The sequence below is a fragment of the Planosporangium flavigriseum genome (genome assembly GCF_011947225.1).
Taxonomy (GTDB): Bacteria; Actinomycetota; Actinomycetes; order Mycobacteriales; family Micromonosporaceae; genus Planosporangium; species Planosporangium flavigriseum.
Map to the genome: position 1 here is coordinate 1 of NZ_JAATVW010000029.1, position 45,562 is coordinate 45,562.

The 45,562-nt window shown below is 70.5% G+C and carries 40 protein-coding genes, 1 tRNA gene and 1 pseudogene; 13 read left to right on the top strand and 29 right to left on the bottom strand.

What is annotated here, in order from left to right; all coding sequences use genetic code 11:
• The 7 genes from HC028_RS25110 to argS form a co-directional block, all read right to left on the bottom strand.
• Positions 1–656, bottom strand: a 656-nt coding sequence (locus tag HC028_RS25110; RefSeq protein WP_205861688.1) for a Rho termination factor N-terminal domain-containing protein, incomplete at its 3' end; no start/stop codon positions are given.
• A gap of 276 nt (positions 657–932) precedes the next feature.
• A complete protein-coding gene (gene thrB, locus HC028_RS25115; RefSeq protein ID WP_168079909.1) occupies positions 933–1,883 on the bottom strand; it encodes a homoserine kinase in 951 nt (316 codons plus the stop codon).
• 61 nt (positions 1,884–1,944) lie between these two features.
• Positions 1,945–3,180: an MFS transporter gene (locus tag HC028_RS25120; RefSeq protein ID WP_275408277.1), complete on the bottom strand. Its 1,236-nt coding sequence runs from the start codon at positions 3,178–3,180 to the stop codon at positions 1,945–1,947.
• Positions 3,177–4,226 (bottom strand): threonine synthase, encoded by a 1,050-nt coding sequence (thrC, locus tag HC028_RS25125; RefSeq protein WP_168079944.1) that lies wholly within the window; start codon positions 4,224–4,226, stop codon positions 3,177–3,179. The genes HC028_RS25120 and thrC overlap by 4 nt, the downstream gene beginning before the upstream one ends.
• A 10-nt stretch (positions 4,227–4,236) precedes the next feature.
• Complete coding sequence (locus HC028_RS25130) at positions 4,237–5,520, bottom strand: homoserine dehydrogenase (protein WP_168079910.1); 1,284 nt, start codon at positions 5,518–5,520, stop codon at positions 4,237–4,239.
• A 2-nt stretch (positions 5,521–5,522) separates the two neighbouring features.
• Positions 5,523–6,908: a diaminopimelate decarboxylase gene (gene lysA / locus HC028_RS25135; protein ID WP_168079911.1), complete on the bottom strand. Its 1,386-nt coding sequence runs from the start codon at positions 6,906–6,908 to the stop codon at positions 5,523–5,525.
• Between the two features lie 7 nt (positions 6,909–6,915).
• Entirely contained in the window at positions 6,916–8,568 is a 1,653-nt protein-coding gene (gene argS / locus HC028_RS25140; protein WP_168079912.1) for an arginine--tRNA ligase, read from the bottom strand.
• 121 nt (positions 8,569–8,689) lie between these two features.
• Between argS and HC028_RS25145 the strand changes: the two genes are divergently transcribed.
• Both HC028_RS25145 and HC028_RS25150 read left to right on the top strand, forming a co-directional pair.
• Positions 8,690–9,559 (top strand): DUF3105 domain-containing protein, encoded by an 870-nt coding sequence (locus HC028_RS25145; RefSeq protein ID WP_168079913.1) that lies wholly within the window; start codon positions 8,690–8,692, stop codon positions 9,557–9,559.
• On the top strand, positions 9,559–10,191 hold the full coding sequence (locus tag HC028_RS25150; protein ID WP_168079914.1) for a DUF305 domain-containing protein: 633 nt from the start codon (positions 9,559–9,561) through the stop codon (positions 10,189–10,191). The genes HC028_RS25145 and HC028_RS25150 overlap by 1 nt, the downstream gene beginning before the upstream one ends.
• A 53-nt stretch (positions 10,192–10,244) precedes the next feature.
• Here HC028_RS25150 and HC028_RS25155 read toward each other — a convergent pair whose 3' ends face one another.
• Positions 10,245–10,430: a hypothetical protein gene (locus HC028_RS25155; RefSeq protein WP_168079915.1), complete on the bottom strand. Its 186-nt coding sequence runs from the start codon at positions 10,428–10,430 to the stop codon at positions 10,245–10,247.
• A 191-nt stretch (positions 10,431–10,621) separates the two neighbouring features.
• Here HC028_RS25155 and HC028_RS25160 point away from each other — a divergent pair.
• Positions 10,622–10,696 (top strand) — tRNA-Arg (locus HC028_RS25160).
• A 179-nt stretch (positions 10,697–10,875) separates the two neighbouring features.
• Here HC028_RS25160 and HC028_RS25165 read toward each other — a convergent pair.
• The 3 genes and pseudogenes from HC028_RS25165 to HC028_RS25180 all read right to left on the bottom strand — a co-directional run bounded on the left by HC028_RS25165 (position 10,876) and on the right by HC028_RS25180 (position 13,866).
• Entirely contained in the window at positions 10,876–12,768 is a 1,893-nt protein-coding gene (locus tag HC028_RS25165; RefSeq protein ID WP_168079916.1) for a hypothetical protein, read from the bottom strand.
• Between the two features lie 123 nt (positions 12,769–12,891).
• A pseudogene (locus HC028_RS25170) lies at positions 12,892–13,326 on the bottom strand (oligopeptide/dipeptide ABC transporter ATP-binding protein); the annotation flags it as partial.
• 144 nt (positions 13,327–13,470) lie between these two features.
• Entirely contained in the window at positions 13,471–13,866 is a 396-nt protein-coding gene (locus HC028_RS25180) for a hypothetical protein (protein ID WP_168079917.1), read from the bottom strand.
• 280 nt (positions 13,867–14,146) lie between these two features.
• On the opposite strand from HC028_RS25180, the gene HC028_RS25185 reads away from it, so the two are divergent.
• Positions 14,147–16,696 (top strand): beta propeller repeat protein, encoded by a 2,550-nt coding sequence (locus HC028_RS25185; RefSeq protein ID WP_239075687.1) that lies wholly within the window; start codon positions 14,147–14,149, stop codon positions 16,694–16,696.
• Positions 16,697–16,804: 108 nt separating this feature from the next.
• Here HC028_RS25185 and HC028_RS25190 read toward each other — a convergent pair whose 3' ends face one another.
• A complete protein-coding gene (locus HC028_RS25190) occupies positions 16,805–17,314 on the bottom strand; it encodes a PaaI family thioesterase (protein ID WP_168079919.1) in 510 nt (169 codons plus the stop codon).
• A 54-nt stretch (positions 17,315–17,368) separates the two neighbouring features.
• Between HC028_RS25190 and HC028_RS25195 the strand changes: the two genes are divergently transcribed.
• The gene (locus tag HC028_RS25195) at positions 17,369–17,842 is read left to right on the top strand and encodes a winged helix-turn-helix transcriptional regulator (RefSeq protein ID WP_168079920.1); all 474 of its coding nucleotides are present in this window, start codon (positions 17,369–17,371) and stop codon (positions 17,840–17,842) included.
• Positions 17,843–17,926: 84 nt separating this feature from the next.
• On the opposite strand, the gene HC028_RS25200 is transcribed toward HC028_RS25195, so the two are convergent.
• Positions 17,927–18,217: a hypothetical protein gene (locus HC028_RS25200; RefSeq protein WP_168079921.1), complete on the bottom strand. Its 291-nt coding sequence runs from the start codon at positions 18,215–18,217 to the stop codon at positions 17,927–17,929.
• A 187-nt stretch (positions 18,218–18,404) separates the two neighbouring features.
• On the opposite strand from HC028_RS25200, the gene HC028_RS25205 reads away from it, so the two are divergent.
• The 3 genes from HC028_RS25205 (at position 18,405) to HC028_RS25215 (ending at position 22,943) form a co-directional block, all read left to right on the top strand.
• The gene (locus HC028_RS25205; RefSeq protein WP_168079922.1) at positions 18,405–18,875 is read left to right on the top strand and encodes a DUF4383 domain-containing protein; all 471 of its coding nucleotides are present in this window, start codon (positions 18,405–18,407) and stop codon (positions 18,873–18,875) included.
• Between the two features lie 175 nt (positions 18,876–19,050).
• Entirely contained in the window at positions 19,051–22,083 is a 3,033-nt protein-coding gene (locus tag HC028_RS25210; RefSeq protein ID WP_168079923.1) for a DEAD/DEAH box helicase, read from the top strand.
• Positions 22,080–22,943, top strand: coding sequence for an SWIM zinc finger family protein (locus HC028_RS25215; protein ID WP_373314013.1), 864 nt, complete (start codon positions 22,080–22,082; stop codon positions 22,941–22,943). Before HC028_RS25210 ends, HC028_RS25215 begins: the two co-directional genes overlap by 4 nt.
• 37 nt (positions 22,944–22,980) lie before the next feature.
• Here the strand turns inward: HC028_RS25215 and HC028_RS25220 are convergent, their stop codons facing one another.
• The 8 genes from HC028_RS25220 to HC028_RS25255 form a co-directional block, all read right to left on the bottom strand.
• Positions 22,981–23,397, bottom strand: a complete 417-nt coding sequence (locus HC028_RS25220) for a YeeE/YedE thiosulfate transporter family protein (protein WP_168079925.1) — start codon at positions 23,395–23,397, stop codon at positions 22,981–22,983.
• Positions 23,397–24,065: a YeeE/YedE family protein gene (locus HC028_RS25225; RefSeq protein WP_168079926.1), complete on the bottom strand. Its 669-nt coding sequence runs from the start codon at positions 24,063–24,065 to the stop codon at positions 23,397–23,399. The genes HC028_RS25220 and HC028_RS25225 overlap by 1 nt, the downstream gene beginning before the upstream one ends.
• Before the next feature lie 840 nt (positions 24,066–24,905).
• The gene (locus HC028_RS25230) at positions 24,906–25,502 is read right to left on the bottom strand and encodes a GTP-binding protein (protein WP_168079927.1); all 597 of its coding nucleotides are present in this window, start codon (positions 25,500–25,502) and stop codon (positions 24,906–24,908) included.
• On the bottom strand, positions 25,480–25,932 hold the full coding sequence (locus HC028_RS25235; RefSeq protein WP_203981543.1) for a DUF742 domain-containing protein: 453 nt from the start codon (positions 25,930–25,932) through the stop codon (positions 25,480–25,482). Before HC028_RS25235 ends, HC028_RS25230 begins: the two co-directional genes overlap by 23 nt.
• A gap of 5 nt (positions 25,933–25,937) precedes the next feature.
• A complete protein-coding gene (locus HC028_RS25240) occupies positions 25,938–26,366 on the bottom strand; it encodes a roadblock/LC7 domain-containing protein (protein ID WP_168079928.1) in 429 nt (142 codons plus the stop codon).
• A gap of 38 nt (positions 26,367–26,404) precedes the next feature.
• Positions 26,405–28,879, bottom strand: coding sequence for a sensor histidine kinase (locus HC028_RS25245; RefSeq protein WP_168079929.1), 2,475 nt, complete (start codon positions 28,877–28,879; stop codon positions 26,405–26,407).
• Complete coding sequence (locus HC028_RS25250) at positions 28,869–30,002, bottom strand: hypothetical protein (RefSeq protein WP_168079930.1); 1,134 nt, start codon at positions 30,000–30,002, stop codon at positions 28,869–28,871. Before HC028_RS25250 ends, HC028_RS25245 begins: the two co-directional genes overlap by 11 nt.
• 108 nt (positions 30,003–30,110) lie before the next feature.
• On the bottom strand, positions 30,111–31,439 hold the full coding sequence (locus tag HC028_RS25255) for an ammonium transporter (RefSeq protein ID WP_203981542.1): 1,329 nt from the start codon (positions 31,437–31,439) through the stop codon (positions 30,111–30,113).
• Between the two features lie 229 nt (positions 31,440–31,668).
• Between HC028_RS25255 and HC028_RS25260 the strand changes: the two genes are divergently transcribed.
• Positions 31,669–32,613: an alkaline phosphatase family protein gene (locus HC028_RS25260; protein WP_168079931.1), complete on the top strand. Its 945-nt coding sequence runs from the start codon at positions 31,669–31,671 to the stop codon at positions 32,611–32,613.
• Positions 32,614–32,666: 53 nt separating this feature from the next.
• Here HC028_RS25260 and HC028_RS25265 read toward each other — a convergent pair whose 3' ends face one another.
• The 3 genes from HC028_RS25265 to HC028_RS25275 all read right to left on the bottom strand — a co-directional run bounded on the left by HC028_RS25265 (position 32,667) and on the right by HC028_RS25275 (position 35,395).
• A complete protein-coding gene (locus tag HC028_RS25265; protein WP_168079932.1) occupies positions 32,667–33,086 on the bottom strand; it encodes a hypothetical protein in 420 nt (139 codons plus the stop codon).
• Positions 33,087–33,161: 75 nt separating this feature from the next.
• Entirely contained in the window at positions 33,162–34,682 is a 1,521-nt protein-coding gene (locus tag HC028_RS25270; RefSeq protein ID WP_239075686.1) for a HAMP domain-containing sensor histidine kinase, read from the bottom strand.
• Positions 34,679–35,395, bottom strand: coding sequence for a response regulator transcription factor (locus tag HC028_RS25275; protein WP_168079933.1), 717 nt, complete (start codon positions 35,393–35,395; stop codon positions 34,679–34,681). Before HC028_RS25275 ends, HC028_RS25270 begins: the two co-directional genes overlap by 4 nt.
• A 442-nt stretch (positions 35,396–35,837) precedes the next feature.
• Between HC028_RS25275 and HC028_RS25280 the strand changes: the two genes are divergently transcribed.
• Both HC028_RS25280 and HC028_RS25285 read left to right on the top strand, forming a co-directional pair.
• On the top strand, positions 35,838–37,040 hold the full coding sequence (locus tag HC028_RS25280; protein WP_168079934.1) for an MGDG synthase family glycosyltransferase: 1,203 nt from the start codon (positions 35,838–35,840) through the stop codon (positions 37,038–37,040).
• Complete coding sequence (locus HC028_RS25285) at positions 37,037–37,750, top strand: polysaccharide deacetylase family protein (protein ID WP_168079935.1); 714 nt, start codon at positions 37,037–37,039, stop codon at positions 37,748–37,750. Before HC028_RS25280 ends, HC028_RS25285 begins: the two co-directional genes overlap by 4 nt.
• A gap of 248 nt (positions 37,751–37,998) precedes the next feature.
• On the opposite strand, the gene HC028_RS25290 is transcribed toward HC028_RS25285, so the two are convergent.
• The 5 genes from HC028_RS25290 to HC028_RS25310 all read right to left on the bottom strand — a co-directional run bounded on the left by HC028_RS25290 (position 37,999) and on the right by HC028_RS25310 (position 43,878).
• Positions 37,999–38,637: a hypothetical protein gene (locus HC028_RS25290; RefSeq protein ID WP_168079936.1), complete on the bottom strand. Its 639-nt coding sequence runs from the start codon at positions 38,635–38,637 to the stop codon at positions 37,999–38,001.
• 230 nt (positions 38,638–38,867) lie between these two features.
• Positions 38,868–41,057: a molybdopterin oxidoreductase family protein gene (locus tag HC028_RS25295; RefSeq protein WP_168079937.1), complete on the bottom strand. Its 2,190-nt coding sequence runs from the start codon at positions 41,055–41,057 to the stop codon at positions 38,868–38,870.
• 28 nt (positions 41,058–41,085) lie between these two features.
• Entirely contained in the window at positions 41,086–41,679 is a 594-nt protein-coding gene (locus HC028_RS25300) for a TetR/AcrR family transcriptional regulator (protein WP_168079938.1), read from the bottom strand.
• The gene (locus HC028_RS25305; protein WP_168079939.1) at positions 41,670–42,881 is read right to left on the bottom strand and encodes an acyl-CoA dehydrogenase family protein; all 1,212 of its coding nucleotides are present in this window, start codon (positions 42,879–42,881) and stop codon (positions 41,670–41,672) included. The genes HC028_RS25300 and HC028_RS25305 overlap by 10 nt, the downstream gene beginning before the upstream one ends.
• Positions 42,882–42,885: 4 nt before the next feature.
• Positions 42,886–43,878: a phosphotransferase family protein gene (locus HC028_RS25310; protein WP_239075685.1), complete on the bottom strand. Its 993-nt coding sequence runs from the start codon at positions 43,876–43,878 to the stop codon at positions 42,886–42,888.
• Positions 43,879–44,112: 234 nt separating this feature from the next.
• On the opposite strand from HC028_RS25310, the gene HC028_RS25315 reads away from it, so the two are divergent.
• Positions 44,113–44,736, top strand: coding sequence for a cyclodeaminase/cyclohydrolase family protein (locus HC028_RS25315; RefSeq protein ID WP_168079941.1), 624 nt, complete (start codon positions 44,113–44,115; stop codon positions 44,734–44,736).
• A partial coding sequence (locus HC028_RS25320) for a bifunctional 5,10-methylenetetrahydrofolate dehydrogenase/5,10-methenyltetrahydrofolate cyclohydrolase (protein WP_168079942.1) occupies positions 44,733–45,562 on the top strand: 830 nt, incomplete at its 3' end. The genes HC028_RS25315 and HC028_RS25320, both read left to right, overlap by 4 nt.

Here is a 45,562-nt window from a genome sequence, read left to right on the forward strand (position 1 = left end):
GCACGGTCACCACGCTCGGCACGGTCACCACGCTCGGCACGGTCACCACGCTCGGCACGGCCGCCGCGCTCGGCGCGCTCGGCCCGCTCGCCGCGGTCGGCCCGCTCGCCGCGGTCGGCCCGCTCCACGCGCTCGGCCCGCTCGCCACGGTCGGCCCGCTCCACGCGCTCGGTGCTCTCGGCGCGGTCACCCCGCGTGGGGCGCTCAGCGCGCTCGGTCGTCTCGGTACGGGCGCTCGCGTCGGCCCGCTCGACGTTTTCCTTGCTGGTAGCGCGCGACTCCGGCGGGCCCGCAGGCCGGTTGGCGCGGCGCGGCGCGCGCACCTCGGTGTCAGCCGCCTCGTCGGCGCGCACCTCTGCTCGTACTTCGGCACGGGGGGCTTCTGCGCGAGCAGCGACCTCACCGCGAACGCCGGACGTCCGCACGTCACCGCTCTGCTTTTCTTGAATGGCGGCAACCAGCTCGCTCTTGCGCATGCGCGCGATGCCGGAAATGCCGAGCGACGAGGCCAGATTCTGCAGCTCAGGCAGCAGCATCGCAGACAGCCCGCTGCCGGTGCGGCGACGGCGGGGCGCGGTCGCGCGCTCAGCGCCTTCGGCCACGACCGACGAGCGGTCGCCAGAGACGTCCGACGTCACGTCGGTAGTGTCGCTCAATGGATTCCTTCCCTCGATAGGCCGGGACTGCCCGGGTCGAGATACGACGGCCGGTGCGGTCCGCGGATACACCCGTTTCGCGTAGGCGTTACGGGAGTCTTTGCAGCCGTGCGGAACCGGGCCACCAGTGCGGTCAGGCCCCGCTCAACGCAGGCGATCTGTGGAAACTGCGGTTGGCTTCCGAGGCTTTAGCAAGGGGTGCCACGGGTAAATTTGGGGTACGCCGTCCCGCTCGAGATCGCCGCACTTGAAGCGGCTACTAGCTCTAGAGCGTAGTCAACCGGCCCAACCTGCGGCAACAGGGTCCCGCTCGGCGTGTTCAAGAGTACCCGATCTCGTGCCGATCGTCACGGTCGCCCCCCTCGTGTCGATTTCCAGGGGCCAGACCTCCCAGCCAGGGACGTCCGGCGATGTCCAGCCGTCGGTCACGAGCGCCAGGACGGTGGGTCCGGCACCGCTGACCACAGCGGCGACGCCGTCGGCGCGCAGCCGAGCCACCAGGTCCGCGCTGGCCGGCGCTCCGCTGGCCCGGTACGGCTGGTGCAACCGGTCTTCCGTGGCGGGAAACAGCAGCTCAGGGGCCTTGGTCAGGGCGTACACGAGCAGCGCTGACCGACCGGCGTTGAACGCGGCGTCCCGGTGCGGAACGACGTCCGGCAGGGCCGCGCGGGCGACCTCGGTCAGACCGCGCTCGGTCGGCACGAACACCACCGGACGAACCGCAGGGGCCGGGTTGTCACGAACGGCACGCGCCCCATCGCTCTGCGTCCACGCGATCGTGAAGCCGCCGAGCAGGCAGGGCGCGACGTTGTCGGGGTGCCCTTCGAGCCGGGAGGCGAGCCGGAGCACCGCCTCGTCCGACATCCGGACAACACCATCCACAACAAGCGCCCGCGCGGCGAGTATTCCCGCGACGATGGCGGCCGACGACGACCCGAGTCCGCGCGCCTGTGGGATGCGGTTGTGGCAGCGCAGTTCCAGCCCGGCCGGGTGCTCGCCCAACTCGTCGAAGACGGCCTTCATCGAGCGCACGACCAGGTGGCTCTCGTCGGTGGGCAGGTCACCGGCGCCCTCTCCGGTCACCTCCACGCTGACGCCGCCCGGGGTGACCCGGGCCATCACCTCGTCATAGTGTGCGAGCGCGAGCCCGAGCGCGTCGAAGCCGGGCCCCAGATTCGCGCTCGTCGCGGGGGTTCGAACCCATATCGGTTCGGTCAGGAACGCCATGCCGCACATGCTAGGCAACGACTGCGACGAGATCGGTCACCGAGGGCGTACCGGCGCGGCGTTACCGGGTGGTAACCGTCGACTCGACGTCCGACCCGACCCGGCGGAGGACCCTGCGGGTGAGCAGGCGCCAGCCGATGGCGTACGCGACCGTGACCGCTCCGCAGCCGGCGACCAGCACCCGCGTGTCGACGCGGTCGATGGCGACGCCGACGGCGAGCTGACTGAGAGTGATCGCCAGCGTCGTGATCATGACGTTCGTCGCGATCACCCGTCCCCGCAGCTCGTCCGGCACCTCCGCTTGCAGGGCGAAGGTCGCCATCGCCCAGTTGCCGCCGCCGCCCATGTGTGCGATCACCACGAGGGCCACGACCAGCCAGAACCAGGGCGCCACCGCCACCCCGAGGTACGCCAGTCCGTAAGCGACCATGGACACTGCCATCCCGGGCAGCAGCCACGACCGGTTGACCAGCGCCCGCCGCAGCAGCAGCGGCCCGATGACCGCGCCCAGCCCGCGGGCGGCGAACAGCACGCCGGTACCGGTCGCGCCCACCGTGAAAACGGTCGTGGCGAGCAGCGGGAACGCCGTGAGCACGCCGTTGCCCAGCCCCACCCCGGACTGGACGGTCACCAGCGAGGCGACGCGCGGCCGGGCGCGGATGTAGCGCAGCGCCTCGCCGATGGCGGTGAACGTGCGCACCGGCGGCCGTACGACGCTCACCTGCATCGGCCGGCGCACCGACCCGACCAGCAACGCGGCCGACGCCAGGCAGACCGCCGTGACGACGAAGCACGTGTACGGGCCGACGTGAGCGGCAAGCACTCCGCCCAGTGACGAGGCGACGACGGCCATCGTTCCCCACGCCGAACCGGCGACGGCATTGGCGGCGGCGAGATCCTCCGGCTCGACGAGGTTGGGCAGCGCCGCCGAGGCGGCCGGCGTGTAGAAGGCCTTCGCGACGGCGAGGGCGGCGACCGCGGCCGGCGCGACCCAGGCCGTGCCCGGTGACCGGACGAACAGGAGCGCGAAGACCGCGACCACGCCGGCGGCGTTGGCCACCAGCATGACGCGGCGGCGATCCAGCCGGTCGGCGACCGTACCGGCGAACGGCAGCAGTACGGCCTGGATGCCGGTGTCGACGGCGAGGACCAGGCCGCCCCACAGCCCGCTGCCGGTCAGTCGCGGCAACAGCACCAGCAACGGGACCATAACCAGCCAGTCGCCGCCGAACATGACCAGTTCGGCGGCGACCAGGCGACGGAAGTCGCGGTTACGGCGGAGTACAGCGAAGATCAAGCCAGGCCAAGCTCCCGGGCGGCCGCGAGCGCGTCAGCCGGAATCGTGGTCGGCTTAGGCGCGGTGGAGATCGCCCAGTCGGGGTCCTTGAGGCCGTGTCCGGTGACGGTGCAGACGATCGTGGAGCCGGCCGGCACGAGACCGGCCTCGGCCGACTGCAGCAGTCCGGCGACGCTCGCCGCGCTGCCCAGTTCGACGAAGACGCCGACCTTGCGGGCCAGCAGCCGGTACGCGTTGAGGATGTCCCGGTCGCTGACGGCATGGATGAGGCCACCCGACTGGTCCCGCGCGTCGACCGCCTTGGTCCACGACGCCGGGTTGCCGATCCGGATCGCGGTGGCGATCGTCGACGGCTCGCGTACCACCTGGCCGTTCACGATCGGCGCCGCACCGGAGGCCTGGAAGCCGTACATCTTCGGCTTGCGGGTCGACTCCCCCGCGTCGAACGCCTCGTTGTAGCCCATCCAGTACGCGGTGATGTTGCCCGCGTTGCCGACCGGCAGGCAGTGGATGTCGGGAGCGTCACCGAGCGCCTCGACGATCTCGAACGACGCCGTCTTCTGCCCGTGCAGCCGGTCCGGGTTGACGGAGTTGACCAGCGCCACCGGGTAGTCGATGGACAGTTTCGAGGCCAGCGAAAGGCAGTCGTCGAAGTTGCCGTTGACCTGCAACAGCCGCGCACCGTGCACCAGCGCCTGCGCCAGCTTGCCCACCGCGATCTTGCCCTGCGGCACCAGGACGGCGCAGGTCAGGCCGGCGCGGGCCGCGTACGCCGCCGCGGATGCCGACGTGTTACCGGTCGAGGCGCAGATGACGGCCTTCGCACCGGCCCCGACGGCCTTGGACACGGCCATCGTCATGCCCCGGTCCTTGAACGACCCGGTCGGGTTGGCGCCCTCGATCTTCAGGTACACGTCGCAGCCGGTCCGGTCGGACAGCTCCGGCGCCGACACGAGCGGCGTGTTGCCCTCCAACAGGGTCACCACCGGGGTGGACTCGGTTACCGGCAGGCGGTCCCGGTACTGCTCGATCAACCCACGCCACATGGCCACTTACTTACTCCCCCTCGACGCGCAGAACGCTCGCGACAGACCGGACGATATCCAGGGACCGCAGTTCGGCGACTGTCGCGGCCAGAGCCGCGTCCTTCGCCCGGTGCGTCACGATCACCAGCACGGCCTCGTTGCCGCGCCCCGACTGGTGAACGGTGGCGATGCTCACGCCGTGCTTCGCGAAGACCCCCGCCACCGCGGCCAGCACGCCGGCGCGGTCGGAGACGTCGAGGCTGATGTGGTAGCGGGTGGTCGCCTCACCGATCGGACGGACGCGCAGGTCAGCGTAGGCGGACTCGCTCGCCGCCCGTACGCCGGCGAGGCGGTTGCGCGCGACGGCGACGATGTCGCCGAGCACCGCGCTCGCGGTCGGCGCGCCGCCGGCGCCGCGACCGTAGAACATCAGCTGTCCGGCCGCCTCCGCCTCGACGAAGACGGCGTTGAACGCGTCGCTGACGCTGGCCAGCGGGTGGGTCCGCGGGATCATCGCCGGGTGCACCCGCACGCTCACCGCGTCGCCGGACCGCTCCGCCAGGCACAGCAACTTGATCGTGCAGCCCATCGCCTTCGCGCTGGCGACGTCCGCCGCGCTCACCTCGGTGATGCCCTCGCGGTACACGTCCGCAGCCCGTATCCGGGTGTGGAAGGCCAGCGACGCGAGGATGGCGGCCTTCGCCGCGGCGTCGAAGCCCTCCACGTCGGCGGTGGGGTCGGCCTCGGCGTACCCGAGCGCGGTCGCCTCGTCCAGGGCCTCGGAGAACCCGGCGCCGGTGGCGTCCATCGACGACAGGATGAAGTTGGTGGTCCCGTTGACGATGCCGGTGACCCGGGTGATGCGGTCGCCGTGCAGCGACTCGCGCAGGGGCCGAAGCAGCGGGATCGCGCCGGCGACGGACGCCTCGTAGTAGAGGTCGGCGCGCCCGTCCACGGCCGCCTGGTGCAGCGTGGGGCCGTCCTCGGCGAGCAGCGCCTTGTTGGCCGTCACCACACTCTTACCCCGGTGCAACGCCTCGACCAGCCAGGTCCGCGCCGGCTCGATGCCGCCGACCACCTCGACCACGATGTCGACGTCGTCGCGCTTGACCAGGTCCAGCGCGTCCGTCGTGAACAGGGCAGGATCGACGGGCAGGTCACCGCGGTCGCGGGCAGGCCGCCGCACGGCGATCCCGACTAACTGCAGCGGGGCACCGATACGGGCGGTCAGGTCGGCGGCCTGCTCATTCAGCAGACGTACGACATCAGCGCCCACCGTGCCGCAGCCGAGTAGCGCAACCCTGACGGGATTCATGCTCACCCCATGTCCAACGCGAGAAGGTCATCCTCAGTCTCCCGCCGGACGATCACGCGGGTGGCGCCTTCGGTGACAGCCACCACGGACGGCCGCGGCACGTGGTTGTAGTTGCTGGCCATGCTGCGGCAGTACGCCCCCGTGCCGGGCACGGCGAGAAGATCTCCTGGCCGCACGTCAGCGGGCAGGAATTCATCCTTCACGACGATATCCCCGGCCTCGCAATGTTTTCCCACGACACGGGCGAGCATCGGTGTGGCATTTGATGCACGGTTGGCGACTGTGGCCGAATACGACGCGTCGTACAGCGCCGTACGGATGTTGTCACTCATGCCGCCGTCGACACTGACATAGCTGCGGATTCCGTCGACGTCCTTGACCGTGCCCACCTCGTACAGCGTGAACATCGCCGGACCGACGATCGCCCGGCCGGGCTCGATCGACACCTGCGGGACGGCCAGCCCAGCCAGATTGCACTCGTCCTCGACGATCTTGCGGAGACGCTTGGCCAGGTCGCCCGGCTCTGCCGGGTCGTCCTGGGAGGTGTACGCGATACCGAAGCCGCCGCCGAGGTCGAGTTCGGGTAGCTCGACGCCGCGCGCGTCGCGGATCCGCGCCTGGAGTTCGACCACCCGCCGGGCCGAGACCTCGAACCCGCCGGTGTCGAAGATCTGCGAGCCGATGTGCGAGTGCAGTCCACGCAGCTCGAGCGCGTCCTCGTCGATGATCTTGAGTGCGGCGGCGAGCGCCGCCCCACCGGCGAGCGAGAAGCCGAACTTCTGGTCCTCGTGGGCCGTAGCGATGAACTCGTGGGTGTGCGCCTCGACGCCGACGGTCACCCGGATCAGCACGCTCGGGCGGACCCCGCGCTCCCGCGCGATCGCCGTCAGCCGCTCGATCTCGTCGAACGAGTCGACGATGATCCGGCCGACACCGGCTTCGACCGCCCGGGTCAGCTCGGCGACCGACTTGTTGTTGCCGTGGAAGCCGAGCCGCTCCGGCGGGAATCCTGCAGCGAGGGCCACTGCCAGCTCGCCGCCGGAGCACACGTCGAGGAAGAGCCCCTCCTCGGCGACGATCCGCACGATTGCCTTGCAGATGAACGCCTTGCCCGCGTAATAAACGTCACAGTCGGAGAACGCAGCCGCGAACTCCCGGCAGCGGGCCCGAAAGTCGGCCTCGTCGAGCACGTACACCGGAGTGCCGTGCTGGCGCGCGATCTCGCGCACGTCGACGCCGCCAACGGTCAGGGCGCCGGAGTCCGCGCGGGTCACCGTCCGCGGCCACAACTGCGGGAGGAGGGCGTTGACGTCTTCGGGGGGACGCAGCCAGCTCGGCCCGCGGTGGCCGAGATCGGCGTGGAGCGCCCCCGCCTCGTGTGCTCGCATCAGTTGTCTACATCCGTTCCGGAGCGGAGACGCCCAGCAGGTCGAGTCCGTTGGCGAAGACGGTCCGGGCGGCCTCGACCAGCCACAGCCGGGCCCTGGTCAGATCGGTGGCCTCCTCGTCACCCTGAGGCAGAACGCGGCAGGCGTCGTAGAACCTGTGGTACGCGGTCGCCAGCTCCTCAAGGTAACGCGCCACCCGGTGCGGTTCACGCAGCTCAGCGGCGCTGGCCACGATCTCGGGGAACTCGCCCAGCGCCTTGAGCAGGTCGTTCTCCTTCTCGTGGCTGAGCAGGCCCGGATCGAAGTCGTCGCCCCGCGTGACGCCCAGCTCGGCGGCGTTGCGCAGCAGGCTCGCGATCCGGGCGTGTGCGTACTGCACGTAGAAGACCGGGTTGTCGTTGCTGCGCCGGGTCCACAGGTCGAGGTCGAGGTCGATCGGCGAGTCGACCGAGAACCGCGCCAGGGCGTACCGGGCGGCGTCCACACCGATCGCCTCGACGAGGTCCTCGATGGTGACCACCGTGCCGGCGCGCTTGCTCATCCGCAGCGGCTGCCCCTCCCGCAGGAGGTTGACCAGCTGACCGATCAGGATCTCCAGGTTGCGCTTGGGATCGTCACCGAAGCAGGCCGACATGGCCTTCATCCGGCCGATGTAGCCGTGGTGGTCGGCGCCGAGCATGATCACAACCCGCTCGAAGCCGCGCTCCCGCTTGTCCAGGTAGTACGCGCAGTCGGCGGCGAAGTACGTCCACTCGCCGTTGGACTTACGCAGCACCCGGTCCTTGTCGTCGCCGAAGTCGGTGGTGCGCAGCCAGGTCGCGCCCTCGGCGTCGTACACGTGGCCCTGCTCGCGCAGCCGGGCCAGCGCGGCGTCCAGCTTGCCCTGGTCGTGCAGGTCCTTCTCGTTGAAGTACCGGTCGAAGTGAACGCCGAACTGAGCCAGCGACTCCTTGATCTCGTCGAACATCAGCGCGATGCCCTCGACCCGGAAGATCTCCTTGGGGTCGGGCGCGCTCAGCGCGTCGGGCCGCTTGGCCAGCACCGCGTTGGCGATGTCGGTGATGTACCCACCGCCGTAGCCGTCCTCGGGCGTCGGCTCGCCCTTCGCGGCGGCCAGCAGCGAGTTGGCGAACCGGTCGATCTGCGAGCCGGCGTCGTTGAAGTAGTACTCGGTGCCCACCTGCGCCCCGACCGCGCGCAGCAGCCGGCCCAGCGCGTCACCGACGGCCGCCCAGCGCACGCCGCCGATGTGCAGCGGACCGGTCGGGTTCGCCGACACGAACTCCAGATTGATCGACTCGCCGGCCAGGGCGGCGCTCCGCCCGTACTCGCGGCCGGCCTCGACCACGACGCGGGCCAGGCGGCCAGCGGCCGCCGGGTCGAGCCGGACATTGAGGAAGCCCGGACCGGCGACCTCGACGGCCTTGACGCCGTCGACGGTCTCCAGCCGGCCGGCGATCGCCGTGGCGAGCTCCCGGGGGTTTGCCCCGACCTTCTTCGCGACCTGCAGCGCCACTGTGGAGGCATAGTCACCGTGCTCGGGATTGCGCGGTCGCTCGACGCCGATCGAGTGCGGAAGAACGGACGTGTCGAGGCCTCGCTCGGTCAATACAGCACGGGTGGAGTCGAGGATTGCGGCAGCAAGGTCGGCGGGAGTCACTGAGCAATGCTATCGGGGGTAGACTGCCTGACCTGGCGGCGGCCCAAGATACTGGTCACAATTCGGGACGCTGTCATGCCCCGGGACCGATATCCCAGATCACCCGACGTGACGAGGCCCCATGAGCATGAGTACACAGCACGGCGGTGGCGGAACGCGCCGGCCGGCGAGCACGAAGCCCGGCGGCAAGCCCAAGGACGCCCCGGTCGACAAGCCCGGGTCGGCGGCCAAGAGCGCCAGTGCCGGCGCCGGCAAGAAGGGCGCTCGGCCCACCGCCGGGGGCGGCAAGGGCCGCAAGCCGATCACCCCGGTAAAGGTCAGCCAGGGTCGCAACTGGGGACCGATCGTGACATTCGCCGTGGTCGGCGCGATCGCGCTGGGCATCATCGGCTTCGGCGGCTACCAGGTCTACGTCAACGGCATGACCTGGGAAGATCGCGCGGCGAAGATCTCCGGGATCACGAACTTCCGCAAGTCGGACGCCAAGATGCTCGTGTCCGACCACGTGACCGGCCCGGTCAAGTACTCGGTCCTGCCGCCGGTCGGCGGCGCGCACAACATCAACTGGCAGCGCTGCCTCGGCGACGTCTACGACGCCCCGATCGCGAACGAGCACGCCGTCCACAGCCTGGAGCACGGCGCGGTCTGGATCACGTACCGTCCCGGCCTCGCCCAGGGCGAGATCGACAAGCTGGCCAGCAAGGTCAAGGGCCACGACTTCACGCTGATGAGCCCGTTCCCCGGGCTGGACAAGCCGATCTCGGTGCAGACCTGGGGATACCAGCTCAAGGTCGACAAGGCCGATGACCCGCGCATCGACGACTTCATCAAGGCCCTGCGCGAAGTCTCCGCGAAGGAGCCCGGCGCGACCTGCTCCGCCGGCGCCTACATCACCGAGACCGGCACGACGCCGCACGACCTGCAGCCCCCGGCCAACTCGAACGGCGGCATGCCCGCCCTTCCCGGCGGCACTCCGGGCGGCACCGGCTGATGCCCGTGTCCATCCTGCCCACCTCGCGGCGGGTCCGGCTGTTGCTTGCCGGGTTCGCCGCGGTGGTGGTGCTGGTGCTGACGTACGCCGCGGGTGTCGTCTCGGCCGGGTTCTACGCGCCCGGCGAGAACTCGCCGGAGGCCGGCTTCGTCCGGGACATGTCCGTGCACCACGCCCAGGCGGTCGAGATGGGGATGCTGGCGTACCAGCGGGCGACGAACCCCGAGGTCCGCCATGAGGGGTACGACATCGCCCTGACCCAGCAGAGCCAGATCGGCGCCATGAAGTCGTGGCTGGACAAGTGGCGTGTCAGCCGAGCGAGCAGCACGGCGCCGATGTCCTGGATGCCCGGCGGCAAGATGACGCTCGCCTCGGACGGCCGCATGCCGGGCATGGCCTCACACGAGGAACTGACGAAGCTCAACACGGTGACCGGCAAGGACTTCGACATCCTCTTCTGCCAGCTGATGATCCGCCACCACCTGGGCGGCATCCACATGGCCGAGGAGATCGTGAAGGTGAGCGACAACGCCGACGTGCGGTCGCTGGCCGAAGCGATGAAGGCGGGTCAGCAGGGCGAGATCACCATCTTCAACAACCTGCTGACAAGCATGGGCGCAAAGCCCATGTAGTTCCTGGATCTTGGAAGGTTTGACATCGAAATCAGTGTCAAATCTTCCAAGATCTAGCGGCGCTCCTGGCTCTCTGCCTCGAAGGCAGCAGCGGTGTCGGGAACGCCGGCCAGGGCGCGCTCAACCTCCCAGGTGGCCCTCCTGGGCTCAGCGATGGACACCGGCAGGCACCGGAGGGCGGACAAGGCGGCATTCGCGCTACTGACCGCCGCGACCGCGGCGATTCGGTAGCTCGTCATGGTTGCCTCCCGGGAGCAAATTGGTTGCAGAGGGAGATCCTGCCGCCCCCGAGGCCCGCAACAAGTCCCCTGAACAGCCAGGATTCTCGCCGCATACGGGACGCAACACCGCATATCCGGCAGTCGGCGCCGCTCCGGCGACCTGCGCGCAGGTCGCCGGAAGTCTCTGCTAGTCTTCTCTGGTCGCCAGGGCCCCCGTAGCTCAGGGGATAGAGCACCGCCCTCCGGAGGCGGGGGCGCAGGTTCGAATCCTGCCGGGGGCACCAGTACTGAGCAGGACAAAGAAGCCCTTGACCAGGGAGTACCCGGTCAAGGGCTTCTCTCATTTGCCCGGCTGTACCCGGCCGTATCCGGTGATCACCGGCTGGTCTTGCCGAACACGTGCCGAAGATGAGGCCTCAGCTGGCGAGGCGAACGCCCGCCGCACTGGGAGGTTCGTTCATTCTCACCTTCCCGCGTCGTCGGATTTCGGTACGTACACGTGGAGGCCCATCGCCTGGTCCGGGGTGAGGAGCAACCGATAGTCCGCGGGGAATTGCAGACCGCACGACCAGAGCGCCGCGATATCGATCGAGCGGACGGGCCGGCCGAAGATCAGGACCGGCGCCCGATCGCCCCACCAGCCACGACCGCCCGGGCAGGACAGACGGATGCCCTCCGCCGTCCGATCCTGATCCATCCGGGCGTACCACGCCTCGCCGACCGGCCGGCCATCCAGCAGCAGCACTACGCCGGCCATCTCGTCGAACGCCATGACGGCGCGCCCCTCGGGGCGGATATAGGGCAGCAGCCGCTGATGGAAGTCGCTGTACGCCTGGGCGGTGAACGGGTCCAGCCGCACCGAATCGAGCGCCGGCACGCCCGCGACCGGCGCGGTCGTGACCGCGTACCCGGCCGTGCGATAGGGGTACGACCAGAGCCCGCTGGTGCCGATCGACGCGGAGAGCGCGACGGCGCCCGCCGTCACAGCGCCCGTCAGCCACCGCGCCACTACGCGGGTGCTCTCGATGCCGGTCAGCACAACGACCATCAGTGCGGCCCAGGAGGCGAATCCGTTGACCGCCACGAAGTGCAGGGCGTTATTCGTACCTGCGGCCTGCAGCACCGGCAGCAGCGCCAGCATGCCGATGATGGCCACGCCTCGCCGTCGTTCCCAACGCGGCCTGGGCGCCCCCGTTCCGGCACGCCAACGATGGAGCCGTACAACCACGCCCACCAGAAGGGCCACCGTCAACACCAGCAGAACGGCGACGGGGAAGCGCTCGATGTTGACCGCTCCACCGAACAGGTTGCCATCGGTCACCAGCCGCCAGCTCGAGACGGCGAGGCCGAGCGCGGCGGCGACACCGGCGCACAGCCGCCCGACCCGGCCGCGGGCCACCACCGCGAACAGCGCGGCGAGCAGCAGCACCGCATGGTCCGTCACGATCGTCGTGAACAGCTGGTACCCGCTCGTCACGTACATCGTCAGCAGCACGGTGGGCGCGTAGGCCCGCGCGGCGATGAGGCGGTTCGTCTCGAGCATCTCCGGCACGGCGGCGGTGAGCGGGACGACCAGCACCTGGAACACCGCGGCGGTGATCAGCGCGCTGGCGAGCGCCCAGGCGGCCAGCCGGGCGACCTCGCGTGGTCCCCTCTGTGCCACCACGACGACCGCGATGACGGTGATGAACGCGAGGATCACTCCTGCCGAGGCCCACTTCGCGAGCAGCATGCCGACGGCGACCGGCCCGAGCGCGGCCGCGACCCAGGCCGGTACGGCCCGCCCACGGTCCACATCAGCCGCCATCCGCATCACGACCGCCCCCAGGAGCAGGGCGCCCAGCAGCGACACGTCGTTGTAGCCCGGGCTGAGCGGAAGCCAGCTGTAGATCATGCCGCCGCAGGCCACGATGGCCGCCGTACCTGCGATTTCCCACCAGCGTGACGCCGGTGCGTCCGGGCGGCGCAGCCGCAGCCAGCGCATGAAGGTCCAGCCGAACAGAAGGTGGACGGCCACGACCGTGAACAGCCGGAACAGGCGCAGCCCCGCGATGTCGTAGCCGAGCAGTTGGAAGACCGGCCCGTAGAGGTACTGCGCGCCGCTGAACGCGCGAAGGTTCGTGCTCCACCAGCGGTAGGACAGGAGGTAGTAGCCCTCGTCGGTGACGTCGAACCCGTGCCCGGCGGTGACGACGGCCGCACCGATCCAAGACCCGGCGGCCAGAGCAGCCGCGATCGTGGCCAGCACGAGCCCGCATACGACGGCGGGGGCGGGCGCGGTGGTAGGTGCCGGACCATCGGGCGGCGCGACGGGCTGTTCCGGTGCGCCTACGATACCGGCGCTCTTATGCTCCACGGACAGCGAGCGTACATTGCCACGATCGGCGCGAGCGTGCACACAGGGGCAGTTTGTGGCTTTTGGGCAAATCTCGGCCGAGCCTTTCCACCGTCCGATACCGGCCGCGCCCCAACCAATGCCTCAACCGTCGGCGTAGATCACGTCCCGCCCCTCGGCGAAATGGCACGCGCTCGGATGCGTCGAACCCTCCCGTACGACCAACTCCGGCTCCCGCAGGGCACAGATCTCCCGCGCCTTCCAACACCGCGTCCGGAACCGGCACCCGCTGGGCGGGTTCGCCGGGGACGGCACGTCGCCTTCGAGGATGATCTGGTCGCGCAGCCCGCGCAGCATCGGGTCGGGCACCGGCACCGCAGACAGCAGCGCCTGCGTGTACGGGTGGGTCGGATTCTCGTAGATCTCGACGTCGGCACCGGTCTCGATGATCTTCCCCAGGTACATCACCGCGACCCGGTCGGAGATGTGCCGCACCACGGACAGGTCGTGGGCGATGAAGATGTACGCCAGCCCCAACTCCCCCTGCAGCCGCTCCAGCAGGTTGATCACCTGAGCCTGGCACCTCCTGCCAGAAGTGGCACGCGCTGATACGCCCGGGCTCCACGTCGTACAGCGGTGGCGGCGGGTCCTGCCGGCAGACGGTTCGCGCGTACCGGCAGTGCGGATTGAACGCGCAGCCAACCGGTGTGGCCGGTGCTGTAACTACGACACGAGGACGACCTGGAGCGCGCGGTCGACGCCGCAGCCGGCCGGCACCGCGCCCGGCCGTCCCCGTACGGTGACCCGGCTCCCGTCCCGTAGTTGTCCGGCCTTGTCACCCAGCAGCGCCCACCGCTGCGCGCCGGTGTCGAGGATCGCGCAACCACCCGCGGTCGACACGGTGCCGGTGAGCGTTGTCGGCCCACCGGCCAGGTCCATCGGCTGCTGCGGATCGGCGGACGGGGCGCTGGCCATCGGTGTGCTCCCCTCCGAAGCGCTCACGCTGGGTCGCGGGACGGGTGACGGAGACTCGAGCACCCGGTACGCCGGCCCGGCCGAGGAGCAGGCGGACAGCAGGACGACGGCGGCCACCGCGGCCACGGGTGTCGCGATTTTCATGGCCCTTAGACGGAGATCGGCGTTCATGGCTCCCTCGTCCGACCCTATCCCCCACCCTCGCCATCTCCCATCGTGATTGCCGTTGCTAAACGATGCCGCAGGTAGGCGCCGGGCACCCCACCGGCGCGTCCCTTGTGGATAGGGAGGGGCATTGTCGCCCACGTTACTGCCCACGCGGCATCGAAAAATCGCTCTGATCAGCATGCTGGCCGCGGTCTCACTCGGCCTGAGCGCGGCACCGGCTCAAGCGGCGAATCCGCAGCCCGGTTCCCCCAGAACGGTGAGCGCCCTCGGTGAACGCACCAAGGAGGCCGAGGACGGCAACGAGATCCAGGAGGGGGCCGACCAGTACGCCGAGGCCCGCTCCGCCCCCGGCGTGGTCGCGCCCGGCGCGTACTCGGCGGCCTGGGCCCAGCAGCAGTCGTTGCGCCGGACCGGCGGTCGCTGGACCGACGAGACCGCGCTGCCGTACAACTCCGACGACCCGCGTTACCGGGACAACCCCTCCAACTCGTCCGGCGGCGCCGGCCAGGTGAGCGGCCGGATCACCGGCCTCGCGGCCGACGACTCCGGCTACGTCTACGCGGGCGCCGCGAACGGCGGCGTCTGGCGCTCGCGTACCGGCGGCGGCACGTGGGAGCCGATCTCCGACAAGCTCCCCTCCCCCGCCACCGGCGACCTGCAGTTAGACGGCAAGGGCCGGCTCTGGTACGCCACCGGCGAGGCCAACACCAGCTCGACCGCGTTCGTCGGCTCCGGCGTGTACGTGCTCGCCGACCCGAAGAAGGGCCAGTTCCAGCCGGGCACCCGGGTCGGCGGCACGGAGCTGGAGAGCACCATCATCCGTGCGCTGCGCTTCGGCGGCGACAAGGTCTGGGCCGCCACCAACCGCGGCGTGTGGAGCCACTCCACGACCACGCTGTCAGGTCCGTGGACGCTGGAGTTCGCGCCGAACCCCAGCTACCTGCCGGGCGGCGCGAACGCCAAGGAGCCCAGCGCGCCGTACAAGAACATTGCCAACGACATCGCCATCGACCCCAAGGATCCGTCCAAGGTGGTCCTCGCGATCGGCTGGCGCAGCGGCGACACGTACAACGGCTTCTACGCGAAGCAGGGCGAGGCGTGGCAGCGCGTCCCGCTACCCGGTGACATCGCGAGCGACCCCGCCACCGTCGGCGCGGTGACCTTCGCGGCGGCGGCCGACGGCTCGAGGTTCTACGCGATCGAGCAGTCCCCGTCCATGGACCCGGCCCTGGCGACCGGCCTCTACGGCGTCTTCGTGTCCGAGTCCGGCTCGCCGTTCAGCACGTGGACGCGCATCGCGGACTCGAAGAAGCTGGCGGCCTCCGGGTCGGGTATCGCCGACCTGCCGGGCTACCAGCCGGGCATCCAGGCCTGGTACAACCAGTTCCTACAGGTCGATCCGACCGACCCGAACCACCTGTACCTGGGCCTTGAAGAGGTCTTCGAGACCGTCGACGGCGGCAAGACCTGGACCACGCCCGGCCCGTACTGGAACTTCTTCTTCCCGTGCTGGAGCCCGGACCCGAGCAAGCAGACGGGCGACTGCCACCAGACCACCCACCCGGACCAGCACTCGGTGGCCGTCGGGAAGTACCAGGGCAAGGCGTACGTCATCGTCGGCAACGACGGCGGGGCCTACCGGCGTCCGCTGCGCGGCCAGGCCGACGCCGCGGGCCACGCGACCGACTGGACCTCGCTCAACGACGGCACGATGGACGTGCTGCAGTACTACTCGGTCGGCGTCGGCCGGGACCCGGGTGTCAAGAACAACGACTACGGCCGGGGCAGGAGCCTGAAGGTCGCGATCAGCGGCGGCCTGCAGGACAACGGCCAGTCCATCAAGCGCTCCGGCGACAAGGTGATGGGCTCCAACTTCGGCGGCGACGGTGGTGACACCATCGTCGATCCGAGGAACGGCTGCAACATCGCGGAGGAGTACGTCTACCTGGCGATGCAGGTGACCAACGACTGCGCGGCCAACGCCGGGATGTGGGACCCGGAGACGGCGACCAGCCGTGACATCGCGCCGCCGGACAACAAGCTCGGCCCGGACGGTGCCCGCTTCATCGCCCCGTTCACCTTCGACGCCAAGGACAGCAACGTCTGGGTTGCCGGTGGACGGCACGTATGGGTCCAGGACAAGGGCTGGAACATCCAGTCCGGCAGCGACTGGACGAGCGTGTTCGACCTCGGCGCCACGGTGATCGGCAAGGATCCGGCGACCGGAAAGGACATCCTCTCGCCCCACGTGGCGACCGCGGTGGCGGTCTCCGACGGCATGGCCTACGTCGGCTGGTGCGGCCCCTGCAACAACCAGGGCTTCACCCGCGGCATCGCCGTCGGCAAGGTCAACGATCCGGCCAGTTGGCGCCAGCTCGACCTCCCGGCCGAGGGCCAGCTGCCGAACCGGTACGTCTCCGGTTTCGACGTCGACCCCGACAGCCCGAACCACGTGTTCGTCGCGATCAACGGCTTCAGCCGTCGGTGGACCGAGGGTCCGGGCGCCGGGATCGGCCACGTCTTCGAGTCCCGCAACGCCGGCAAGACGTGGACCGACATCTCGGGGAACATGCCCGACGTGCCGGCCGGCACGGTGAAGATGGTCCGCGGCGGCGGCCTTGTCGTCGGTACCGACCTGGGCGTGTTCTACCGGGCACCGCGCGGCAAGGAGTGGACGGCGCTCGGGCAGAACCTGCCGACCACGACGACGATGCAGCTCAAGACCGGCCCGGACGGCAAGCTGTACACCGCCACGCACGGGCGCGGTATCTGGTCCTACGACCTGAGTCAACTCAGGGCGGACTAGGCGCCACATCTGACGCGATGGCCTGGAAGGCGCGCTCGCCTTCCAGGCCATCGCACGTCTACGGGCGTACGGCCACGCTCGCGCACGTCTACGGGCGTACGGCCACGCTCAGGAGTCGACCGGGAAGATCATGCAGGACGACGTGGCGTGGGCGATCAGCCGATCGGCGTCGTCGAACACCTGCGCCTGGGCCAGCGCGGTCCGCTGTCCCCGCGACAGCACGGTCCCCTCGCAGCGGAGCGCGCCGGACCGCAGCGTGACCGGCCGCAGGAACTTCGTGGTCAGGTCCAGCGACGTGTACCCGACGCCGGCCGGCAGCGTCGTCTGCACCGCGCACGCGGCAGCCGAGTCGAGCAGGGTCGCCAGCACGCCGCCGTGCATGGTGCCGATCGGGTTGAAATGGAACTCCTGCGGTTGCAGGCCGAACACCATGCGCCCCGGCTCGACCTCGATCGGGGTGATGCCGAGCGTCTGCATCACCGGCGGCCGCGGGATCTCACCGGTGCCGATGGCCTGGAGAAATTCGAGTCCGCTGCGGCTGCCCACCATCGCCGCGCTGATGGTCGGGTCTTCCCAGGTGTACGTCCGGGCCCTGACGGCCTGCTGAGTCTCGGTCATGGACGCAGAGTTCCACCCCTTGCTGGGTCTGTCAATAAGACCTAGCCTGGGGACGTGGAACCGCCCGCTCTCCTGTGGTCAGTCGACAACTGCACCATCGCCCGCGCGATGGCGATCATCGGTGACAAGTGGACATTCGTCGTGCTGCGCGACGTCTTCCAGGGCATCCACCGGTTCGACCAGATGCGGGTCCGCACCGGTATTCCCCGGCAGGTGCTCACCAACCGGCTCGACCGGCTGGTCGCCGAGGGACTCCTGCGCCGAGAGCCCTACCGCGAAGAGGGCTCCCGTACCCGTACCGAGTACCGCCTCACCGACAAGGGGCTCGACCTGTACCCGGTTCTCGTCGCGATCCTGGCGTGGGGCGACCGGTACCTGGCAGATCCGGAAGGCTCCCCGATCGAACTGGTCCACCGCGACTGCGGCGCCCCGGTACACGCGCCGCTGAACTGCACAGCCGGTCACGAGGTGAAGTCACCGCGCGAGATCGCACCCCGGCCGGGGCCGGGCGCCCGCCGGCGGGTCTGACACCCGTCAGCGCACCAGGATCCGGTCGATGTCCGGTGCGTAGCCGCGCGGGTTGCCCGGTGCGTCCTCGGCGGGTTCGCCCGCTCAGGGGCGGGGGTTGACGCGGGTCCAGGACCGCCGGCCCGGCTTCGCTCCTCCGGCGGCCGCCGTGCAGCGCGGGCAGATCCAACCGACCCGGTCGGCCTCGGTCAGCACGTCGGTCGCCGTGTACTCCCAGCGCACGTGGGCGAAGCGGCGCAGCCGCGATCGGCTCAGGGCCAGCCCACACACCGTCTGGTTGGTACCGGGCAGCCAGCCGTGCACCTCGCCGGCGGGCTGGCGTACGCCGTCGCCATCTGTCCACTCGTCCGACGCGGCGACCGAGAACCGTGCCATGGGTCCTTAATGCCCAGGGGCGCCGGCGATAATGCCCAGGGGCGCCGGCGATAAGCGAATCTCGTCCGCAGCCGCCGTTTGTCCGCCCCGGTACCGGGAATCGCGGCACGTGAGCCGATGAACCGGGCGAGCGGCCGCAGCCGCGGCCGCCGCCGGTCGTCCGACCGCACTAGGAGGTGGCACGTAGATGGTCACCCTTCCCCACCCCAGAGCCGAGGCCCGCCCGCTGTCGAGCCGACTCGCCCTCGGATTCGGCGTGCTGTTTCTGGTTATCGGCATCCTCGGCTTCATCCCCGGCATCACGACGAACTACGGCGCCATGACCTTCGCCGGTCACCACTCCGGCGCGCTGCTCCTGGGCGTATTCCAAGTGTCGATCCTGCACAACCTCGTCCACCTGGCGTTCGGGGCAGCCGGCATCGCGATGGCCCGCGACGCCGACACCGCCCGCCTGTTCCTGGTCGGCGGCGGCGCGATCTACCTGCTGCTGTGGCTGTACGGGCTGGTCATCAACCGGGCCAGTCCCGCAAACTTCATCCCGCTCAACACCCCGGACAACTGGCTGCACTTCCTACTCGGGGTAGCCATGGTGGCCCTGGGGGTCTATGTGACCCGCGGCGCACGGGTCGACCGGACTGACCGGGCGGACCGGCGCTGACGCCGGTGCTGTTGTAGGAGGGCGCCTGCTGTTGTAGGAGCGCGCCCCTCTTCCGGCCTGTTCCGGACTAGGACGCCCTCCTCATGTACGGGGAACATCGCGGGGCGCTGCGAATGCCGGGCACCCCGACGGCCGCCCTATGCTTGTGCGCGTCTGTTCAGGGGGTGGCGCGTCGGTGCTGGTGGTCCACGGTCTGTGGCTGGCAGGCGGCCGACTGGCCCTCTGGGGGGAAGATCCGACGCTGCCGGCGCGACGTCGCGGGCGACAGCGCCGCCATCCGTATGCAGCCTCGCCCGAAGCGCTCACCGAAGCGCTGGCTTCCGCGGGCCCGAAGCCCGTGCCCGGCTCCGTCACTCTGGCGCTCCCCACGGCCGGCGGTGGCCCGCTGGCCTCGCCCGAACTCGTACGCGACGAGCTGCCCCCGAAATCCCGCGGACCGGTCACCGTCGGCGAGTGGCTGGTGCCGACCCTCGAGTACGAGCCCGACGACGCCCTCGCCGTGCTGCGCGCGCTCGGCGACCCCGAGCGGGCCGGCGGGGTCACGTGCGGCGCCACCATCGCCCACCTGAACGCGGTGATCGACTTCGCCGGTGACCTTGTCACTCGTGGTCGGCTGCTACCCACGGTGCAGCCCGGCCCGGTCGCCGTGTGGCGACCGGTGCTGTCCGGCGCCGACGCCGCGTGGGCCCAGGCGCTCGCGCTCGCGCTGCCACCGGTTGGACGGGCCGAGATCCGCGGGGACGCCGATGAAGCGGGGACGGGCCTGCTCGCCGCCGCGCTCGACGTGCTCGTCGACGCGGCCGCCCGCGCCGCGCTCGACGGGTACCCGATCGCCGGCGGCCAACCACGCACGGCCACCGACGCCTGGCTACGGGCCCTGACCGGATGCGAACGCCGCTTCGAAGCCCACCCGACCGACGTGGCACGGCTGGCCGACGAGCTGGCCGAGTGGCAGCGCGACGCAGTCGGCGGCCCGGTCCGCGCCGCCTTCCGGCTGATCGAGCCGGACGCCGACGACGCCGGCGAGGACGGCGAGGACGGCGAGGACGGCGACAGCAGTTGGCGGCTGCAGTTCGCGCTCCGGGCGACCGATCAACCGAGCCTCGTCGTGGACGCCGAGCAGGTCTGGCGCTCACACGGGACGCTGTCGGCGCACATCGACTCCCCCCAGGAGACGCTGCTGGCGGAGCTGGGCCGCGCGAGCCGGCTGCACCCGCCGATCCGTGAAGCGCTCCGGGACGCGAAGCCCTCCGGGCTCACCCTCGGATCCGACGGCGCCCACGCGTTCCTCACCGAAGGCGCTCCCGTCCTCGCCGCCGCCGGGTTCGGGGTGCTGCTCCCCTCGTGGTGGGGCCGGCCCTCGGCCCGGCTGGGCGTACGCCTGGCCGCCCACTCCCCGACCGCGCCCGGCACGGTGGCGGCCAAGAGCATGCTGAGCCAGGACGCGATCGTCGAGTACCGGTGGGAGCTGGCCCTGGGCGACGAGCCGCTCACCGCCGCGGAGCTGGAGGCGCTGACCGCGCTCAAGACTCCCCTCGTACGGCTGCGCGGGCAGTGGGTACAGGTGGACCCCAAGCGCCTCGCGAACGGCGTGAAGTTGCTGCGCGCGAACGGCCACGGGCAGGCGACCGTCATCGAACTGCTGCGCACCGCCGCGGCCCCCGACGCGGCCCCCGGTGGCCTGCCGGTCGTCGGGGTCACGGCCGACGGCTGGCTCGGCGAACTGCTTTCCGGGCAGGCCGAACGCCATCTCACCCCCGTCCCGGCACCGCCCGACTTCGCCGGCACGCTCCGCCCGTACCAGGAGCGCGGCGTCGCCTGGTTGACGTTCCTGCAGTCGCTGGGGCTCGGCGGCATCCTCGCCGACGACATGGGACTGGGCAAGACGATCCAGTTGCTCGCCCTGCTGGCGGCCGACCCGCCGGGCGCCGGCCCGACGCTTCTCGTCTGCCCCATGTCGCTGGTCGGCAACTGGCAGCGGGAAGCGGCGAAGTTCGCCCCACACCTGCGCGTACACGTGCATCACGGCGCCGAACGGGCCCGCGGCGATGACTTCACCGCGGCCGTCCACGACGCGGACCTGGTCGTCACGACGTACTCCCTCGCGGCGCGGGACGCCGCCGCACTGGCCGAGATCTCCTGGCACCGCCTCGTCGTCGACGAGGCGCAGGCGATCAAGAACGCGGCCACCCGCCAGGCGGTCGCCGTCCGGTCGCTGCCCGCCCGGCACCGGGTCGCGGTCACCGGTACGCCGGTGGAGAACCGGCTGGCCGACCTGTGGTCGCTGATGGAGTTCGCCAACCCTGGCCTGCTCGGCGCCGCCGCGACCTTCAAGAAGCGCTTCGCCGAACCGGTGGAGCGGCACGGCGACGAAGACGCCGCCGCCCGACTCCGCCGGCTGACCGGGCCGTTCATCCTGCGGCGGGTCAAGACCGACAAGACGATCATCACCGACCTGCCGGAGAAGCTGGAGATGGAGGTGCTCTGCAACCTCACCGCCGAGCAGGCCACCCTCTACCAGGCGGTCGTCGACGACATGCTCGCCCGCATCGAGAGCAGCGACGGCATGGAACGGCGCGGTCTGGTGCTCGCGACCATGACCAAGCTCAAGCAGGTGTGCAACCATCCGGCGCAGTTCCTGCGCGACGGCACCCGGCTGGCCGGCCGGTCCGGCAAGCTGGCGCGACTGGACGAGATCCTCGACGAGGTCCTCGCCGCCGGGGAGAAGGCACTGCTGTTCACCCAGTACGCCGAGTTCGGCGCGATGCTGCGGGCGCACCTGTCGACGAGGTTCTCCCGCGAGGTGGCGTACCTGCACGGCGGCGTGCCGAAGTCCGCGCGTGATGAACTGGTAGCGCGGTTCCAGGATGACGGTGGACCGTCGTTGTTCGTCCTGTCCCTCAAGGCCGGCGGCACCGGACTGACGCTGACCGCCGCCAACCATGTCGTACACGTCGACCGGTGGTGGAACCCAGCCGTCGAGGACCAGGCCACCGACCGGGCGTTCCGTATCGGACAGAGGCGGTCCGTACAGGTGCGCAAGTTCGTGTGCGCCGGCACCGTCGAGGAGAAGATCTCCGCGATGATCCGCGACAAGCGCGGGCTGGCGGCACGCATCGTCGGCACCGGCGAGCAGTGGCTCACCGAGCTGTCCACGTCGGAGCTTCGCGACCTGTTCGCGCTGGAGCGCGGGGCGGTGGTGGAGTGAAGTTCGAAGAATTCGGCAAGCCGCGCAAGGTCTCCGGCGGCATCAAGGCGCGCAGCGCCCGGGGCGTCATCGGCGAATCCTGGTGGTCGAAGCGCTTCCTCGCCGTCCTGGAGTCGTTCGCGCTGGGCACGCGGCTCACCCGCGGCCGCGCGTACGCGCGGAAGGGGCAGGTTCTCTCGCTGGCCGTTGCGCCCGGCGCGGTCACGGCGTCGGTACAGGGCTCCCGGGCTGAGCCTTACTCGCTGACGATCGGGTTGAAGCCGTTCGCCGACGATGTCTGGGCCCGGGTCGAGGAGGCTCTCGCCGCGCAGGCGCTGTTCGGCGCCCAACTGCTCGCCGGCGAGATGCCACCCGAGATCGAGGACGTGTTCCGGGCGGAGAATGCGCCGCTGTTCCCGGAGTCGACGGCCGATCTGTCGATGACGTGCTCGTGCCCGGACTGGAGCGTGCCCTGCAAACACCTGGCCGCTACGTTCTACCTGCTCGCCGAGGCGTTCGACGCCGATCCGTTCCAGATCCTGTACTGGCGCGGCCGCGACCGGGAAACGCTGCTCGCCAACCTACGGGTGCTGCGGACCGGGGTCGACGAGCTTTTTTCGCCCGCGCCGGCCGCCCCACCCGTCATTCCCCTCGGCGCAGGTCCGGCCCTCGCCGACCTCGCCACGCCGCCGCTCGCGCACACACTCGACCGGTTCTGGGTCTCGCCGGTACCGCTGCCGCCGCGGCCGCCTACTCTCGATGTCGAGCCGGACCTACTGCTGCGACAGCTTCCACCGCCCGGACCGACGCTCGGCGGTGCGGACCTGACCGACCGGCTGCGCCGGGTTTACCGCGATCTTGGACAGGTGGACCGGCGGTAACCGGACCACCCGTCCAAGATCGCGACGGCGGCCGCAGCTACTGGCCGCAGGAACCAGTGTCGAAGCGGAAGTACCTCGTGTTGGCCCAGCGGCAGAGCCAGGTACCCACGGCGATGCCGGCGATCGTGACGAAGGCCGGAAGGTATCCGCTGGCGACCTGAACGATCGGGATCGCCGGGCAGCCACCCGAGATCGCCCAACCGGTGCCGAACAGCACCGCGCCGGGTATCACGCCAGCGTGGATGCGGCCTGGTGTGCGGCGGACGCGCAGCACGGCGAAGACCACGACGATGATGGCCACGGCGCCGGCGAAGGCCAGGAACATACGCAGATCCTGGAAGGTGAACATGCGGTTCAGTTCGGCGAAGTCGCCGAACCCGATGTTCCCGACGGTGTAGCCGAGGGCCAGCCCAGCGATGATGTTGGCGACAAGGATTCCGCCCCGCGTACGCATCAGATCACCTTCCACAGCACGAACGACACGAGAACGGCGGCGCCGAAGAAGACGGCGGTCGCGACGATGCTGACCGGCCGTAGCCGGCCACAGCCACTGAGCCCGTGACCGCTGCTGCACCCTCCGGCGAGGCGGGTGCCGAAGCCGACGAGTACACCGCCGATGAACAACACGCCGACCATGTGCGTCGGGTTGCCGGTCACCAGGTGGCGGAAGCCGTCGCCCATGTCGAGGCGGAGGTGGAAACGGCCGGAGGTGACCGCCGCGATCAAGCCACCAATGAAGATCGACAAGAGCAGCGCGGCCTGGCTGGCCAGCGGCGCCGGCAGCAGGCTCGCGACCCGGCCCCGCGTTGCCGCCGTTCGCCGCACCTGCTGCTCCGGTACCGGCGGTTGCACCGGCGCGCCGCCGTACGGGGGGAAGGCGGCGGTAGGTACCGCCGGACGACCGCCGAACTGCTCGGCGGTCGCAGCGGCGAGCGCCTCGACGAGGACGCGATCGTCAGTGACCCGGTCGTTCAGCCGTTCGACGCGCCGTTCTTTGCGCCAGTGCAGGACCCGGTCCCACGCTCCGGACACGCCGATGAACCGGTCAGTCGTGACGGTGTAGTTGATGGTGACGAGAGCGAGTCCGATGGCACCCGCCCACCAAGGCCAGTACTCATTCATGCGGGACCTGCAATCCAATCGGCGAGTCGGGTCCACCACCGGCGCTGCCTGGGTGGCGCCGGTCGGACCGATGGAATTCCGGAGTGGTGCGGAACCTGTGGCGAAACCGGGTGCGAAACCGGGCGGGAAACCGGGTGGGAAATCGGGTGCGAGACCGGGTGCGGAACCGGGTGCGGAACCTGCGGCGGAACCTGTGCGGGTGGTACCGGGTCGAACCCGCGGGCCGGTCGCAGCGCGGGCTCCGGTGGCGGCGCCGACTCGAACCGGGCGGCATTCACCCAGGGGAGCCCGGGTTCGCTCCGCGGTTGCGGTACCGGTCTCGGTCGGGCCGGGACAGACCCGTCAGCCGAGGGGATGCCTCTCAGGTGTAGTGCGTCGTGCCCGTTCGGCAGGAGCGTAATCGGCACAAGCTGACCCGTGGTCGACAACTTGTACCGCGCACAGTCCCGCCATCCGGCCGCGCTATCGCAGTAGTAGTTGCGCCAGTCGCGCAAGCTCGCGTTGAGCAGCGGGAAGAGCGGGCATTCTCTGGTATGCGAGCAGCCCATGTCGCTCCGATCTGATCCGCGCGCCACCCGGAGAGGTGGGCGGTTTGACGTGAGTTGGCGCTGCAGACCTCAGCCAGCGAGCATAGGCCATGCTGAATGTAGTTGCAGCAACTCGTTGCGTGATCAACGGACCATTGGGTAGCGCCCCGCACAGCGCTCCCGCCGCGACCACGCCCGTTAACTGCGCCGGTCACCCTGGCTCCATCGTCATCATCCTGAACCCGACAAGCGTCACCATACACGGCACTCGATGGCAAACCAGCAGCCATGATTGCCAACAGCCACTACCGCCCTAGCGGGGATACTCTGCCCGAGCCAGGCTCATGTGCAGCACCGAGAGCAGCGCGTCCCGTACCGACCGGCGCTGACGTGCATCGAAGCTAATCAGAGGCGTCTCCTCGGACACCGCGAGGGCCCACCGCACGTCTTCGAGGTGGTGCTCGAGCTTCCCGTGGAACCGGTTGGCCGCCACGACGAACGGGATGTCGTGGTGTTCGAAGTAGTCCACCGCCGCATAGCAGTCCTCCAGCCGCCGCGTGTCCACAATGACCAGTGCGCCGAGCGCCCCCTGCGTCAGGTCCTGCCACATGAAACCGAAGCGGTCCTGGCCGGGCGTGCCGAACAGGTACAGCTTGATCTCCTCGTCGATCGTGATGCACCCGAAGTCGAGCGCCACCGTCGTCGTCGTCTTCTGCGGCACGTGACCAGTGCGGTCGATCTCCGCGGCCACCTCCGTCATCGCGGCTTCGGTGGTGAGCAGCGGAATCTCGGAGATCACCGACACGGTGGTGGTCTTTCCGACGCCGAATCCGCCGGCAACGACGATCTTCACCGGCAGCGGCGGTTTCCCGGCCAGCTCTCCGGCTTCATCGGATGGCTTGGAGTCCACGGATGACCCTTTCAATGATCTTCTTGTTCTGGGGAAGCCCGACGTCCGGCCGGCGCACCGCCAGGTAACCCGCTTCGATGAGATCGCTGACGAGTACCCGCGCCACGCCCAGATGCAGGCCCAGCCGGGCGGCGACCTCGGCGATCGAGATCGGCTGTGCGCAGAGCACGACGATGTCGCGGTGCTCGAACATCAGCCGGTCGGCGTCGCTGTGCCCGGCCGGCGTGGTCTGCACCTGAGCCTCGATCTCCAGGCTGGCATCGGCGGGGCGCACCCGGCCGCCGGTGAGCAGGTACGGGCGTACCCCGGAGGCCTCCCGTACCGGAGGCGGGACGTCCACCCCGCCCGCCTCGTCGAGGTAGGGCCGGGTCAGTCCCGGATCCGGCGGTTGCCGCCAGTCCTCGCCGCCTGCCATCGCGCTCAGGGCCATCGCCGTCAGGACCCGACGCTGATCTTCAGCTCCTCGACGAGCTGCGGCGTGAGGAAGTCACCGGCCCGGTTGGCGAACATCGCCATCTCGTAGGCCAGTACACCGAGGTTGGCCTCCTTCATCGCCAGCACGCCCAGCGAGGATCCGATTCCCAGGGTGCACACCATCAGGTATCCGCGCTCCAGATCGATGATTACCTTGTTTGCCACGCCGAGGTCGTACACCCGGGAAGCGCCGGAGGCCAGGCTGTTGATCGCCGAGGTGATGGCGGCCAGCCGGTCGGCGTCGGCCCGCTCCAGGGTGTCCGACATGGCGATGAGCAGGCCGTCGGATGAGACTGCGATCGCCTCGATCACCCCTGCGGTGCCCGCGGCGAACCGCCGCAGCAGCCAGTTGAAGCGCTGAACGTCGCTATTGATGCTCTGCGTTGTCATCGCCACTCCCTTCCGTCGTGCGTCACTGCCGTTGCGCATCAGTTGTTCGCGCGGGTATCACTTGCGGCTCCCGTGGCGCGGGCCACGCCGGCGACGAAGCTCTCCAACTCCGCCCGCTCACCTACCGGGTCCCGCGTCTGCGTACTGTGCACCGCCGGCCGGGGTGACGCGTGGTCGACGCGAAGGGACCGGTCCAGGTGCGCGCCCGGTACCCGGCGCGTCAGCTCTCCGCGCATCGTTGACGCCTGCTCGGGGATGGTCGACCGCTTCCTATCGGGCTGCTCGGTACGGGGTTCGTCCATGACGAAGGAGGGCAGGTGGTCGCCCGGTTGGCGGCGGATCAGGCCACCCCGGGTCAGCGCCGGCGCGGCCGGTCGCTCCGGCGCAACCTGCTCCGGCACGGCCGGCTCCGACGGGAGGGCGGCCGGCTCGTGCTCCTCCATCACCTCAGCGTCCATGACCACGCCATTCACGGCCGTGCCGGTCACGACCGCACCCCGCGGAGCCTCCAGCTCGTGCGGCGCGAACCAGGTGAAGGAGCCAGCCCGCTCGGACGCCGCCCAGTCTGCGAGTTGTGCCAGCTCTCGGGTGTCGTCGAAACCGGGGTCGTACACCCGCGGCGGCCGCGGCGCGGCGCTCCTCGGCCTGGTCGGCGACGGCGGCGAGGCGGGGCGCGACAGGGCGCGAGGAGCGGTGGTGAACAGCTCCGGCGGCACCCGCACCTCGACGCTCACCCCCTGTCCGGGGCTGTGGCGCAGGTGGACACGCAGGCCGTGGCGACGGGCTATCCGGCCCACCACGAACAGGCCCAGGACGCTCGTCGGCGCGATGTCGAGCCGTTCCCGCTCGACCAGCCGGCGGTTCTCCTCCGCGAGGCGCTCGTCGGACATCCCGATACCGTGGTCGACCACGGTTATCTCGCAGTGCCCGGACACCCGCGCGTACACCTCCACCGGCGCGCCGGGCGGCGAGAAGGCGGTCGCGTTCTCCAGCAACTCCGCGAGCAGCAGCCGAAGGTCCGCCACCAGCTGCGGCAGGATCGTGACGTCGGAGACGGCGGCGATGCGCACCGCCTGGTACCCCTCGATCTCGGCCACCGCGGACCGCACCACCTCCAGCAGCGAGGCATGCGCGCAGATCGGCTCGTCCTCCCGGATCCCGGACACCACGAGCAGGCTGTCGGCGCTGCGACGCAGCCGGGTCGTCAGGTGGTCGAGCCGGTACAGCTTGACGAGCATCCGCTCGTCCTGCTCATTGCGCTCGAACTCGTCGATGAACGCGAGCTGGCGGGCGACCAACCCGCGGGTACGCCGGGCGATGTTGGCGAACATGACCGACACGTTGCGCCGGCTGGCCACCTGCTGCTCCATCAACAGGGCCGCCGTGGTCTGCACCCGGTTGAACGCCGCCGCCAGCTCGCCAATCTCGTCGTTGCCGCGGACCCGCACCATCGCGAGCGTCGGCGGGTGGGAATGGCTGGCATCGCCGTCGGCGACCCGGACGAGCTCGGCACCGGCGAGGTCGGCCACCCGCTTGGCCGCCGAGGTCAGGTGCCGCAGCGGCACTGCGACCGAGCGGCTCACCCGGAAGCTCATCCAGACGACGCCGACCAGCAGCGCGACCGTGAGTCCGATCAGCGTGGCCGCGCTCAGCCGGGCCTGGCCGGCACGGGACTGCGCGCGTACGAGGGTGGCGTGCACGACCCGCTCCTGCAGCGCGCCGGCCTGGACGGCAGCGGACCGGACGGCCGCCATGACGTCGGTCAGCGGCGCCGGCAGCCCGTTGCCGGCACCGACCCCGGCCGACAACTCGTCCAGGCGACGGGCGTTGGTGCCCCGCTCGACCGCGTCGAGCATCGCCACCGCCGGCGCCTCGGCCTGCTGGCGGAACCGGTCGACGTCGATGCGGCGCAGCGACCTGGCCTCGATGGCGAGCTGCGCCGCGCCGCGCCTGTCGGTGACCGCGACCAGCGCCGCTGCGCCGATCCGGTTGGCCTCCTCGTTCGCGCGTAGCAGCGCGTCCAGTGCGCTCAACTGCCGGAGCCCGGCGAGGTCGACGCGCGGCAGCCAGGTCAGCCCCAGCGCGTCGATCAGGCGGACGATCCCGGCGTGGTAGGCGTCCTGTACCTCGGCCGGCGCCGCCGTACCACCGAGCACCTGGCGCCGGACGGCGTCGAGCGAGCCGAGCTGGCCGACCGCCCGGCGTACCGGCGGGGTGCCGCCCTCGACGGCCTCCTGGGCCAGATCGGCGCTGGTCGCGCTGAGCGCGGCGTAGGCGCTCCGGTCGACGGCGGGCGTGGCCAGCGAGGCGAGGGCGAGCAGCCGCTCCTGCTGCAGCCCCTCGATCAGTTCGGCGACCTCCCGCGCCTTGCGCGCGGCGTCGACGGTCACCGTCGCCGAGATCGCCGAGTCGAGGCGGCCGACCGCGAAAGGCACTCCGGTGAGCACGAGCGCGGCGAGGGGCAGCGTGAGCAGCAGGCTGAGCTTCTGCTGGACGTTCAACCTACCTAACATCGCCTACTCGTTCCCCCCGGTTGGCACGGACCGCGCGACCGAGGTGTGACAACTCCTCGAAGGCGAACGTGTCGAACGGGTCGGCCACTCGGCTCTCCGTCCGCGCGGTCCGTGCCCGTCCGGAGCCACCGGACGGGGCCGGCTCGGCCATCGCGGCCGGCGGCCGGGCGGGGAGCAGCAACGCCAGCAGGAAGCCGAGGAGCAGCAGACCGACGCCGGCACCGAGCAGTGTCCAGGTCCGCCGGATGGACAGCCGGTCGGCCCGTTCGCGCAACAGGGAGTCCAGTTCGCCGAGCGCCGCGCTCGCGAGGGGGCGGGTCTGCTGGCGTACCCGCTCCGAGCCGCCCGTGAGCCCGGGGACGTCGACCTTGCCGAGCCTGTGCAGCCAGATCGCCGGCGGCACGAAGGCGTCCACCGCGGAGGTGAACGCGTCGAGCTGACCGGCGAGGTTGGGTCCGAGGGTGGGGGCGCCAACGCCGCCGGCGGCCCGGCTGTCGAGCGCCTTGTGCAGGCTGCTGCTCACCTGCTCGCTGGCTACGGCCACCTGGTAGCGCGCCACCGTGACCCGGGTCTGCGCGTCGTCCGACGGGGTGCGCTCCCCGAGCACCGCCATGTCGACGGCGCGTCCCGCGAAGACCAGGACATTCGGTATCCACCGCAGCGCCGCGTCCGCCAGGTAGTACGACTCGAGCTCCGGGTCGGGTACGAGCTTCGAGGCGTCACCGACGGCGCGGATCAGGTCCGCCGCGAGGGCCACCACCGCCGAGTACGCCGAGTACGCCTGCTCGCCGCCCAGGTGCTGGCCCATCACGGTGGCGATCCGGCCGCGCAGCTCGGTCCAGCGACGGTGGGTACCGAGCGGATCGCCGTGGATGTCGTCGGCCGTGTCGACTCCGGCGATCGCGGCGTCGACCTGGTTCGCGTCGGGCTGTGCCCCGCGAATGGCCGCGGACTGGGCGTCGGTCAGCTCACCGACGAGTTGGACGAGGGGTTGCAGGTACGCCACGCCGTGGCGCTCGGCCTCGATGGTGGCGAGCCCCTTGTTGGTGGCGCTCCACGACTGTGCCATCACGGATACGAACAGCGTGCCGGCCGCGACCACGACGGCGAGGCGCACGAACACGTGCGAGCTCCAGCGTCGCGGTATCGCGGAACGAACCCCGTTGGGCATGATCGTTCCCCTTCCTGACGGGCAGGGTAGAAACAGTTGGGTCGAAGGAGCAGAAACGGATCAGCGACGCCGGGTACGGGCTACGGACGCGGCGCTGGGTACGGGCGTCGAAGCGCACGAGCGGGCCCGGGGCGGCACGATCTCGTACGCGGACTCGCCGTGCTGTGACAGGTCCAGCCCGGCGGCCTCTTCACGCGGGTGTACGCGGTTGCCGAGCAGCCGATTGGTGAGGCTGCCCACCAGGCACGTCACGATGAATGAGTACGCCACGACCGCGCAGACGGTCACGAGTTGCGCGCCGAGCAGCCGGTACCCGCCGCCGTAGAAGAGCCCGTCGGCGCCGGCGGGGTTGACCGACCTGGTGGCGAAGAGGCCCACGGCGAGGGTTCCGAGCACACCGCCACCGAGGTGGACGGCGACCACGTCGAGGGCGTCGTCGAGGTCGAACCACGACTTCAGGCCAGCGGCGAGTTGGCAGACGGCGCCGGCGAGCAGACCGATGGCGGTCGCGCTGAGCGGGGTCACGTACCCGGCCGCAGGGGTGATCGCGACCAGGCCGGTGACCGCACCGTAGGCGGCCCCCAGCGTCGTACCCTTGCCGAACCGCGTCCGCTCGATCACGATCCAGGCCAGGAGCGCCGCGGCGGCACCGAGCTGGGTGTTGATGACCGCGGTGGCGGCCACCCCGTTCGCCGCCAGGGCGGATCCGCCGGTAAGCCCGAACCACCCGAACCACAGCAGGGCGGTGCCGATCATGACGAGCGGCAGGTTGTGCGCGCGGTGCTGCTCCAGCGGCCAGCCGCGACGGCGGCCCAGAACCCACGCCATAGCCAGGGCCGCGGCGCCGCCGTTCGCGTGCACGACGGTGCCGCCGGCGAAGTCGAGGGCCCCGAGTCGGCTCGCCCATCCCTCGGGAGAGAAGACCCAGTGCGCTACGACCGCGTACACCAGCACCGTCCACAATGCAGTGAAGACGACGTACGCATCGAACCTCCACCGCTCGGCGGCCGCGCCGCTCACGAGGGTGGGCGCGAAGACGGCGATCATCATCTGGAATGCCACGAAGGCCAGTACCGGTACGCGGAGGTGGGCCAGGCCGGGTAGGTGTCCGTCGGGTTGGTACACGTCGGCGCCGGCCAGACCGGCGAGGTCGAACCCGCCGAGCCACCGGCCGGTCCCGAACGCGAACGAGAATCCGATCGCCGCCCATATGAGACTGACGACGCCGATCGTGGTGAAGCTCTGCATGATCACCCCGAGCACGTTCTTCTGGCGCACCATGCCGCCGTAGAAGAACGCCACTGCGGGGGTCATCACCAGGACAAGGGCCGTGCTGGCCAGTACCCAGGCGGTCGCACCGACATCCCACGATCCTTGACCAGGATTCACCTGTTCGTCCTCCTCGCAGCATTGCGAGCTGTGGACGGGTTCGCCGTGGCCCGACCTTCTTCGCCGGTGACGGAAGCCGGCGAGGAGTCTCTAGCTCACTCCCAGTGGTCTATGTGACCTCGGCCACTATAGGCACGCGTCGACAACCGGCGCGACCGAACGGCCATGAAAAGCTCCAACTGGGACACCTGGCGGATATTTCCCGGCCGGAGTAGGAGAAAGGCACTCCATGGGTTCGACCGCGAGATGGACGCTGTTCCGGGTCGCCGTGGTGGCGGCACTGGTCGCGATCCTCGTACCGGTCTCGTTCGGCCGCAGGCCCGCGCACCTGGGACCGTCGGTGACCGCGCAGGGCCCCGCTCCGAGCCGTGCCGTTCCGGACGCCGCTCCCGCGCCGTCGGCCACCTCGGCGGTGGACGGCGCCCTCCACCCCGACCACGTCGTTGTCGCCATCTTCGAGAACACGGCGTACGCCAAGATGGCCGGCAACAAGAAGGCGCCCTACCTGAACTCCCTGATGAAGCGGTCGGCGGTGTTCACCAACGCGCACGCCGTGACGCACCCCAGCCAGCCCAACTACCTGGCGCTTTTCTCCGGCTCCACCCACGGCGTCAAAGATGACCACTGCCCCGTCGATCTGCGGGGAAAGCCCAATCTGGGCCGCCAACTGCTCGACGCGGGCCTGGGCTTCACCGGCTACTCCGAAGACCTGCCCATGCCCGGTTTTCTCGGCTGTTCGCACAAGCGCTACGCGGCCAAACACAACCCGTGGGTCGACTTCGACAACGTGCCCGCTAGCGCCAACCAGCCGTACAGCGCCTTTCCCACCGACTTCAGCACGTTGCCGACGGTGTCCTTCGTCGTGCCCAACCTGTGCGACGACATGCACGACTGCGGCGTGGAAACCGGTGACCGGTGGGCCCGGGCGCACCTCGACCCGTACCTGCGGTGGGCGGAGCGGCACAACAGCCTGCTCATCGTCACGTTCGACGAGAACGACGGCAGCCCGAAAAACCAGATCCTCACGCTCTTCGCCGGCGCCGGGGTCGCCCCGCGCAACCACCGGGAGCCGATCAACCACTACCGGGTGCTGCGTACCATCCAGGACTTCTACGGGCTCCCCCCGATCGGGCAGACCGCGCGGAGCAGCCCCATCCGGGACCTCGGCCGGTGAGAGGAAAGGGCACCCCGCTGCGGGGTGCCCTTTCCTCTCAGGTTGTCGGGTCGTCAGGCGGTCGGGCTGACCGACGGGGACGGACTCGACGACTGCGTGGGCGCCGAGGTGCTGCTGGACGGCGTCGGCTTCGGCGATTTCCGGTGGGGCTCGTGCCGCGCCCCGCGCCGGTCGCCCTCGTCTCCGCGCTGCCCGTCGTTGCCCCAGCCACCGTCACGGTTGTAGCCACGCTCGTGGTAGCCGCGGTCGCCGAAACCGTGTGAGACCGCCGCGCCGGCGACGAAGCCGACGCAGCCGATCACGCAGGCGCTGAGCAGGGCGGCCGCCGCGATCCAGATGCTCAGGCGACCGGGCAGCCGGCGGTACCACGCGGGCCGGGAGCCGGCAGCGGGAGCCAACGGCGTGGTCGGGCTCTCCTGTCGCGGCTGGTCGGCGGGCGGCACAGCACTGGAATTGTCAGGTGGGTTGGTCACTGTTGGGCTCCTGAGTCGAGGCTTCCTGTCGCCTACGACAGTGACCGCCGTGCCTAAACGCAGCCGCCGCGCCACTTAAGAATCGGATGAGAAGCCAGCATCAGCCGAAATGCCGTTCCGCTCCAGCGGAAGCCGTACGGTCATCAGCGCCCCACCCGTCGCGGAGCGGCCAACGGTGACGGTGCCGCCGTGCTGGGCGATGGTCTGCGCGACGATCGCGAGGCCGAGGCCGGAGCCGGGCATGGACCGCGCGGTGGCCGCCCGGTAGAACCGCTCGAAGACCCGGGGTACGTCCTCCTCCGCGATCCCCGGACCGGAGTCGGCGACGGTGAGCACCACGCTGTCGGCGTCCAGGGACAGCGCCGTGTGGACGGCGCCCTGGGGCGGGCTCCACTTGGCGGCGTTGTCGAGGAGGTTGAGCACCATGCGCTCCAGCGCGAGCGGCCGCCCGGCGACGACGGCGGGCCGTACGTCGGTCTCGAAGCTGACGGCGGTCGCCCGCAGCCGGACGCGTTGCACCGCCGCGCCGACCACCTCGGCGAGGTCGACCTCCTCGACCGGCTCCGGACTGGCGTCCTGCCGCGCCAACTCGACGAGTTCGTTGGTCAGCTGAGCCAGCTCGATGACCTGCACCTCCAGGTCCTGGAGCAGTTTCGTCCGGTCCTCGGCCGGCAGCAGCCGGCCGGTGCCCGCTCCGCAGGCCTCCGCCCGTACGAGTAGCTCGATGTTGGTGCGCAGGCTGGTCAGCGGGGTACGCAGCTCGTGGCTGGCATCCTCGACCAGCATCCGCTGCGCCGTACGGGACGCGTCCAGCGCGGCGAGCATCGCGTTGACCGACCGGGCCAGCCGGGCGATCTCGTCCTCCCCGCTGACCGGGATCGCCGCCTGCAGGTTCTGGGTGGCGGCCACGTGCTCGACCGCGCCGGTGAGGCGCTCGACCGGGGCGAGCCCGGCGCGGGCGACCGTGCGTCCGAGCAGTGCGGCCCCGGCCACGCCGGCCAGGCAGCCGATCGTCAGCAGCAACCCGAGCTCGCCGAGCGTACGTTGGGTCGGGCCGAGCGCGATGGCGACCTGCACCGCTCCCCCGCCCTTGGCGGGGACGGTGAGCATGCGGTAGGTCCGCGGGCCGACCTCGACCTCTTCACGTACCGCCGCCTGACGGCCGGTGGCGATGGACCGCGCGGAGGGGGTCACCGGCAGCACGGGGGTCGCGCCGTTGGCGAGCATGCCGGTGGCGTCGAGGATCTGCCAGCGCGGGCCGATCTCCCTGCGTCCCTGAAAACCGTTACCGGAGTGCTCATCGGAAAAGTCGGGCCCACCCGGATAGGACTTGTCGGGCACCGCCGGCGTGAGCGACGTCGGCCACTGGCCGGGCTGGGCGGCGATCGCACTCGCGTCGGTGGTGAGCTGCGCGTCCAGCTGGCGGTACAGCTCCGCGCGTACGGCCAGCCAGGCGAGGCCGCCGACGGCGACCACCGCCACCGCGACCGCCAGCGCGGCGATCGACGACAGCCGCGCCCGCAGCGACAGCCTGGCCCACCGCCGCGCCAGGAGCTGCCGCCCACCCTTCAAGCTGCCGAATGGGTTGATCTTCACAGTGGCTGCTCCCGCAGCGCGTACCCGACGCCCCGGACGGTGTGCAGCAGGCGCGGCTCGCCGTCGGCTTCCAACTTGCGGCGCAGATAGCCCAGGTACACGTGCAGGCTGTTGGAGGTCTCGCCGAAGTCGTACCCCCAGACGTGTTCGAACAGGATCGGCCGGGTCAGCACCTGGCGCGGGTGGCGCAGAAAGACCTCCAGGATGGCGAACTCGGTACGGGTCAGCCGTACTTCGCGCGGGCCCCGTCGCACCTCCCGGGTGGCCGGGTCGAGGGTCAGGTCGGCGAAGCGCAGGACGCCGGAGTCGACCGGCTCCGCGGCCGGCTCGGCGGCTTCGTTCGGGCCGGCGAGGTTCGACCGGCGCAGCAGCGCGCGCAGCCGGGCCAGCAACTCCTGCAGAGCGAACGGCTTGATCAGATAGTCGTCGGCACCGGCATCGAGCCCGGCGACCCGGTCCCCCACGCTGTCGCGAGCGGTGAGCATGAGCACCGGAAGCAGCATGCCCTCGGCACGCATCTGCCGGCACGCCTCCAGCCCGTCCAGGCGCGGCATCATCACGTCCATGATCACAGCGTCGGGCTCCTGGCTGCGGATCAGGTCAATGGCGGCGAGCCCGTCCTCCGCGGCGGCCACCTCGTAGCCCTCGAAGCGGAGCGTGCGCGACAGCGAGTCGCGCACCGCCGCATCGTCGTCGACCACCAGAATCCGCACCCGACTCCCCCCAATTCCACCTATCGCGTTGGCCGTACCGCGTTTGCCAGATGGCGGGCGGGCAGGTACCAGTTTGCGAAGCACGCCGACTTCCGGAGCAGGCCGACGAACAGCACCGCGAGCCGAGCCGACCGCCAGCGAGCAGCGCCCGGGCAACACAATCTACCCGCCCGGGCCCGTAGGCCCGCCGTGCACGCCGGTCCCCAACTACCTGACCGCCACAACCTCAGTACTCCATAAGAGGGGCCTAAGAAACCGGTAGGAGCACGACGAAACCGCCCGGCAGCGCCTTGGCAACGGTCCGAGAATGCCTATGATCCGCATGCCCCTACGACCTGTAGTGATGAGTGGGGAACGGCAACCGGTTGTTCAGACGGGCACCAGCCGGCTGTAACGCGCTCACGGGACAGTGATCTTCTGCCCGTTCGCCGAAAGGAACGCCATGGCAGTCGCCACCGCGCGCCATCAGCCCAGCGCCGGTACACCGGACGCCGCGATCGCTCAGGCCAGGCCGCCGGAGGTTGCGCCCCCGCAGACCCTGGTGCCACAGGTCGCGGCGGCCCGGCAGCACGGGCGCGTGGTCGTGGTGTCGGCCAGCGTCGGGGCCGGACACGACGGGGCGGCCGCCGAACTCACCCGGCAACTGCGCGCCGCCGGGCTCACGGTCGACCGCCATGACTTTCTCGACATCCTTCCCCGCGGCTGGGGTCGCCTGGTCCGGAGCGTGTACCGGGCCGAACTCACGGTGGCGCCACGAACCTGGGGGTGGGTCGCGAACGCGACCGGGAGCAGCGCGACGTCGACCCGCACCTCGGCCGGGCTCAGCCGCGTCGCGGGCGCCCGCATGATGGAGGCGGTCGGATCGGACCCGTCCGTCGTGCTGTCGACGTACCCGCTCGCCAGCCAACTCCTCGGGCGACTGCGGCAGGAGGGGCGGCTCACCGCACCCGCCGCGACGTTCCTGACCGACATGTCGGTACATCCACTGTGGGTCGCGCCCGGAGTCGATGCCCATCTCGCGCTCCACCCCGTACCCGCGACCCAGGCCCGCTCGCTCGGCGCGCGCAACACCGTCGTAGCCGGCGCCGCCGTGGCCCCGGGCTTCCGCCCCCGCCGGGACGACCCGGAACGCCTCGCCGCGCGGCGGGCGTTCGGGCTGCCCGGCCACGCGCGGCTGGCGCTGGTCGTGGCCGGCTCGTGGGGTGTCGGGTCCGTCGGCCGCTCGGCCCGCGACATCGCCGACACCGGCCTGGCGGTGCCGGTGGTGGTGTGCGGGCGGAACGAGCCGCTCCGCAAGCGGCTGAGCCGCGACCGCCGGGTCATCACGCTGGGCTGGGTCGACGACATGGCGACCCTCATCCGAGCCTGCGACCTCGTCGTCCAGAACGCCGGTGGGCTGAGTTCGCTGGAGTCATTGGCGTCGGGCGTACCCGTACTGACCTACCGCTGCCTCCCCGGGCACGGCGAGACCAATGCCGCGGCCCTCGAACGGGCCGGCTGGGCGGAGTGGGTACAGCACCGCCGTGACCTGGGCACGGCGCTCACCCGCACGTTCGCGCTGCCGGGACCGTCGACCTTCCCTCGCATCCACGCCGTTGACGCGATCATGGGAATCGCCGCCCGCGCTTCTAGCGTCCTCGCGTGAAAGGCTCCCGGATTCTCGCCACCGGCGCCGCGCTCACGCTAGCCGCCCACGCGGCTCCCGCGCTGACCTCGATCGCACCGCTACGCCGCCGCCTGCTACCCGGCCTGTCCGGCACGGGGCTGCGCAACCATGTGGCGCTGACCTTCGACGACGGCCCCGATCCCCGGTCCACGCCCGCGTTCCTGGACCTCCTGCGCGCCCAGCACGTACGCGCGACGTTCTTCCTCCTCGGCAACATGCTCATCCGGGCGCCGCAACTCGGCGCCGAACTGGTGGCGGCCGGGCACGAAGTCGCCATTCACGGCTGGGAGCATCGCTGCCTGATCGCCCGCGGCCCGCGCGCCACGTACGACGACATCGCCCGCGCCCGCGACCTGGTCGCGGCGGTCACCGGCCGGCAACCACAGTGGTACCGGCCGCCGTACGGCGTGCTGACCACCGCGGCGCTGAACGCCGCCCGGCGGCTCGACCTCGCCCCGGTGCTGTGGACGGCCTGGGGACGCGACTGGGAGGCCCGCGCCACGCCGGAGTCGGTGCTGGCCACCGTCGCCGGCCGGTTGCGCGGCGGCGGGACGGTCCTGCTGCACGACTCCGACTGCACGTCGGCGCCCGGATCCTGGCGGCGTACCCTCGCGGCGCTGCCTGAGTTGATCGACGACGTCCGGGGCCGGGGGCTGCGCATCGGCCCGCTGGCCGAACACGGCCACTGAGCCTCGGAGGCGGCTGGCCACAGTGGACCAGCCGCCTCCGATGCGATGACGATTAGTTCCAGATGCCGATCAGTTACCGGAGCGCCGGCGGGTACCGGCGTCGGTCCGGCAAAGCATCACACGCCAGAGAGAACCTAGACATAGGCGAAAATGGGTATAACGCGACGGCTCGACAGACCGAGCTTCCCCCGGGCAAACGAACCCCGCACCGTCGACATCAGACGGTGCGGGGTCGCTTGTGACGCACCCTATGACTCGAGCAGCCCCAGATTGCGCAGGCGGCGCAGCCATCCGGTCGCGGTGTGACGGGGCACGCCGTAGTGCCGCGCGAGCGCCGTGGTACCACCCACCTCACGGTACGCCGAAAGCACCTCACCCGGCTCCGGCATCCGGCGGTACGCCCGGCGGCCGTTCGCCGGCTGCGCCGCGGCGGCCGCGGCGGCCGCCGCGGCCGCCCGGTCGGCCTTCGGCTGGCGCGTACGCGACGGCGCCTTCTTCGCGGGCGCCGCGCGAGCCGTCTTCTTCGGCCGGGATGACCGGCCAGTGCGCACGGACGACACTGACGCCTCCGACGCCTCCGGCACCTCCTCGGCAACCTGAGCTTCGGAGACTTCAGCCGCCAACCCGGAGACATCAACCTGCGTCGACCCATGCCCGTTCGGTCCGGGCGTCGCCGTCACGGCCGCCGGCGCGGGCGGAACGAGCGCGGCGATGAGTTGGTCCAGGTTCAGCGCCGGTAGCTGCTGCGGAAAGATCGCGCCGCCCGCTGTCGCCCGTACGGTCAGTTCGGTAATGCGCGCGCTACCGGATGTCGTGTCCACCCTGATGGTGGTGCGCGCTCCGGCTTCGTCATCGTTGGGGGTGATGGTGATGGTGTAGCCAGCCACGGTGGAGCCTCCATGGAGCTTCAACGATCGGCTGCCGCCCGGAGGGGAGCAGTCTGGGCGGCGACGACAACAGACCACGAATTCCTCGTGATCATTGAGATACTGCCATGGACGAAAGCGTTTTCCTAAGGGAGTTCAACGGATTCCAACGCCTCGCGCTGCCTACATAAATAAATGTCGATTCTCAGTAAACGAGCTGTCACAACTGGTGCAACAGACAGCGATGCGGCTCAGGTCGACTCGACCGTCACCGGCACGCCATTGAGCACCGCGGTACCCGACAAGGGATCCACCCGCAGGTCGTCGGTGAGCCGGTTGGCGTTGACCCCCGCGGTTCCGGCGGCGACGGAAAGCTCCACACCCGGCAGGTCATGACCCCAGCCGTGCGGGATGCTCACCACGCCCGGCGCGATGTCGTCGGTGACCTCGACGGTGAGCTCAACCCGGCCGACCCGGGAGGAGACCCGCGCCTTCCCGCCGTTCACCAACCCGAGCCGCGCCGCGTCGGCCCGGTTGACCACGACCGTGCACAGCTCGCGGCCTTTCACCAGCGCCGGCACGTTGTGCATCCAGGAGTTGTTGGAGCGCAGGTGCCGCCGGCCGACGACGACGAAATCCCCCGACTCCGGTGCCGGCGCGGCAGCGAGTGCGCGGACCTCGTCGGCGATCGGCTGCGGACACAGCTCGATCCGCCCCGACGGCGTACGCAGGATCTCCGGGATACGCGGCGTGAGCGGACCGAGGTCGACCCCGTGCGGCTGCTCACGCAGCCGGGCCAGGTTCAAGCCATCGGGTACGCGGCCGAAGCCGTCGCCGTACGCCCCCGTCCGCAGCCGCAGGTCGACCAGCCGTTCGGCGGCGGTGTCGCCGGTCAGCAGCGCCGGGTCGGCCCCGAGCTTCGCGCAGGCCTGCCGCAGTTCGCCGTCCTGCCAGGCCTCCACGTCGGCGCGCCAACCCAGGCCGGCGAAGATGGCCATCAGGCGCAGGTAGATCTCGCACTCGTCACGCATCTCCCCGTCCAGCGGCAGAACCGGCGGCGAGAAGTTGGCGACGTTGCGTACGGCGAACCCGTAGAACGCGACGTCGTAATGGGCGCCGCGGCTGGGCGGAGGCGGCGGCAGGATCACGTCGGCGTGCCGCGACGTCTCGTTGACATACGGGTCGACGCTGACGACGAAGTCGAGCGTCGAGATCGCGCGGGACAGCCGGTCGGCGTTGGGTACCGACGACGCGGGGTTACCCGCCACCGTGACCAGCGCGCGGACCTGCCCCTCCCCGGGCGTCTCGATCTCGTCGGCGAGCGTGACGGCCGGGAACTCGCCGAGGACCTCGGGCAGCCCGCGTACCCGGCTGCGCCAGCGACCGGTGGTGAAGCCCGGGCCGGTCCCCTTGCCCCGCCGGCTGTGCGCCGGCAGCGGGAACATCGCCCCGCCTGCCCGGTCGAGGTTGCCGGTGAGAATGTTCAGCACGTCGACCAGCCAACTCGTCACGGTGCCGCACGCGACGGTCGTGGTGCCGATTCGCCCGTACACGGCGGCGCGCGGCGCGGCGGCGAGCTGGGCCGTGAGCTCCCGGATGGTCGCCGCGTCCACCCCGCAGCGCGCGGCCATCGCCTCCGGGGTGAACGGCGCGACCAGATCCCGCACGGCGTCGACCCCGTTGACATGCTCACTCAGCCTGCCCGGTTTCACCAGCCCGGCCCCGAACAGCGCATTCACCATGCCGAGAAGAAGGAACACATCGGTACCGGGCCGGATCGGCACGTACTGGTCGGCCGCCTGAGCGGTGCGACTGCGGCGCGGGTCGACCACGACGAACCGGCCGCCACGCGCCCGCAGCGCCTTCAGCCGTCCGGGAGCGTCGGGAACCGTCCACAGGCTGCCGTTGGACGAGTAGGGGTCGGCGCCGAGTATCACCAGGAAGTCGGTGCGATCGATGTCGGGTACGGGGATCGCGAACGGGCCGCCGAACAGGTATCCGCACGACACGTGCTTGGGCATCTGGTCGAGCGTCGAGGCGGTGTAGACGTTGCGCGAGCCGAGCGCCTTGCGCAGCAGGCCGGCGTAGAGGTTGCCGGCGAGCGTGTGCACGTTCGGGTTGCCGAGGTAGATCGCGACGGCGTCCCGGCCATGCTCAGAGATGATCCGGGTGAGGCCGGCGTCGACCGCGGAGAACGCCTCGTCCCACCCGGCCGGCACGAGCGCGCCGTCCCGGCGGATCCGCGGGGTCCGCAGCCGGTCGGGGTCGGCGTCCAGTTCCCCGAACGAGGCGCCCTTGGGGCAGATGAAGCCGTGGCTGAGCACGTCGTCGGCGTCCCCGCGGACGCGGGTGAGGCGGTCACCGGAGACGGTGAGCTCCAGGCCACAGGTGGCTTCACACAGTGGACAGGTGGTGTACGCGGTGCGTGGTTGGTCGACCATGAACCCTCCCCGTCAAGTTACCGGCCAGTTAACCTTCTGCGACCCCGGATGGCGAGAGCCCCGCAAGGACGAAGTCGGCGATCTCGTCGGCCAGTTGCCGGGGCGAGGTCGGGCCGCCGGGCTGGTACCACTGTGGCAACTGGTTGACGACGCCGAACACGACCAGCGTCACGGTGTCGGCCGAGGCGACGGCCGCGAAGGTTCCGTCCGCCTGCCCGCGCGCCACCAGGTCGCGGAACGCCTCGTGGTACCGGCGGCGCTGCGCCCGCAGCGCCGCCATCGGCTCGGTGGGGAGCTTGTGCATCTCCCGGGCGAACACCGCGGCCTCGGCCAGCCGTGCGGTGGTCGTCTCGACGAGGTCGACGATCAGCGCCCGGATGACGTCGCCGGGCACGCCACCAGCAGCCAGGATGCCGTCGAGGTGCGCCAACTGCTCGCTGATGAGCCGGTGGTAGATCTCGTACAGCAGGTCGTCCTTGGACCGGAAGTAGTGGTACATCGCGCCCTTGGTGACCGCAGCCCGCGCCACGATCTCCTGTACGGACGTGGCGTCGAAGCCCTGGGTCGCGAACAGGCTGACCGCGGCATCGAGCAGCCTCCCCTGGACGGGGCTCAACGCCATCTGGCCAGCTCGCGGCGCGCCACCGAGCGGCGGTGCACCTCGTCCGGCCCGTCGGCGAGCTGGAGGGTACGGGCGTGTGAGTACAGGTTGGCCAGCGGCGTGTCCTGGCTGACACCGGCCGCGCCGTGCGCCTGGATCGCCTTGTCGATGACCCACCGCGCGACCTCCGGCGCGACCACCTTGATCGCCGAGATCTCCATGGCCGCGCCCTTGTTGCCGACCGTGTCCATCAGCCAGGCCGTCTTGAGCGTCAGCAGCCGCGCCTGCTCGATCCGGATGCGCGCTTCCGCGATCCACTCCTGCACCACGCCGTGCTGCGCGATGGCGACGCCGAACGTCTGCCGGGACAGCACCCGCTGGCACATCAGCTCCAGCGCGCGCTCCGCCATGCCGATCAACCGCATGCAGTGGTGGATGCGCCCCGGCCCGAGGCGGGCCTGGGCGAGCGCGAAGCCCTCGTTCTCGGTACCGAGGAGATTCGCAGCGGGTACCCGGACGTTGTCGAATCCGATCTCGGCGTGCCCGCCGTGCGGGCCGTCGGTGTACCCGAAGACGGTCGTGGGGCGCACGATCGTCACCCCGGGGGTGTCCAGGGGTACGAGAATCATGCTGTGCCGGCGGTGCTTGGGCCCGTCGGGGTCGCTGACGCCCATCACGATGGAGACCTTGCAGCGCGGGTTCATCGCACCCGACGACCACCACTTGCGGCCGTTGATGACGTAGGAGTCGCCGTCACGCTCGATCCGGGTGGCGATGTTGGTGGCGTCGGAGCTGGCCACCTCCGGCTCGGTCATCGAGAAGCAGGAGCGGATCTCGCCGTCGAGCAGGGGCTTCAGCCAGCGCTCCTGCTGCTCCGGCGTGCCGAACATGGCCAGGATCTCCATGTTGCCGGTGTCCGGCGCGGCGCAGTTCATCGCCTCCGGTGCGATCAGCGGGCTGCGGCCGGACAGCTCCGCGATCGGCGCGTACTCCAGGTTGGACAGTCCGGCGCCGAACTCGGAGTGCGGCAGGAACAGGTTCCACAGGCCGCGCTTGCGCGCCTCCGCCTTCAGCTCCTCCATGATCGGCGGGGCATCCCACTCGCCGGGGCGCTGCGCGACCTGCTCTTCGAACATCTTCTCCGCCGGGTACACGCAGTCGCGCAGGAACTCCGCGGCTTTTTCGTGCATCTCCTTCGCGCGATCGCTGAATGCGAAGTCCATCTGGTTACTCCCCTAGAGTCGCGGCAGCTCGTTCGATGAGCTGCGGCACGGCCGGCCCGAACGTCTCGAACCCCGCGCCGACGGTCTTGCCCTGCAGGTAGCGGGCGTGGATGCCTTCACTGATGACGGCGAGCTTGTAGTTGCCGAAGGCGACATACCAGTTCAGCCGCGCGACGTCGATGCCCGTCGCCGCCGCGTAGCGCGCCGCAAGCTCCGCACCGGTCGGAAAACCACGGGGTACGGGCGGCAGCAGGCTCAACTGCGCCAGGTCGGTGTACACGACGAGCAGCCCCACGTCGGCGAGCGGATCACCGATCGTGGCCATCTCCCAGTCCATGACCGCGAGGATGGCGCTCAGGTCGTGGGAGAACATGACGTTGTCGAGGCGGTAGTCGCCGTGCACGATCCCCGCGCGGGGCGAGTCCGGGAGCTCCTTGGCCAGCCGTTCCGTTACCTGTTCAAGAAGTGGCAATTCACGCGTCTTCGAGCGCTCCCACTGCTGGTGCCAACGCCGTACCTGCCGCTCCAGATAGCCCTCGGGGCGCCCGAAGTCGGCGAGGCCGACCTCGGAGTGGTCGACGCCGTGCAGCCGGACCAGCAGGTCGATCAGCTTCTCCCCACACTGCGAAGCAGCCTCGGGGCCGATGTTTGCGCCTCTCACGACGATGCCGTCGACGTACTCCATGACGTAGAACGGCGCGCCGATCACGTCCGCGTCCGGGCACAGCAGCAGCGACTCCGGTACCGGGAACCCGACCTGCGCCAGCGCGGTAATCACCCGGTACTCCCGGGCCATGTCGTGCGCGGACGGCAGGACGTGCCCGAGCGGCGGGCGCCGGAGAACAACCTGCTTCGTCCCGTCGGTCACGACGTACGTGAGGTTTGATCTCCCGCCACTGATCACCGAGGCGGTGAGCGGACCGGTCAGCCCCGCCTGCGCGAGGTAGGGCTCGGCTCGCGTGAGATCGAGCCCGGGTGGACTGGTGTCGGATGCCACTGCGCCTCCTCCGTACCGACCGGTCGGTTTGGACCGTAGCCGCGTATCGACGGGGGTGTCAACGGTCGGAATTGGCAGAGCGAGTGGCGGGATTTCCCCGTTATATCCGCCGTATAACGTGGAAATCCGACCACCGGTGTGGCCAGTCGCCCGGGCGCCACCGCGCAGACGGGCCGTGCTGATCATCTGCTTAACTCTTCCCGAAGACACCCGAAGACCAGACGGGAGCTCATCGTGCAGCACCAGGAGATCGGCGCCTGGCTCGACGACCTCGCCTCCTCGGCGCCGGCGCCAGGCGGTGGCGCCGTCGCCGCGATGCAGGTGGCCATGGCCGCCGGCCTGGTGGAGATGGTCACGAACCTGACCATCGGAAACCCGCGGTACGCCGAGCACGAGCAGACCATGGTCGAGGCCCGGGAGCAGGCCGCGGAGCAGCGGCGCCTGGCGCTCCAACTGGCCGAGGACGACGCCACCGCCTTCACCGCGGTTACGGACGCGTACAAGTTGCCAAAGTCCACGGATGAGGAGAAGGCCGCCCGTTCCGCCCGGATCCAGCAGGCCTTGCTCGGGGCTGCGGAGGTGCCGTGGCGGACCGCGCAGGCCGCCGCGACAGTTCTTGACCTCGCCGAAAGAATTCTTCCCGGCGCGAACGTCAACGTGCTCTCCGATGTTGCGGTGGCTGCCTCCTCGGCTCGCGCGGGCCTGGAGGCCGCAATCGTCAACATCGAAGTCAACCGGACTGCCATCAAGGACGAGGACGAGCGGGCCCGCCTCGGCGACGCGGTCGCCGCGATCGAGCGTGACCTCGACCGGGCGAGCGCCGTGGTGGCTTCCGTACGGAAGGGACTGAGCCGATGACCCTCATCGACGGACGCGCGATCTCGAAGGCGATCCTCGAGACGGTGACCGCGGACGTGGAGGCGCTCCGGGCCGCCGGTACGACGCCGACGCTCGCGATCGTCGTGCCGACCGACGACGAGGCGACGGCCTGGTACGTGCGCTCGATCGTCCGGGCCGCGGAACGGGTCGGCATCACCGCCCGCCAGATCGATCTGCACGGCACGACCGCCCCGGAGCTGATCACCGAGCTCGCCGCGCTCTCGGCCGACCCGGGCGTGCACGGGATCATCTGTCAGACGCCGCTGCCGAAGGGCGTCACTCTCGACCAGATCGGCCAGCACATCGCGCCGGCCAAGGACGTCGACGGCGCCAACCCGGAGAGCCTCGGCCGGCTCGCCGCCGGGCTGCCCGCGTTCGCGCCGGCGACCGCGCAGGCGGTGGTCGAGATCCTGCAGCGGGAGCAGGTGCCGCTGGCGGGCGCCGACGTGGTCGTCGTGGGCCGCAGCAACGTCGTCGGCAAGCCGGCTGCCCTGCTGCTGCTGGCCGAGAACGCGACCGTGACGATCTGCCACTCCCGTACCCGTGATCTCGCCGCCCACACCCGGCAGGGAGAGGTCCTGGTCGCCGCGGTGGGACGCGCGAAGATGCTGGGCGCCGACCACGTCAGGCCCGGTGCGGTCGTCATCGACGTGGGTACCAACCCGACCGAGGACGGCGGGCTCGTCGGCGACGTGGACACCGAGGCCGTGGAGTCGGTGGCGGCCGCGATCACGCCGGTTCCCGGCGGGGTCGGGCCGGTGACCACCGCGCTGCTGCTGCGCAACGTGGTCACCGCCGCGCGGGG

What these genes read in the sequence shown, in the direction of transcription:
- HC028_RS25225 (WP_168079926.1), bottom strand. Translation starts at nt 24,065, where the DNA reads ATGAATGAGTACTGGCCTTGGTGGGCGGGTGCCATCGGACTCGCTCTC.
- HC028_RS25245 (WP_168079929.1), bottom strand. Translation starts at nt 28,879, where the DNA reads ATGTTAGGTAGGTTGAACGTCCAGCAGAAGCTCAGCCTGCTGCTCACG.
- HC028_RS25295 (WP_168079937.1), bottom strand. Translation starts at nt 41,057, where the DNA reads ATGGTCGACCAACCACGCACCGCGTACACCACCTGTCCACTGTGTGAA.
- HC028_RS25280 (WP_168079934.1), top strand. Translation starts at nt 35,838, where the DNA reads ATGGCAGTCGCCACCGCGCGCCATCAGCCCAGCGCCGGTACACCGGAC.
- lysA (WP_168079911.1), bottom strand. Translation starts at nt 6,908, where the DNA reads ATGCGAGCACACGAGGCGGGGGCGCTCCACGCCGATCTCGGCCACCGC.
- thrC (WP_168079944.1), bottom strand. Translation starts at nt 4,226, where the DNA reads ATGTGGCGTGGGTTGATCGAGCAGTACCGGGACCGCCTGCCGGTAACC.
- thrB (WP_168079909.1), bottom strand. Translation starts at nt 1,883, where the DNA reads ATGGCGTTCCTGACCGAACCGATATGGGTTCGAACCCCCGCGACGAGC.
- HC028_RS25190 (WP_168079919.1), bottom strand. Translation starts at nt 17,314, where the DNA reads ATGACCGAGACTCAGCAGGCCGTCAGGGCCCGGACGTACACCTGGGAA.
- HC028_RS25260 (WP_168079931.1), top strand. Translation starts at nt 31,669, where the DNA reads ATGGGTTCGACCGCGAGATGGACGCTGTTCCGGGTCGCCGTGGTGGCG.
- HC028_RS25155 (WP_168079915.1), bottom strand. Translation starts at nt 10,430, where the DNA reads ATGACGAGCTACCGAATCGCCGCGGTCGCGGCGGTCAGTAGCGCGAAT.
- HC028_RS25235 (WP_203981543.1), bottom strand. Translation starts at nt 25,932, where the DNA reads ATGGCCCTGAGCGCGATGGCAGGCGGCGAGGACTGGCGGCAACCGCCG.
- HC028_RS25150 (WP_168079914.1), top strand. Translation starts at nt 9,559, where the DNA reads ATGCCCGTGTCCATCCTGCCCACCTCGCGGCGGGTCCGGCTGTTGCTT.
- HC028_RS25180 (WP_168079917.1), bottom strand. Translation starts at nt 13,866, where the DNA reads ATGAAAATCGCGACACCCGTGGCCGCGGTGGCCGCCGTCGTCCTGCTG.
- HC028_RS25300 (WP_168079938.1), bottom strand. Translation starts at nt 41,679, where the DNA reads ATGGCGTTGAGCCCCGTCCAGGGGAGGCTGCTCGATGCCGCGGTCAGC.
- HC028_RS25205 (WP_168079922.1), top strand. Translation starts at nt 18,405, where the DNA reads ATGGTCACCCTTCCCCACCCCAGAGCCGAGGCCCGCCCGCTGTCGAGC.
- HC028_RS25305 (WP_168079939.1), bottom strand. Translation starts at nt 42,881, where the DNA reads ATGGACTTCGCATTCAGCGATCGCGCGAAGGAGATGCACGAAAAAGCC.
- HC028_RS25240 (WP_168079928.1), bottom strand. Translation starts at nt 26,366, where the DNA reads ATGACAACGCAGAGCATCAATAGCGACGTTCAGCGCTTCAACTGGCTG.
- HC028_RS25145 (WP_168079913.1), top strand. Translation starts at nt 8,690, where the DNA reads ATGAGCATGAGTACACAGCACGGCGGTGGCGGAACGCGCCGGCCGGCG.
- HC028_RS25130 (WP_168079910.1), bottom strand. Translation starts at nt 5,520, where the DNA reads ATGAATCCCGTCAGGGTTGCGCTACTCGGCTGCGGCACGGTGGGCGCT.
- HC028_RS25200 (WP_168079921.1), bottom strand. Translation starts at nt 18,217, where the DNA reads ATGGCACGGTTCTCGGTCGCCGCGTCGGACGAGTGGACAGATGGCGAC.
- HC028_RS25220 (WP_168079925.1), bottom strand. Translation starts at nt 23,397, where the DNA reads ATGCGTACGCGGGGCGGAATCCTTGTCGCCAACATCATCGCTGGGCTG.